This window comes from Micromonospora lutea (assembly GCF_016863535.1).
Lineage (GTDB): Bacteria > Actinomycetota > Actinomycetes > Mycobacteriales > Micromonosporaceae > Micromonospora > Micromonospora lutea.
Genome location: NZ_BOPB01000002.1, coordinates 461,374 through 504,930 on the forward strand (window position 1 = coordinate 461,374; position 43,557 = coordinate 504,930).

42 protein-coding genes and 1 pseudogene (1 of these 43 only partly in view) are annotated in these 43,557 nt (G+C 71.2%); 33 read left to right on the top strand and 10 right to left on the bottom strand.

The features are described from left to right. A protein-coding gene (recG, locus tag Vlu01_RS03540) for an ATP-dependent DNA helicase RecG (protein WP_203993219.1) crosses the window boundary here: on the top strand, positions 1-521 show its 3' end. Its footprint begins 1,684 nt before the window's first position; only the last 521 of its 2,205 coding nucleotides appear in the window; its start codon lies beyond the left edge, outside the window; it ends in the stop codon at positions 519-521. 90 nt (positions 522-611) lie between these two features. Here the strand turns inward: recG and Vlu01_RS03545 are convergent, their stop codons facing one another. Then, the gene (locus tag Vlu01_RS03545; RefSeq protein WP_203993222.1) at positions 612-2,114 is read right to left on the bottom strand and encodes a cell wall anchor protein; all 1,503 of its coding nucleotides are present in this window, start codon (positions 2,112-2,114) and stop codon (positions 612-614) included. Between the two features lie 388 nt (positions 2,115-2,502). Beyond that, positions 2,503-3,513 carry an LPXTG cell wall anchor domain-containing protein gene (locus tag Vlu01_RS03550; RefSeq protein WP_203993238.1) on the bottom strand — a complete coding sequence of 337 codons (1,011 nt, stop codon included), beginning with the start codon at positions 3,511-3,513 and terminating at the stop codon, positions 2,503-2,505. 249 nt (positions 3,514-3,762) lie between these two features. On the opposite strand from Vlu01_RS03550, the gene rsmD reads away from it, so the two are divergent. The 8 genes from rsmD to mutM all read left to right on the top strand — a co-directional run bounded on the left by rsmD (position 3,763) and on the right by mutM (position 9,107). Next, entirely contained in the window at positions 3,763-4,326 is a 564-nt protein-coding gene (gene rsmD, locus Vlu01_RS03555) for a 16S rRNA (guanine(966)-N(2))-methyltransferase RsmD (RefSeq protein ID WP_203993253.1), read from the top strand. Then, positions 4,323-4,808 (top strand): pantetheine-phosphate adenylyltransferase, encoded by a 486-nt coding sequence (coaD, locus tag Vlu01_RS03560; RefSeq protein WP_203993256.1) that lies wholly within the window; start codon positions 4,323-4,325, stop codon positions 4,806-4,808. The genes rsmD and coaD overlap by 4 nt, the downstream gene beginning before the upstream one ends. A gap of 127 nt (positions 4,809-4,935) precedes the next feature. Beyond that, the gene (locus Vlu01_RS03565; protein WP_203993260.1) at positions 4,936-5,433 is read left to right on the top strand and encodes an SPFH domain-containing protein; all 498 of its coding nucleotides are present in this window, start codon (positions 4,936-4,938) and stop codon (positions 5,431-5,433) included. 171 nt (positions 5,434-5,604) lie between these two features. Next, positions 5,605-6,168 (top strand): YceD family protein, encoded by a 564-nt coding sequence (locus tag Vlu01_RS03570; protein ID WP_203993263.1) that lies wholly within the window; start codon positions 5,605-5,607, stop codon positions 6,166-6,168. A 5-nt stretch (positions 6,169-6,173) separates the two neighbouring features. Then, complete coding sequence (gene rpmF / locus Vlu01_RS03575; protein ID WP_091435485.1) at positions 6,174-6,347, top strand: 50S ribosomal protein L32; 174 nt, start codon at positions 6,174-6,176, stop codon at positions 6,345-6,347. Between the two features lie 129 nt (positions 6,348-6,476). Then, a complete protein-coding gene (locus Vlu01_RS03580) occupies positions 6,477-7,427 on the top strand; it encodes a phosphate acyltransferase PlsX (RefSeq protein WP_239095676.1) in 951 nt (316 codons plus the stop codon). Beyond that, positions 7,424-8,236 carry a ribonuclease III gene (gene rnc, locus Vlu01_RS03585; protein WP_239095662.1) on the top strand — a complete coding sequence of 271 codons (813 nt, stop codon included), beginning with the start codon at positions 7,424-7,426 and terminating at the stop codon, positions 8,234-8,236. The genes Vlu01_RS03580 and rnc overlap by 4 nt, the downstream gene beginning before the upstream one ends. After that, positions 8,229-9,107: a bifunctional DNA-formamidopyrimidine glycosylase/DNA-(apurinic or apyrimidinic site) lyase gene (gene mutM / locus Vlu01_RS03590; RefSeq protein ID WP_203993282.1), complete on the top strand. Its 879-nt coding sequence runs from the start codon at positions 8,229-8,231 to the stop codon at positions 9,105-9,107. Before rnc ends, mutM begins: the two co-directional genes overlap by 8 nt. On the opposite strand, the gene Vlu01_RS03595 is transcribed toward mutM, so the two are convergent. Continuing rightward, entirely contained in the window at positions 9,087-9,929 is an 843-nt protein-coding gene (locus Vlu01_RS03595) for an endo alpha-1,4 polygalactosaminidase (protein ID WP_203993285.1), read from the bottom strand. The genes mutM and Vlu01_RS03595 overlap by 21 nt on opposite strands. A gap of 108 nt (positions 9,930-10,037) precedes the next feature. Continuing rightward, complete coding sequence (locus Vlu01_RS03600; RefSeq protein WP_203993288.1) at positions 10,038-11,351, bottom strand: CAP domain-containing protein; 1,314 nt, start codon at positions 11,349-11,351, stop codon at positions 10,038-10,040. A gap of 355 nt (positions 11,352-11,706) precedes the next feature. Here Vlu01_RS03600 and Vlu01_RS03605 point away from each other — a divergent pair, with 355 nt between their 5' ends. From Vlu01_RS03605 to Vlu01_RS03615, 3 genes are all read left to right on the top strand, one after another. After that, a complete protein-coding gene (locus tag Vlu01_RS03605) occupies positions 11,707-11,901 on the top strand; it encodes a hypothetical protein (protein ID WP_093401709.1) in 195 nt (64 codons plus the stop codon). Positions 11,902-12,178: 277 nt separating this feature from the next. Next, positions 12,179-15,793, top strand: coding sequence for a chromosome segregation protein SMC (smc, locus tag Vlu01_RS03610; protein WP_203993303.1), 3,615 nt, complete (start codon positions 12,179-12,181; stop codon positions 15,791-15,793). Continuing rightward, the gene (locus tag Vlu01_RS03615) at positions 15,793-16,413 is read left to right on the top strand and encodes an HAD family hydrolase (RefSeq protein WP_203993306.1); all 621 of its coding nucleotides are present in this window, start codon (positions 15,793-15,795) and stop codon (positions 16,411-16,413) included. Before smc ends, Vlu01_RS03615 begins: the two co-directional genes overlap by 1 nt. A gap of 41 nt (positions 16,414-16,454) precedes the next feature. On the opposite strand, the gene Vlu01_RS03620 is transcribed toward Vlu01_RS03615, so the two are convergent. Together Vlu01_RS03620 and Vlu01_RS03625 are read right to left on the bottom strand one after the other, a co-directional pair. After that, the gene (locus Vlu01_RS03620; RefSeq protein ID WP_203993309.1) at positions 16,455-16,976 is read right to left on the bottom strand and encodes a DinB family protein; all 522 of its coding nucleotides are present in this window, start codon (positions 16,974-16,976) and stop codon (positions 16,455-16,457) included. Between the two features lie 61 nt (positions 16,977-17,037). After that, complete coding sequence (locus tag Vlu01_RS03625) at positions 17,038-18,756, bottom strand: alkaline phosphatase D family protein (protein ID WP_203993631.1); 1,719 nt, start codon at positions 18,754-18,756, stop codon at positions 17,038-17,040. Between the two features lie 187 nt (positions 18,757-18,943). Between Vlu01_RS03625 and ftsY the strand changes: the two genes are divergently transcribed. From ftsY to Vlu01_RS03730, 21 genes and pseudogenes are all read left to right on the top strand, one after another. Continuing rightward, positions 18,944-20,128 carry a signal recognition particle-docking protein FtsY gene (gene ftsY, locus Vlu01_RS03630; RefSeq protein ID WP_203993312.1) on the top strand — a complete coding sequence of 395 codons (1,185 nt, stop codon included), beginning with the start codon at positions 18,944-18,946 and terminating at the stop codon, positions 20,126-20,128. A gap of 6 nt (positions 20,129-20,134) precedes the next feature. Further along, on the top strand, positions 20,135-20,998 hold the full coding sequence (locus tag Vlu01_RS03635; RefSeq protein ID WP_203993315.1) for an aminoglycoside phosphotransferase family protein: 864 nt from the start codon (positions 20,135-20,137) through the stop codon (positions 20,996-20,998). A 281-nt stretch (positions 20,999-21,279) separates the two neighbouring features. Continuing rightward, complete coding sequence (locus Vlu01_RS03640; protein ID WP_239095677.1) at positions 21,280-22,542, top strand: ammonium transporter; 1,263 nt, start codon at positions 21,280-21,282, stop codon at positions 22,540-22,542. Positions 22,543-22,568: 26 nt separating this feature from the next. Then, complete coding sequence (locus Vlu01_RS03645) at positions 22,569-22,907, top strand: P-II family nitrogen regulator (protein WP_196222491.1); 339 nt, start codon at positions 22,569-22,571, stop codon at positions 22,905-22,907. A gap of 97 nt (positions 22,908-23,004) precedes the next feature. Beyond that, positions 23,005-25,356: pseudogene (locus Vlu01_RS27900) on the top strand (bifunctional uridylyltransferase/uridylyl-removing enzyme); the annotation flags it as partial. Positions 25,357-25,582: 226 nt separating this feature from the next. Next, on the top strand, positions 25,583-27,154 hold the full coding sequence (gene ffh, locus Vlu01_RS03655; RefSeq protein ID WP_203993324.1) for a signal recognition particle protein: 1,572 nt from the start codon (positions 25,583-25,585) through the stop codon (positions 27,152-27,154). Positions 27,155-27,220: 66 nt separating this feature from the next. After that, positions 27,221-27,808: a Uma2 family endonuclease gene (locus tag Vlu01_RS03660; protein ID WP_203993327.1), complete on the top strand. Its 588-nt coding sequence runs from the start codon at positions 27,221-27,223 to the stop codon at positions 27,806-27,808. A gap of 18 nt (positions 27,809-27,826) precedes the next feature. Further along, positions 27,827-28,915, top strand: a complete 1,089-nt coding sequence (locus Vlu01_RS03665) for an amidohydrolase family protein (RefSeq protein ID WP_203993341.1) — start codon at positions 27,827-27,829, stop codon at positions 28,913-28,915. 115 nt (positions 28,916-29,030) lie between these two features. Next, positions 29,031-30,437 (top strand): proline--tRNA ligase, encoded by a 1,407-nt coding sequence (proS, locus tag Vlu01_RS03670; protein WP_203993344.1) that lies wholly within the window; start codon positions 29,031-29,033, stop codon positions 30,435-30,437. Between the two features lie 105 nt (positions 30,438-30,542). Next, complete coding sequence (locus Vlu01_RS03675) at positions 30,543-31,190, top strand: ribonuclease FAU-1 family protein (RefSeq protein ID WP_203993347.1); 648 nt, start codon at positions 30,543-30,545, stop codon at positions 31,188-31,190. A gap of 249 nt (positions 31,191-31,439) precedes the next feature. Further along, the gene (gene rpsP / locus Vlu01_RS03680; RefSeq protein WP_203993350.1) at positions 31,440-31,901 is read left to right on the top strand and encodes a 30S ribosomal protein S16; all 462 of its coding nucleotides are present in this window, start codon (positions 31,440-31,442) and stop codon (positions 31,899-31,901) included. Continuing rightward, entirely contained in the window at positions 31,876-32,136 is a 261-nt protein-coding gene (locus tag Vlu01_RS03685) for an RNA-binding protein (RefSeq protein WP_239095678.1), read from the top strand. Before rpsP ends, Vlu01_RS03685 begins: the two co-directional genes overlap by 26 nt. A gap of 2 nt (positions 32,137-32,138) precedes the next feature. Then, positions 32,139-32,708, top strand: a complete 570-nt coding sequence (rimM, locus tag Vlu01_RS03690; RefSeq protein ID WP_203993634.1) for a ribosome maturation factor RimM — start codon at positions 32,139-32,141, stop codon at positions 32,706-32,708. A gap of 17 nt (positions 32,709-32,725) precedes the next feature. Next, positions 32,726-33,499, top strand: a complete 774-nt coding sequence (trmD, locus tag Vlu01_RS03695; RefSeq protein WP_203993353.1) for a tRNA (guanosine(37)-N1)-methyltransferase TrmD — start codon at positions 32,726-32,728, stop codon at positions 33,497-33,499. Positions 33,500-33,644: 145 nt separating this feature from the next. Further along, positions 33,645-34,001: a 50S ribosomal protein L19 gene (gene rplS, locus Vlu01_RS03700; protein ID WP_093401691.1), complete on the top strand. Its 357-nt coding sequence runs from the start codon at positions 33,645-33,647 to the stop codon at positions 33,999-34,001. A gap of 183 nt (positions 34,002-34,184) precedes the next feature. Then, on the top strand, positions 34,185-35,069 hold the full coding sequence (gene lepB / locus Vlu01_RS03705; RefSeq protein WP_203993356.1) for a signal peptidase I: 885 nt from the start codon (positions 34,185-34,187) through the stop codon (positions 35,067-35,069). After that, positions 35,066-35,701 carry a signal peptidase I gene (gene lepB / locus Vlu01_RS03710; RefSeq protein ID WP_203993383.1) on the top strand — a complete coding sequence of 212 codons (636 nt, stop codon included), beginning with the start codon at positions 35,066-35,068 and terminating at the stop codon, positions 35,699-35,701. The genes lepB (Vlu01_RS03705) and lepB (Vlu01_RS03710) overlap by 4 nt, the downstream gene beginning before the upstream one ends. A 100-nt stretch (positions 35,702-35,801) precedes the next feature. Next, on the top strand, positions 35,802-36,290 hold the full coding sequence (locus Vlu01_RS03715) for an NUDIX hydrolase (RefSeq protein ID WP_239095663.1): 489 nt from the start codon (positions 35,802-35,804) through the stop codon (positions 36,288-36,290). Beyond that, entirely contained in the window at positions 36,284-37,096 is an 813-nt protein-coding gene (locus tag Vlu01_RS03720) for a ribonuclease HII (RefSeq protein WP_203993390.1), read from the top strand. Before Vlu01_RS03715 ends, Vlu01_RS03720 begins: the two co-directional genes overlap by 7 nt. Then, positions 37,093-37,416, top strand: a complete 324-nt coding sequence (locus tag Vlu01_RS03725; protein WP_007075222.1) for a DUF2469 domain-containing protein — start codon at positions 37,093-37,095, stop codon at positions 37,414-37,416. Before Vlu01_RS03720 ends, Vlu01_RS03725 begins: the two co-directional genes overlap by 4 nt. A gap of 335 nt (positions 37,417-37,751) precedes the next feature. Next, on the top strand, positions 37,752-38,528 hold the full coding sequence (locus Vlu01_RS03730) for a M23 family metallopeptidase (RefSeq protein ID WP_239095664.1): 777 nt from the start codon (positions 37,752-37,754) through the stop codon (positions 38,526-38,528). Here the strand turns inward: Vlu01_RS03730 and Vlu01_RS03735 are convergent. The 4 genes from Vlu01_RS03735 to Vlu01_RS03750 all read right to left on the bottom strand — a co-directional run bounded on the left by Vlu01_RS03735 (position 38,416) and on the right by Vlu01_RS03750 (position 43,557). Then, on the bottom strand, positions 38,416-39,597 hold the full coding sequence (locus tag Vlu01_RS03735; protein ID WP_203993392.1) for an aminotransferase class V-fold PLP-dependent enzyme: 1,182 nt from the start codon (positions 39,595-39,597) through the stop codon (positions 38,416-38,418). The genes Vlu01_RS03730 and Vlu01_RS03735 overlap by 113 nt on opposite strands. Positions 39,598-39,705: 108 nt before the next feature. Beyond that, the gene (locus tag Vlu01_RS03740) at positions 39,706-40,794 is read right to left on the bottom strand and encodes a tyrosine recombinase XerC (RefSeq protein WP_203993640.1); all 1,089 of its coding nucleotides are present in this window, start codon (positions 40,792-40,794) and stop codon (positions 39,706-39,708) included. 58 nt (positions 40,795-40,852) lie between these two features. Further along, positions 40,853-42,130 carry a DNA-processing protein DprA gene (locus Vlu01_RS03745; RefSeq protein ID WP_373307269.1) on the bottom strand — a complete coding sequence of 426 codons (1,278 nt, stop codon included), beginning with the start codon at positions 42,128-42,130 and terminating at the stop codon, positions 40,853-40,855. After that, positions 42,040-43,557, bottom strand: a complete 1,518-nt coding sequence (locus Vlu01_RS03750; protein ID WP_203993399.1) for a YifB family Mg chelatase-like AAA ATPase — start codon at positions 43,555-43,557, stop codon at positions 42,040-42,042. Before Vlu01_RS03750 ends, Vlu01_RS03745 begins: the two co-directional genes overlap by 91 nt.

Sequence of the window (43,557 nt, forward strand, 5' to 3'; positions counted from 1 at the left end):
CCGACGAGAAGGACGCGGTGATGCGGTCCTTCGCCGCTGGTCACCTGGACGTGCTGGTGGCCACCACGGTGGTCGAGGTGGGCGTGGACGTGCCCAACGCGACGATGATGGTGGTGTTGGACGCCGACCGGTTCGGCGTTTCGCAGCTGCACCAGTTGCGGGGTCGGGTGGGCCGAGGCAGCGCCCCCGGGCTCTGCCTGCTGGTGACCGAGGCGACCGAGGGCACCGCAGCACGGGAGCGGCTGGACGCGGTGGCCTCCACGACGGACGGTTTCAAGCTCGCCGAGTTGGATCTGGAGCAGCGGCGGGAGGGGGACGTGCTGGGTGCGGCCCAGTCCGGTCGCCGTTCGCACCTGCGCCTGCTGTCCTTGCTGCGTGACGCGGACCTGATCCGCGACGCGCGGGCGGAGGCGATCGCGTTGGTCGACGAGGATCCGGACCTGGCCCGGCATCCGGCGCTCGCCGCCTCGGTGGCCGCGCTGGTCGACGCCGACCGCGCCGAGTACCTCGAAAAGGGCTGACCGGCGGCGACCGCCGGAGCCGGGATGCGAACCGCCCCGGTCACCCGTGGAAAGGGGTGACCGGGGCGGACCCGTTCAGCTCAGCTCGGCTCAGGCGGTGAAGTGGACCCGCCGCCGCCGCGCCATCACGAACAGCACCGCGCCCAGCGCCAGCAGGGCGATCGCGCCGGCGGCGATGCCACCGGCCGCGGCACCGGTCACCGGCAGGCCCGGGGGCTCCTCGCCGCCGCCACCGCCGCCGCAGCCCTCGGGCGCGTAGACGACCTCAAGCTCCAGACCAAGCTCCGGCAGGACGACCAGGGCCGCCTCGTCGTCACCGGCCGGGAAGCTGACCTTCTCCGACGAGCCCGGTGCGACGGTACGGGTCTCGGTCTTGTCGCCGTAGGTGAACTCCACCTTGACCGGCATGCCACCCTCCGGGTTCGACGCGGTCAGCCCGAAGGTCTCGCAGTCCGCGTCGGTGGTCACCGTCGGCAGCGGGCAGTCCTCGGGACGCTCCCAGGAGTAGGTGCCGTTCTCGATGACCTTGCCGTCGACCAACACCTCGATCTTGCCAGCGTTCTCGGCGGGCACCACGGTCTCGTTGTCGGCCTTGCCGGGCTCGACGGTGACCTTCTTGGACCAGCCGTTCTCGCCCCGGACCTCGAACTCGACCGGGTACTTCGAGATCTTGCCGTCGTTGCTCAGCGAGACGGTCACCGTGCCGTCGCAGGAGGAAGCGAAGGTGGACGCCGGGGTGGTGCAGTTCTTGCTGCCGCCGTTGTACCAGCCCTGCGGGCCGGACGAACGGTTGCCGGGAGCGCCCTTGTCGCCCAGCTTCTTGGAGCCGTAGCGCGGGCCGTCCTCGACCAGCGGGTCGATGATCTCGTCGACGCCGCCCCAGATCAGGTCGACCTGCGTGTGGCAGTCCGGCACACCGATGTTCAGCTCGATCTCGTTCTGGCCGGCGCCGAGGAAGTCGCTGTCCGGCTCACCGTAGACGTACTGCGGGGTGGCGAACTGCGGGCGCGGCGCGAAGTACGACACCAGGGTGAAGTACTGCTTCTCGTCGCCGCACAGCGGCAGGTCACCCTCCAGCTTGACGGTCGCCGTGCCCTTCGGGCCGTCGAAGGTGTGGCTGTACTTCGCCTGGCTGGCGTCGACGCACTTCGGTGCCGGGTTGCACGCGGCGTCGGTGGCGAGGTTGATGGTGCCCTCGTTCGTCTTCTCCCGCTTGTTGTCCCAGCGGCCCTCGACGATGAGCTTGGCGCTCGTGGTGGCACCCGGCACTCGTTGGACGGCCTCGACAGAGCCGCCCCGGGGGATCGCCACACCCTGAAGGTCGACGGGCTCGGCACCCGGCACGAGCACCTGGACGGGGGTCGAGGGCTCGGCGGTCACCTTCTTGATGGTGGCGGCGGTCCTACGTTCGCTGTTGACCACCTTCCACGTGATCACACGTTCACCACTGAGCTGGTCACAGAGAGCGGTGGCGGTGATGGTGGTGTGGTGGGCGGCGGCCGGGGTTGCCGCCACCGCTGCTCCGGTCATGCCGATGAGGGCGGCTGCCAGGACAGCCAGCGGTCGCCGCAGCGACAGCTTGGGTCGGATCACGCGTACTCCCGGGGTGAAGAAGAGCGTCAGGGTCGGCGCGGGCGGGACGGACGGCGCTGGCGGCACGATGCCGCGCCTGAAGGGTGTCTGCCGTGCCGATGACCGGCGGCGATGACGCCGGCACCGGGCAGACCCTAGCGAGATCGTGAGAAACGGAACAGTCCTCAGCCAGGCTTAAGCATGATGTTATTGATTTGAGATCACCGATACACGAGCGGTGACCGCGCGGCAGCTTTTCGCACCGATGTCCGCTTTGGACGGTACGTGACGGACGATGTGGTCGGGAGTGAGCCCGGGCGGTGGGCGGCGGCGTTTCGGGCCGGTAACGCCCGAGGGCGCGTCGACCTGGTGGTCGACGCGCCCTCGGATCAGGTTCGGGTCAGCAGGGTCAGGCGGTGAAGCGCACCCGACGTCGGCGGGCCACCACGAACAGCGCCGCTCCAGCGGCCAGCAGCACGGCGGCGCCGGCGATGATGCCACCGGTGGCGGCGCCGGTGACCGGCAGACCGCCGCCCCCGCCACCGCTGGCGCAGCCCTCGGGCTGCTCCCAGGCCACCGGCTCGCCCTCGACGGTGCCGTCCTCGTCCTCGAAGCTCGGCGTGACGACCAGGCCGGGGTACGCGTCGAAGGTGACCGAGGTGGTCTCGCCCGGGACCGCTTCCAGCGTCTTGGTCGTGCCCTTCTCCGAGGTCAGAGTGATCGAGAACGGAACGCCGTCGGCCGGGTTGTTGATCAGGAAGGTCAGCTCGTCGCAGGTCTCGGTGAGCTCGAAGGTCGGCTCACCCGGCTCCGGCACCACCGGCTCGTCCGTCGGCGTCGGGGTCGGCTCCGGGCTGTCCGTGGGTTCCGGGCTGTCGGTGGGCTCGGGGCTCTCGGTCGGCTCCGGGCTGTCCGTGGGTTCCGGGCTCTCGGTCGGTTCCGGGCTCTCGGTCGGCTCGGGGCTCTCGGTCGGCTCCGGGCTGTCCGTGGGGGTGGGCGTCGGCTCGGGCTGCGCGCACTTGCCGATGTACCGGGCCTTGCCGGTCTGGGTGTTGGTGACCGTGTGCCGGTCCTTCTTCCAGACCGCCCGCACCGTCAGGTGGGCAGCCTGGCCGCGCGGCACGATCTGCTCGCCGACCAGCGAGCCCTCGCCCGCCTTCGGCAGGGCGGCGCCGACGACGATGTTGGTGATCGGGGTCCTGGACGGCGTGTGCACGGCGTCCACCGTGGCAACCCAGTGCCGCTCGCTGTTCGTGACGGTCCATTCGACCTTCACGGTGCCGTCCTTCAGCTTGCAGCCGACACCTTTGATGATGGGGTGGTGAGCACTGGCCGGGGCGGCGACGGCGGCGACGCCCGCGAGGCCGATCAGCGCACCGGCGGCGGCTGCCGCGATACGCCGGAAGTTCGGACGGTTCACGTGTACTCCTGAGTGGGGGAACCGGAAGCATCGTCGGTGACGGACAGGCCGATCCGCCCCGACACCCGGCAGACATTAGCGATGGGGCCATGTGCGCCATAGCCTTCAGCAGAACATAAGAATGATGTTGCAAATTCGTGATCTCCCATCTACGGAAGGTCTTCGGCCGGGTGCGGAGAGATCACGTGTGAGGTGCCCGGCGGCCGGGCGGGCGTCGCGTAGCGTCGAGGACATGAGCAGGAGCGAGCGATGACCCGCATCGTCGCCGGCAGCCTCGGTGGTCGGCGGCTCACCGCCCCGTCCGGTGCCGGCACCCGGCCCACCTCCGATCGGGTACGCGAGGCGTTGTTCAGCGCGGTGGAGGCGGAGGTCGATCTCGACGGTGCCCGTTTCGCCGACCTCTACGCGGGCTCGGGCGCGGTCGGCCTGGAAGCGCTGTCGCGGGGCGCCGCGCACGCGCTGCTGGTCGAGTCCGATCCGCGTGCCGCCCGGGTGATCCGGGAGAACCTGACGGCGCTGCGAGTCGGCTCCTCGGCCCGACTGGTCACCGGCAAGGTCGCCACCGTGCTGGCCGCCGGGGCGGAGGGCGACCCGTACGACGTCGTCTTCGCCGATCCGCCGTACGCGCTGCCCGACGACGGCATCCAGGCGATGCTCGCCGCTCTGCTGGACCGGGGGTGGCTGGCGCCGGAGGCGTTGGTGGTGGTGGAGCGATCCAGCCGTAGCGGACCGGTCGAGTGGGTGGAAGGCATCACTGGCCAGCGCAGTCGTCGGTACGGCGAGACCACCCTTTGGTACGGTCGCCGATCATGAGACGTGCGGTGTGTCCCGGCTCGTTCGACCCGGTCACCAACGGTCACCTCGACATCGTCGGCCGCGCCAGCCGGCTGTTCGACGAGGTGATCGTCGGCGTACTGGTCAACCAGTCGAAGAGTGGCCTGTTCACTGTCGAGGAGCGCATCGAGATGCTCCGCGAGGTGACCGTTTCCTACGGCAACGTGCGGGTGGAGTCCTTCCGGGGCCTGCTGGTGGACTTCTGCCGGGCGCAGCGGGCGACCGTGCTCATCAAGGGTCTGCGGGCGGTCAGTGACTTCGACTACGAGTTGCAGATGGCCCAGATGAACATCGGCCTCGCCGGAGTCGAGACGCTGTTCATGCCCACCAATCCGCTCTACTCCTTCCTCTCGTCCAGCTTGGTCAAGGACGTGGCCAAGTGGGGCGGTGACGTCACGCCGCACGTACCGGACGTGGTCCGTGAGGCGCTGAAGGCTCGGCTGGCTCCTCCGCCGGCCTGAGCCGACACGCCCGGGGAGCGGGCCGGGGCGTGGAGGGGCGCGGGACGACATCATTGGGTGAAGCGGGAAACTGGCCGCAGCCCGCATGATGTAGGTCGGCCCGACGAACGACAGGAGTGAGGTACCGGTGGACCCGCTCGACCGCATCGACGAACTGATCGCCATCGTGGAGCAGGCGCGCTCTGTGCCGATGTCGCGCAACAACTGCATGGTCGACCGGGGCGAGATGATCGGGGCTCTCGACGAACTGCGCGCCGAACTCCCCGCCGACCTGCGCCGCGCCGCCGCTCTGCTGGAGGAGCGGGACAAGATCATGGAGGCCGGCAAGCGGGAGGCGGACCGCATCATCAGCGAGGGCGAGGCGGAACACGCCCGGCTGGTCTCGGTGAACGAGATCACCGTTTCCGCCGAGCACGAGGGCGCCCGGATCATCGCCGAGGCGCGGGCGGAGGCGCAGCGGCTGCGCGAGGAGGTCGACGACTACGTCGACACCGCGCTGGCCAATTTCGAGCAGTTCCTGACCCGGGCGTTGGCCTCGATAGAGCGCGGCCGGGACAAGATGCACGCGCTGCGGGAGATCGGCACCTTCGCCGGTGACGAGGCGGAGCGACCGCTGCCCTTCTGATCCCGCCGGTTCCGATGGGACGGAACGTCCGCTGCCGACCGGACTGTCCGTCGCCGACGGGATCGTCCGATGCTCCCGGCGGGCCGGGACGGCTGGTCACCCCCGGTTCGACGCTGGGGCGTCCGTCCGGGTAACCTCGTTTGTCGGCCTCTCACCGGCCGGAGTCTAACTATGCCCAAGAACTCACCCACTTCACTCGACCCCAGGTCGCCGCTGGTCCTCGACACGAGGGAGCTGCCGCGCCGACCTGGTGTTTTGCGTACCGTCGAACGGGTGGTCCCGGCACCGTCTGACCTCGGCGTGGAGTTGATCGGCGTGCCGGAGGGCGCGGACCTCGACCTCGATCTGCGGATGGAGTCGGTGTCCGAGGGCGTGCTCGTCTCGGGGACCGTCAGCGGTCCGATCCAGGGCGAGTGCGGTCGCTGTCTGCGCGAGATCAACGACTCGGTGACGGTGACGATCCAGGAGCTGTACGCGTACGAGAACAGCACCACGGACGCCACCACCGAGTCCGACGAGGTAGGTCGAATGCAGGGCGACCTGATCGACCTGGAACCGGCGTTGCGGGACGCGGTGGTGCTCGCGCTGCCGAACAACCCGCTCTGCCGCCAGGACTGCCCAGGTCTGTGCCCCGACTGCGGGGTGCACCGGGACGATCTGCCGGCCGATCACAGCCACCAGCAGATCGACCCGCGTTGGGCGGGCCTGTCGCAACTGACCCGTACAGAGGAGTAAGAACCGTGGCCGTCCCCAAGCGCAAGATGTCGCGCAGCAACACCCGGTCCCGCCGGGCGAACTGGAAGGCCGCGGCGGTCGCGACCGTCGCCTGCCCGCAGTGCAAGTCCGCGAAGCTGCCGCACGCCGCCTGCTCGGTCTGCGGCACCTACAACGGCCGTCAGGTCCTTGAGGTCTGACCCGGACGGCGCGTGACGTCTCCGACCGCAGGTCGGGCGACGCACTCACCCCGGCGGTCGCCCGCAACTCCGGCCGACGCCGGCCGGCCCAGGCCGGCCGGCGTCGAGACGGAGTCGGACGTCGCACGGATCGCCGTTGACCTCCTCGGCGGGGACGACGCTCCCGCCGTCGTGGTGGACGGCGCTCTGCGGGCGGTGTGCGACGACCCGGACCTGCACCTGCTACTCGTCGGGCCGACCAGGGCCGCCGGCGCGTTGATCGACGCCCTGGACCCGGCACAACGGGACCGGATCACGGTCCGGCCGACGCACGCCGTCGTCGACATGGCCGACGACCCCAGCGCGGCCCGCGCCGAGACCACCGTCCGGGCAGCCACGGCAGCCGTCCGGGCCGGGTACGCCGACGCGCTGGTCTCCGCCGGCTCCACCGGCGCGACCGTCACCGCCGCCGCCCTCGGGCTCGGACGCTGGCCCGACGTGCGACACCCGGCCCTCGCCGCCGCGTTGCCCGGCGTCTCCGGCATCGTCGTCCTGCTCGACGTCGGTGGCTCGCTGGAGCCGACCCCGGCGACCCTCGCGCGACACGCCGCGCTCGGTGCCGCCTACGCCTCGGTCGCCCACGGCGTCACCGCACCCCGGGTGGGGTTGCTCTCGGTCGGCACCGAAACCGGCAAGGGCGACCGGACCCGTCGACTCACCGACCCCATACTCAGCGCGGCGACGCTGCCCGGCGACGCTCGCTACGTCGGGCTCGTCGAGGGGTACGACGTCTGTCTCGGCACGCGCGCCGATGTGGTGGTCACCGACGGGTTCACCGGTAACGTGCTGCTCAAAGCCGTCGAAGGCGCGTACGCCATGGCCGGTGGAACCCCGCCCGGTGGTGGCGCGCCCCGGGCGGCGGCGCTGCTCGGAGTGGCCGGCACCGTCGTCGTCTGCCACGGCGCAGCCCGCGCCGAGGACATCGCCTCCGGCATCGCCCTGGCCGCTCACCTCTGGCGGCGCGACGCCACCGCGCGGGTGGCCGCGCTGCTCGCCGGGGACCGCACCGATCGCACGACCGACACCGAGGTACGCACATGAGCAACGACAAGCGCCGGCGGCCCGCAATCGGCCACTTGGAGGCCGCCTTCGGCATATCACTGGATCCGGAACTGCTGGAACGCGCGCTCACCCACCGCTCGTACGCGTACGAGAACGGCGGTCTGCCCACCAACGAGCGACTGGAGTTTCTCGGTGACTCGGTGCTGGGCGTGGTGATCACGACCGCGCTCTTCCAGAACCATCCCGACCTGCCGGAAGGCCAGCTCGCGAAGCTACGGGCCAGCGTGGTCAACATGCGTGCGCTCGCCGACGTGGCACGCGGCCTGGGCCCCGACGGGCTCGGCCCCTACCTGCTGCTCGGCAAGGGCGAGGAGACCACCGGCGGTCGGGACAAGGCCAGCATCCTCGCGGACACCCTGGAAGCGCTGCTCGGCGCGATCTACCTCCAGTACGGGCTGGACACCGCCGCCATCGTCATCCACCGACTGTTCGACCCGCTGATGGCCGAGTCCGCCGGCCGGGGCGCCGCACTGGACTGGAAGACCAGCCTCCAGGAACTGACCGCCGCGCTCGGCCTCGGCGTTCCGGAATACCGGATCGAGGGGACCGGGCCGGACCACCTGAAGACGTTCACCGCGTGGGTGGTGGTCGCCGGCAACCGCTACGGCGGCGCCGACGGGCGGAGCAAGAAGGAGGCCGAGCAGCGGGCGGCGGAGTCGGCGTGGCGGACCCTCACCGAGCAGGCCGAGTCGACCGTCGACGGCTCGGCGGAGGAGCAGTCGGACGCGCTGGTCGGCGACGAGCGGAACCTGGTGGGCGAGGTCGAAGCCCAGGCACACCATGCCTGAGCTGCCGGAGGTGGAAACCGTCCGGCAGGGGCTGTCCCGCTGGGTCACCGGCCGCCGGATCCTGTCGGTGGAGGTGCGCCACCCCCGGGCGGTCCGTCGGCACGTACCCGGTGGGGCCCACTTCGCGGACGTGCTGGCCGGTCGGAAGGTGCTCGACGTGCGGCGGCGCGGCAAGTACCTCTGGCTCCCGCTGGACAGCGGTGATGCCGTCGTCGGGCATCTCGGGATGTCCGGGCAACTGCTGTTGCAACCGGCGGACGCGCCCGACGAGACACACCTGCGGGTCCGGTTCCGTTTCGACGACGGCGGTCCTGAGCTGCGCTTCGTCGATCAGCGCACGTTCGGTGGGCTGTCGGTCAGCGAGGGTGGGGGCACCCTGCCGGCGGAGATCGCCCACATCGCCCGTGACCCGCTGGATCCGGAGTTCTCCGACGCGGAGTTCGTGGCCGCGCTGCGCCGCCGGCGTACCGAGGTCAAGCGGGCGCTGCTCGACCAGAGCCTGATCTCCGGCGTGGGAAACATCTACGCCGACGAGGCGCTGTGGCGGGCAGGGTTGCACGGCACCCGGTCCACCGACGCGCTGACCGGCCCGGCCGCCCAGCGACTGCTCGCGCACGTGCGGGACGTCCTCGGCGAGGCGATCATCGCGGGCGGCACCAGCTTCGACGCCCTCTACGTCAACGTCAACGGCGAGAGCGGCTACTTCGACCGGTCGTTGAACGCGTACGGACGGGAGGGGCAGCCCTGCCGTCGCTGCGGCGCGCCGATCCGCCGTGAGGCGTTCATGAACCGCTCGTCGTACAGCTGCCCCCGGTGCCAGCCCCGCCCCCGAAGCGTGCCCCGCCCGACATCAAGGAGAAGAGCAGGGTAGGCGCCAGGCGTCCAGGGTGCGGTTCTTGCGGATGGAGGCGAAGCCGTAGCCGACGCTGGTCACGCAGAAGTCGGTGGTGGCACCGGAGTACTCGACGTGGAACACCGGCTTGCCGGCGTCGGTGAAGGGCAGCAACTTGTCGCACTGGCCCAGCCGTACGCACTCCTCGTTGACGGCGAAGTCGAAGTCCGGTGCCAGCGCGGCGACCTGCGCCAGATCGCCCAGCAGGCCGGGGGAGAGATCGAGCGAGCGGGCCAGCTCGGCGACCCGACGGTTGAACGTCAACTGGTGGTCGAAGTCCAGCGGAAAGCCGGAACGCTTGTCGTAGCCGTCGGCGTCGGCGAAGAGCACCGCGCCGAACCCCTTCCCACGGCAGAGCCGGAACCGGTCGGCGAGCACCGGGCGCAGGACCTCCCATTGGCGTACGTCCAACCAGACGCGGCCGGTGCGGGCCGCTGGGGCACCGCGTACCTGCGCTGGATAGCGGCTGGCGTCGGGATCCGTCGGCTGCACCGAGCCGATGTGCACCTGGCAGACCAGCCGGCGGCTCCGGGAGCGTAGCTCCGCGGTCTCTGCGGCGGTGGTGTCGACCGGGTCGAGGACGAACACCTCCGCCTCGACCTCCGGATCGAGCACCCCGTCCAGCTGCCACTGCCACTGCCAGTGTCGCGCCGAGGCGGTGGGCCAACTAATCGGTGCTCCGGGCGGCGTCAGCTCCGGCCGGCAGGCCGCCACCGTGACCAGCAGCGTGAACGTCAGGCCGGCAGGCAGCGCCCGGCGGTGCATCCACCGCGCCGGTCGCCCGCCCAGGCCGCTCCGCATCGCCAGCTCCGCAGGTCGCGGGGCGGCATCGGGCCGCCCGAGCCGGTACGCCGGGTCTCGACGTACCCCACCCGGTCAAACGAGCACGGACCCGACAAGGACTCGCACTCAGCGCGGTGCGGCGAAGACCTGCGTCCAGTACGGTCCGTTGCTGCTCGCCACGCCGACGCCGATCTCGGTGAAGGCACAGTTGAGGATGTTCTGCCGGTGCCCGGGGCTGTTCATCCAGGCGTCCATGACGGCCGCCGGCGTGCGCTGGTTCCAGGCGACGTTCTCGCCGTAGGTGCGCCAGGAGTAGTTGACCCGGTCGATCCGGTCACCGGGATCGCTGCCGTCGCTGCCGGTGTGCGACATGTTCTGGTGGTCGGCCTGGTCCTGGCTGTGCCGCTGGGCTGCAGTCATCAGCTTGTCGTCGATGCTCAGCGCACCGCAGCCGGCCTTCGCCCGCTCGGCGTTGGCCAGCGCGACCACCTCGGCCGCTTCGGAGGCGACGCCGCCGCCGGAGGAGGACGGGCTGGCCGAGGCACCGCGGCTCGGGCTGCCCTGGCGGTCGGCATTGAGCCGGGAAGGCGCCGTGCTGCGCGAGGGTGCGGGCTTGGTTCGGGCGGCCCGGCTCGGGGACGGCGACGCGGTGGCGGCACTGGGGGAGGCGCTGGCGCTGGCGCTGGGGCTCGGACTCAGGCTCTCGGGCAGGTCCAGCGACAGCGCCTGGTCCTCCTCCGGGGCGGCCGGCGCGCTGGCGATCGGTGCCTCGCCGGCCGTGGTGTCGGCGGGGGTGTCGTCGCCGGGCAACGCGAGCGCCGCGACTCCGATGCTCACCACGAGGGTGGCCGCCGCGGCGGCGCCACCCATCACCAGGGGACGCGACCGCCGACGGGACCGACGGGCCCGGCCAGCCGGATCGAGCCCCGGCTCGTCGGCGCCGGCCAACTCGGTCTGTGCCGACCCGTAGGGAGAACGGACGACCGGTTCGGCGTACGCATCGGTCCGGTCGCGGTAGCCGGCGGACTGATCGGCGTACCGGTTGGGCCGATCATCGTAGCTGTACGGGTCACCCTGCGGTGACGCGTGGTGCGTGGGCCAACCAGCGGTATGCAGGTCGGTGGCGTCCTCGTCGCGGTGGTGACGTCCGGTCTCCGGCCAGGACGACGCGGAGGTGCTGTACCAGTCCTGTCCTGCTGTCGGGTACGACTGCTCAGTCGGCTGGTGATAACGCGGAGCGTCGGATCGCCACTGCTCGGTCGGCTGGTCGCGGTACCACCCGACGGACGGCTCCTCCGGATCGTCGCCGAACAGATAGGACGACCGTGGCGCCGGCCGGTCGGTCAACCAGGCCGGATCCTCCGTCGGCGGTTCCGGTCGCCGGGGGGCGTGTTCGGGGTCGATCGGATCATTCCAGCCGTGCACGCCTGTCGCCTCCACGCGTCAGTTGATAGCCGGGGTGACGCTACGTGTGTGTCTGAGCAGCAGCAATCTGGCTAAGGAAGAGTTAAGAGGGGCTTGTACGTCCGGGTGAGGTGTTCGGTGATTTCGGAGCGTAGAGTCGAGACGTCCGGACAGAGCGTGTCCGCGCCTCGTGGCAGCCTCCCGGGACGGGTGAGGCCGACGCCGAGATGATCTACGGCCTGCGTGAACTTGACGAATCAGGGGCTGTCGGCTCAATATGGTGATGTCGCCAGTCGCGCCCGGCCATGCCCAGGAATCGTGGGAATGGTAGTCGCGTTCACATGGGCGCGCGTTGGCCGGCCTCTCCGGCAGCGCACATCAAGGAGTAAAAATGGCGAAGGCCCTCTACGGCCACGTAGGTGCGGCGCCCGACCGGCGCCTGCTCGACGAGGTCACCCGACTGCGTGCCAGGGTTCAGTCACTTGAGTTCGAGGTCACCCGGCTGCGAGCTGAGAACGATCGGCTCGCGGCGGCTGCGGCAGAGGCGGACGATCTGCTCCGTCTGGCCGAGCCCGCGCTGACCTGACCCACCTGGTCGCCGACAAGAGCGACTGCACCCAACTGGTCGCTACAACTGAACAGCACCATCGCACTGAGCGCGCCGACACGATGTGCCGGCGCGCAGCTCTGTGCGTACCCGAGCGGTATCGGCCGTTCGGGGCGGGGGCACGGCCCGGACGGTGTCGACGACCGGCAGGCGGGTCGCGTCGCGTGCTCCACCCGGTCCCGGGTTAGTCTGCGGGTTTACCAGGGTCCGCGCAGCCGGGCGACGGTACGGCGGCCACCGGACGAGGATCGAGAAGGTGCATCTCAAGAGTCTGACGGTGAAGGGCTTCAAGTCCTTCGCCTCCGCGACGACGCTCAAGCTGGAGCCGGGGATCACCTGTGTGGTGGGTCCGAACGGCTCCGGCAAGTCCAACGTCGTCGACGCCATCGCGTGGGTGCTCGGCGAGCAGGGCGCGAAGGCGCTGCGTGGCGGCAAGATGGAGGACGTCATCTTCGCCGGCACCGCCGGCCGGGCTCCGCTGGGCCGCGCCGAGGTGACCCTCACCATCGACAACACCGACGGTGCCCTACCGATCGAGTACACGGAAGTCTCCATCACCCGCCGGATGTTCCGCTCCGGCGAGAGCGAATACGAGATCAACGGTGACTCGTGCCGTCTGCTCGACATTCAGGAACTGCTGTCGGACTCCGGCATCGGCCGGGAGATGCACATCATCGTCGGGCAGGGCCGGCTCGACGGGATGCTGCACGCCAAGCCGGAGGACCGGCGGGCGTTCATCGAGGAGGCGGCCGGCGTCCTCAAGCACCGCAAGCGCAAGGAAAAGGCGCTGCGCAAGCTCGACGCGATGCAGACCAACCTGAACCGGCTCACCGACCTCACGGCGGAGCTGCGTCGACAGCTCAAACCGCTCGGTCGGCAGGCCGAGGTGGCGCGCCGGGCCGCCGTGATCCAGGCCAACCTGCGCGACGCCCGGCTGCGGTTGCTCGCCGACGACCTCGCCACCCTGCGGACCACGCTGGACAAGGAGATCGCGGACGAGACCGCCCTGCGGCAGCGACGCGAACAGGTCGAGGCCGAGCACGCCGAGGTGCAGTCCCGCCTCGGCGAGTTGGAGGAGGCGCTGGCCTCCGACGCCCCGCTGCTGGCCGCCGCACAGGACACCTGGTACAAGCTCTCCGCGTTGCAGGAGCGGTTCCGCTCCATCGAACAGCTCGCGGTCGAGCGGTTGCGGCACCTCAGCGCCACGCCGGACGACGAGCGCCCGGGCCGGGATCCGGAGCAACTGGAGGCCGAGGCCGAACGGGTACGCGAGCAGGAGGACGAACTGCGCGCGGCGCTCACCGACGACCAGGTCCGACTCGCCGAGGCGGTCGAGCACCGGCAGGAACTGGAGCGGCAGCTCGCCGCCGCCGAGCGGGAACTCGTCGCCGCAGCGAAGGCGATCGCCGATCGGCGTGAGGGCCTGGCCCGGCTGACCGGGCAGGTCAACTCCGCTCGGGCGCGGACCACCAGCGCCGGTGAGGAGATCGAGCGGCTCGCCGCCGCGCACACCGACGCGTTGGCGCGTGCCGAGCGGGCCCAGGCGGAGCTGGACGCGGTCGCCGAACAGTCCACCGAGGCCGACCGCGACAACGCCGACCTGGATGCCCGGCACGCCGAGGCGGTCGCCGTCCAGGAACAGGCCCAGGCGACGGTCCGGTCCCTGTCCGACGCGGAACGGGCGGCGGAGAAGGACGCCGCGACCTGGAAGGCCCGCGAGGAGGCGCTCGCTCTCGGCCTGCGGCGCAAGGACGGCGCCGGGGCCCTGCTGGCCCGCGCCGACCAGGTGCCCGGCCTGTTGGGTGGCCTCGCCGGCCTGCTCACGGTGGCTCCGGGTCACGAGGCGGCGCTCGCCGCGGCGCTCGGTGGGCTGGCCGACGCGGTCGCGGTGACCGGGGTGGACGAGGCCGTCGAGGCGATGCGTCTGCTGAAGATCTCCGACGCCGGGCGGGCCGGGCTGCTCGTCGGTTCACCGGCCGGGCCGGGCATGTCCGGCACGCCCGACGCGTTGCGTCCGAAACTGCCCGACGGCGCCCTATGGGCACCCGACCTGGTCGACTGCGACGCCCAGATCCGGCCTGCGGTGCACCGGGCCCTGCGTGACGTGGTTCTGGTGGACGACCTGTCCACCGCCGCCGAGGTGGTCACCGGCAACCCCGAACTGCGTGCGGTCACCCGGGAGGGTGACGTGGTCGGCGCGTACGCGGCGGCCGGCGGATCCGCCAAGGCGCCCAGTTACATCGAGGTGCAGGCGGCCGTAGAGGAAGCCCGGGCGAGCCGGCTGGCGGCCGAGCGGACCAGCGTCGAACTGCGGGAACAGTTGGTCGAGGCACGCGCCGAGGTGGCCACCGCCAAGGAGGCGGTGCAACACGCCGCAGCAGCGAAGCGGGAGGCGGAGAGCCACCGCAACGCCGCGGCGCGGCGGCTGGCCGAACTGGGGGCCGCCGCGCGGTCGGCGAAGGCGGAAACCGACCGGCTCGGCGAGTCCCGCTCGCGTGCCGAGGCGGCCCGGGAACAGGATCTGACCACCCTGGCCGAGCTGGAGGAGCGGCTGCGGCTGGCGGAGGCCACCCCGATCGACGCGGAACCCTCCACCGAAGAACGTGACCAGCTCGCCGCCATGGTGCCGCAGGCCCGGCAGAACGAGATGGAGGTCCGGCTCGCGGTGCGTACCGCCGAGGAGCGGGTCGCCTCCATCGCCGGACGGGCCGACTCACTGCGTCGCCAGGCCGGTGCCGAGCGGGCGGCCCGGGAGCGGGCGGCGGCCCGCCGCGCGGCGCGGACCCGGGGCGCCGCCATCGCCCGCGCGGTGGCCGGTGGTGCCCGGGCGGCGTTGACCCAGCTGACCGAGAGCATCGCCCGGGCGGAGGAGCACCGCGACGCGGTGGCACGCGAACGGGCCACCCGCGAGGCGGAGCTGCAGGAGGTGCGGGCCGCCGCGAAACGGTTCGGTGCGGAACTGGAACGGCTCACCAGCCAGGTGCACCGCGACGAGGTGGCCCGTGCCGAGCAGCGGCTGCGCATCGAGCAGTTGGAGGCCAAGGCCGCCGAGGACTTTGGCCTGACGGTCGAGACCCTGATCGCCGAGTACGGCCCGACGCAGTTGGTGCCCCCCACCGAGGCCGAGGTGGCCGCCGCCGAGCGGGACGGCCTCGCGGTGCCCGAGCCGGTCCGCTACGAACGCCCGGTACAGGAGAAGCGGGCCGCCAAGGCGGAACGGGAACTGGCCCTCCTCGGGAAGGTCAACCCGCTCGCGCTGGAAGAGTTCGCGGCGCTGGAGGAGCGGTACAAGTTCCTCTCCGAGCAGTTGGAGGATCTCAAGGCGACCCGACGTGACCTGCTCACCGTGGTCAAGGATGTCGACGACCGGATCCTGGAGGTCTTCGCCAGCGCCTTCGCCGACACCGCCCGGGAGTTCGAGCAGGTCTTCACCGTGCTGTTCCCCGGTGGCGAGGGCCGGTTGGTCCTCACCGACCCGGAGGATCTGCTGACCACCGGCGTCGAGGTCGAGGCCCGCCCGCCGGGAAAGAAGATCAAGCGGCTGTCGCTGCTCTCCGGCGGCGAACGTTCCCTGACCGCGGTGGCGATGCTGGTGGCCATCTTCCGCGCCCGGCCCAGCCCGTTCTACATCATGGACGAGGTGGAGGCGGCCCTCGACGACGTGAACCTGGGCCGACTGATCACCCTGCTGGCTCAGCTACGGGAGAAGAGCCAGCTCATCGTCATCACGCACCAGAAGCGAACCATGGAGATCGCCGACGCGCTCTACGGTGTGACGATGCGCGGCGGGGTGACCCAGGTGATCAGTCAACGGCTCAACCGGGCCGATGGGGACGACGAGCGGCAGGGCCGCGGCGAGGAGAACGGGTAGTGGCTCGGGAACGCGCGACGGCGCTCCTGGTGGACTTCGACGGGGTGCTGCGGCGCTGGGATCCGGCGGTTGCCGCCAGCGTCGAGCGGGAGTACGGCCTCTCCACCGGTGTGCTCGGCGAGATCGCCATGCAGTGGGGGCGGCTGCAACCGGTGCTCACCGGTCAGGTCAGTCACGCCGACTGGATGACCAGCGTGGCCGAAGCGCTCACCCCGTCAGTGGGGGACGTCGAGCGGGCCCGCGCGGCGGTGGAGCAGTGGCAGCGCTATCGCGGTGAGGTTGACCCGGAGGTGCTGGCGTTCGTCCGCGAGGTGAGGGCCGCCGGCGTCCGGGTCGGGCTCGGCACCAACGCGACCGACCTGCTCGACGCCGACCTGGCCGCGCTCGGCCTGACCGACGAGTTGGATGTGGTGGTGAACTCCTCGGTCATCGGGGTGCACAAGCCGGCGCCCGAGTACTTCCAGGCCGCCTGCGCGGCGCTGGAGACCTCGCCGGCCCGGGTGCTCTTCGTCGACGACGAGGACCGGGCGATCAGCGGCGCGCGGGCGGCCGGGCTGTCGGCGTACCGCTGGAACGGGCCGGCTGACCTGCGTTACCTGCGGGCCGCACTGGCCGGTTGAGGCACGGCCGGCGAACCGTTGCCGACCGGCCGTGCGCTGCGTCACTCGCCGACGACGCCGTCGATGCGCTCGCGGATCAGGTCGGCGTGCCCGTTGTGCCGGGCGTACTCCTCGATCATGTGGACGTAGACCCACCGCAGGTTGAAGGTCCGCCGCTTCGGACCGACCTCGGTGAACGTCTCGTCGAGCGACCGGCCGACGACGGCGGCGCGGGCCAGCGCAACCTCCCGGTGGTAGGTGGCGAAGTCCGCCTCGGCGTCGGCGGTGCTGACGTCGAGGTCGGCGTCCGGATTTTCCGTCGTGTAGTAGGGGTAGTCGACCTGCTCACCGAGGAAGTTCTCCCGGAACCACCAGGCCTCCACCTCCGCCAGATGCCGGACCAGCCCGAGCAGGGTGAGGCCGGACGGCTCGACGCTGGCGGTGCGCAGCTGCTCGGTGGTGAGTCCGGCGCACTTCAGCAGGAGGGTCTGCCGGTGGTAGTCGAGCCAGCCTTCCAACATGGTGCGTTCGTCGCCGACATAGGGCTCGGGGGTTCGGTCGATCTGCGGTGCTGTCCACGTCATTCGAGGATTCTGGCCGGTACGTCCGACAGTCGGCGACGGGATTCCGGACCGGTCGGCTCGACTACGTCGTCGACGTGCCGTGCGCGAGCCGTTGCCGTGCGACCTCGTGCAGGTGACCGTCTTCGGTGGTGCCCTCGATGATCACCTCGGCCCCACGGCCGGCGTGGGTGAGCGTCGCCACGGCGTTGCCGAAGTAGGGCCCGGCCAGCTTGCGCCACTTCACCAGGGGGCGGCGTACCCCGGCGGTGCGGGCCAGGGCACGGGCCGCCCCGGCCGGGCCACGCGCCCACCCGAGCCGCATCAACGGGCGCAGCCCGGCCGGCACCTGGTTGTGGATCGGCGAGCAGGTGAGCTGGTGCACCGGAGTGTGCACCCCGGCGTCGGCGAACCGGACCCGCGCCACGTACGAGTGGTGCACGTCGCCGGAGAGCACACTGATCGAGGCCGGTGGCGGGTACGCCGGCCCGGCGCCCTTCCGGTCGTCGGGCGTGCCCGGCGCGCCCGCGCCGATGCGGGCGAACAGCTCCGCCAGCGCGTCGAACGAGCGGCGGAACGCGGCCCAGTGCTCCAGGTCCAGACCTCGACGCAGGTGTTCGCCCAGTCTGGCGACCCACGGTCGGGGCGAGTCGGCCAGTTTCTCGTTCCACGCCTCGACGTGGTGGATGCCCGGCGGCAGGAGCCAGGGCAGCGAGGAGCCGACGACCAGGTGGTCGTAGCCGCCATGAGCGCGGTCGACGAACCACGCCCACTCGCCGGGCGGCAGCATCGCCCGCCGACCGGGTAGCAGCACCCGGCTGCACCGGTTGTCGAGCATCACCAGCCGGGTGCGCCCCAGGTCGAGCGCGTAGCTCCACTGGTACTGCACCGCACGCCAGCGCTCGGTGTCGTGGGCCAGGTCGGCCTCAGTGTCGACCCGCGCACCGAACTCCCGCAGCACCTCGGTGGCGTCCTCCGCCGCGCTGACCTTGGCGAAGACCGGGTCGGTCGCGATCTCGTCCGGGGAGAGGTTGCCCAGGTGCTGGTAGACCCAGTAGGAAGCCAGGCCGCTGGCGATCCGCTCGGCCCACCACGGCTGTTCGCGCATCTCGGCGCGCCAGGAGGCCGAGGTGTTCCAGTCGTCGATGATCTCGTGATCGTCGAAGATCATCACGCTCGGCACGGTGGAGAGGAGCCAGCGGATCTCCGGGTCGCTCCACGATTCCAGATAGAGCTTGGTGTACTCGTCGAAGCTGACCACCTGGTCGCTCGGGGCGTTCGCCGGACGCCGCCGCCGACGGCGCAGCAGCCGCTTCACGGTGGGCGAGGTCTCATCGGCGTAGACCTGGTCGCCGAGCAGCACCAGCAGGTCGGGCAGGGCCGCCGGGTCGGGGTCGGCCATCACCCGTCGGGCGTACGCGTCGAGCGCGTCCGGCGGCAGCTTACGGGTGGTCGCGTGCTGGGTGGTCTCCCGACAGGAACCGAAGAGCAGGCGGACCGGCTGGTCCCGATCGTCGGCGGCCCGGGTACGGATGACACTGGGCGGGAAGCGACTCTCCGGCAGGGGCCAGACGATCTCGTCGTCGATCAGGACTTCGTACCGGGTGGTGCTGTCCGGGGTGAGCCCGTCGACCACCACCAGCGCGTAGTGGTGGTCGTACGCGCTGAAGGTGGGTGCGGTGCCGGTGGTGCCGTCGCCCGCGCGGACGGTTACCACCGCCGGTGCCGTGGTCTCCACCCACACGGTGGCCCGCGTGCCGACGACCCGGCGTAGCAGGGGGCCGATGAGCAGTTCGGCGGGCATAACGGGGACCTCCAGACGAGAGAACTTCATCCTTTACTACCCGGCCGCTGGTGCACCACTGCCAACTGTGGCCGAGACTACCGCCGCTGCCTGGACCGTTGCCGCAGCGGCGGGTGCCCGGGAAACCGCCGGGGCCGGCGGGACCGGTGGCTGAGACGCGGTCGTCGGCATCTGACAGGATTCCGGCATGACGGAATACCTCCTGATCGCTCTCGCCCTGCTCGGTCTGCTGATCCTCGGCGGCCTCGGGTTGGTCGTGCCGCGGCTGCGCCGACGGCCGCAGCCGCCGCTGCCGCGTACGGAGGTCGACACCCGGGCGGAGGAAGACCTCGCCGGTCCGCCGGTGCAGGCGCCGGAGTCGGATCTGTCCACCGGCGTCCTGGTCGAACCGCCGGTCATCGAGGCACCGCCGACCGTCGAGGTACCCGAGCCGACCGCCGGACGGCTGGTGCGGCTGCGGTCCCGGCTGTCGCGGTCGCAGAACGTCTTCGGCAAGGGCCTGCTCGGCCTGCTCAGCCGCGACCGGCTCGACGAGGACGTCTGGGAGGAGATCGAGGACAGCCTGATCACCGCTGACGTGGGCGTCGACGCCACCCGGGACATCGTCGACCGGCTGCAGGAGCGGACCCGGGTGCTGGGCACCCGTTCGGTGGCCGAACTGCGCGCCCTGCTCGCGGCCGAGCTGGTCAACGCGCTCGACCCGGGGTTGGACCGGTCGCTGCACACCGCCCCGAAGGAGGGCGCACCGGCGGTGCTGCTCGTGGTCGGAGTCAACGGCGCGGGCAAGACCACCACCTGCGGCAAGATCGCTCGGGTGCTCATCGCCGACGGCCGGAGCGTGCTGCTCGGCGCCGCCGACACCTTCCGGGCCGCCGCCGCCGACCAGTTGCAGACCTGGGCCGGGCGCGTCGGTGCCGAGACGGTCCGTGGTCCCGAGGGCGCCGACCCGGCCAGCGTCGCCTTCGACGCGGTCAAGCGGGGCATCGAGACCGGCGTGGACACCGTCCTCATCGACACCGCCGGCCGCCTGCAGAACAAGATCGGCCTGATGGACGAGCTGGGCAAGGTCAAGCGGGTGGTGGAGAAGCACGGCCCGATCGACGAGACACTGCTGGTGCTCGACGCGACAACCGGTCAGAACGGGCTGGAGCAGGCCCGGGTCTTCACCGAGGTGGTCAACGTCACCGGCGTGGTGCTCACCAAGCTCGATGGCACCGCCAAGGGCGGCATCGTCATCGCCGTGCAGCGCAAGCTCGGCATCCCGGTGAAGCTGGTCGGCCTCGGCGAGGGCGCGGACGACCTGGCGCCGTTCGACCCGGCGCAGTTCGTCGACGCGTTGCTGGGCACCGAGCCCACCGGTCAGACCGCGTAACCTCGGGTGACCAGAGACGATCGGGCGTACGCGGGCTGGCGGGATCCGAGCTACCCGTCGCAGCGCCTCGGGAGACCGTACGTGACTTCGCAGGAGATCCCGCTGCACGGCGGAAACGTGAGCACCGTGGTGCGGGTCGGTGACACGGTGCGGCGCAACGCCGGGCCGTGGACCCCGTCGGTGCACGCCCTGCTGCGTCACCTGGAGTACGTCGGGTTCACCGGTGCGCCCCGGGCCCTCGGCATGGACGAGCGCAACCGGGAGGTGCTGTCGTACCTGGAGGGGGAGTGCGGGGAGTATCCGCTGGCCCCGCACTGGGTCACCGACGAGGCCCTGGTCACCGTCGCCACCATGCTGCGCATGTTCCACGACGCCCAGTACGGTTTCGTGCCGCCGCCGCAGGCGGTGTGGCGCTCGTTCGGCCCGCCACCGCCGGACACCGAGGTCATCTGTCATCACGATGCGGCACCGCACAACGTGATCTGGCGGCCGGACGGCACGCTCGGGCTGATCGACTTCGATCTGGCCTCGCCCGGCGCCCGTATCTACGACGTGGCGTACGCGGCCTGGACCTGGGTACCGATCTTCTCCGACCGGGACTCCATCACGCTCGGCTGGAAGCGCCCTGACCGGCCCCGAAGGCTGCGGCTCTTCGCCGACGCGTACGGGCTCATTCCGCGTGACCGGCACCGGTTGATCCGCACCATCCGCAAGCGGATCGTCGACCACGTGGAGGGCATCCGCCGGATGGCCGCGGCGGGAGAGCCGGCGTTCGTCCGGATCGTGCACAAGGGACACCTGCGTCGGCCGATGCGGGATCTGCGGTTGCTCGATTACGAGCGGCACGCCCTGGAGTACGCCCTTCGTTGAGCTGTCGGGGGACGGGTCGGCACCGAACGGCCGATCCACCTCCGTCGAAGCGCCGAGGTGTGCGGTTTTCTTCACACGTCCGAAACAAGCTGTCACTGTCCGGAAACCAGCCTGGGCCCCTGTGCGAAACAGCGGACGACCAGGCTTCCGCGCAACCGGCGTACGGGCGATGGTGCGCGGTGCCGGGAGGGAGGGAACACAACCCGAGAGGAGGCAGCGTGCCGGAGCTAGATTCTGGTGCCACCGCCTGGATTTTGACTTCTGCCGCGCTGGTGTTGCTCATGACGCCCGGCCTGGCGCTGTTCTATGGGGGCATGACCCGGTCCAAGTCCGTGCTCAACATGATGATGATGAGCTTCGGAGCGATCGGCCTGGTCAGCCTGTTGTGGGTGTTCTACGGCTACAGCATCGCATTCGGCGAGGACATCGGCGGGATCACCGGTGATCTCTCCGCCGCCGGTCTGCGCGGCATGTTGGAAAGTGGCACCGAGGGCGGCATCCCCGACCTGCTCTTCGCCGGCTTCCAGTTGATGTTCGCGGTGATCACCGTCGCCCTGATCAGCGGCGCGATCGCCGACCGGGCGAAGTTCGGCCCGTGGCTGCTCTTCGCCGGCCTGTGGGCCACCCTGGTCTACTTCCCGGTCGCGCACTGGGTCTGGGGCGGCGGCTGGATCATGGAGCTCGGCGTGCTCGACTTCGCCGGTGGTACGGCGGTGCACATCAACGCCGGTGCCGCCGCGCTCGCCCTGGCGCTCGTCCTCGGTAAGCGGGTGGGCTGGCCGAAGGACAAGTTCAAGCCGCACAACCTGCCGATGGTGCTGCTCGGCGCGGGCCTGCTGTGGTTCGGCTGGTTCGGCTTCAACGCCGGTTCCGCCGGTGCGGCCAACGGCGCCGCCGCCGTCTCGCTGATCAACACCCAGGTCGCCACCGCCGCCGCGGTGCTCGGCTGGATCGTGGTCGAGTGGCTCCGTGACGGCAAGCCGACCACCCTGGGTGCGGCCTCCGGCGCGGTCGCCGGTCTGGTCGGCATCACCCCCGCCTGTGCGTTCCTGGAACCACTGGGCGCCATCGCCCTCGGCCTGGTCGCCGGCGCGATCTGCGCGCTCGCGGTCGGCCTGAAGTACAAGCTCAAGTACGACGACTCGCTCGACGTGGTCGCCGTGCACATGGTCGGCGGCATCATCGGCTCGCTGCTCATCGGCTTCCTCGCCATCGAGGTGCTGGCCGGTGAGGGCAACGCCGGTCTGTTCTACGGCGGCGGCATCAAGTTGCTGGGTCTTCAGGCGGTCGGTGTGATCGCGGTACTGGTCTACTCGTTCGTGGTGGCGTACGTCATCGGGTTCGCGATCGAGAAGACCATCGGCTTCCGGCTCAGCGCCGATGCCGAGGTCGAGGGCATCGACAACGCCGAGCACGCGGAGAGCGCGTACGAGTTTAGCTCCACGGGTGGTGGCGGTGGCGCGTTCGCCGCCGCGGGCATCGGTGCCTCGGCCGTGCCGAAGCCCGAGCCCACCGAACCGGTAAGCGAAAAGGTCGCCGGCTAACGTACCTGCGAATGGAGGGCTTGGACATGAAGCTGGTGACCGCGGTCATCAAGCCGCACCAATTGGACGCCGTCAAGGAGGCTCTGCACACGCTGGGCGTGGCCGGGTTGACGGTGAGCGAGGTTCAGGGCTACGGACGGCAGAAGGGCCACACCGAGGTCTACCGAGGCGCCGAGTACACCGTCGAGTTCCTGCCCAAGATCCGGGTGGAGGTGCTCACCGACGAGATCGACGTCGAGAAGATCGTCGACGCCGTCGTGGCGGCCGCCCGGACGGGCAAGATCGGTGACGGGAAGGTCTGGGTGACTGCCGTCGAGGAGGTCGTCCGGGTCCGTACCGGCGAACGCGGCCTGGACGCACTGTAGGACGAGATCGATGACCTCGTTGACCAGCAGGACAGCCTCGGAACCACCCAGTAGCGCTGAACTCCTGGTCAACGAGGTCGTCGGCGTACCGGCCGGGATCGGCGCGGCGGCGCGTCGGGCCCGAGCCGACGCGTACGACGCCTGGCTGGCCCGGTTGCTGCCGGCCCGGTCCGGTGTCGCGCTGCTCGCGGTCGGCGGACTGGGCCGGCGGCAGTGCGCCCCCTACGGCGATCTCGACCTGGTGCTGGTGCACGCCGGGGTGCCCGGCGTCGACGAACTCGCTGCCGCCCTCTGGTACCCGATCTGGGACGCCGGGCTGCGGCTGGACCACTCGGTCCGTACTGTCTCCGAGGCGCTGTCGGTCGCCCAGGACGACGTGAAGGTGGCTCTCGGGCTGCTTGACGCCCGGCTCGTCGCCGGTGACCCGGAACTCGCTGACACGCTGGTGAGCAGCGCGACCGACCACTGGCGGCGCACCGCCGTCCGTCAGCTCGCGCCGCTGCGGGAGAGCACCGCCGCCCGCTGGCACGCCCACGGCGAACTGGCCCACCTCCTGGAGGGCGACCTCAAGGAGGCGGCCGGGGGCCTGCGCGACGTGGGCATCCTGCGGGCCGTCGCCGCCGCCGGGATCACCGACGCGCTACGACCCGCCGTGCACGCGGCGCACCGGCGGCTGCTGGACACCCGCGACGCATTGCACCAGCAGGTCGGCCGACGGATCGACCGGCTGCTCGCCCAGGAACGCGACGGGGTCGCCGCCCTGCTCGACCTGCGCCGGGTCACTCCCGGCGGCTCCACCCGCGAGGAGGTCCCGCCGGCTGCTGCGACCCGGGAGGCCGCTGCCGCCGGTGCGGACGCCGCGACGGGGCAGGCCGCTGCCGGCGGCGTTGAGGTCGAGCCGCCTCGGCCACGGCGACCGGATGCGCCGCACGCCGAGGACGGCGACGGTGACACCCTGCTGCGCCGGGTCGCCGGCGACGCCCGGACCATCAGCCACGCCCTGGACGACGCCTTCCGCGCCGCCGACCGGCTGCGCTCCGGTCGCCGTCGGGGTGCCGACGGAAGGCCACTGCGCCGACCGGTCGCCCGGGACGTGGTCGAACACGACGGCGAACTGGTGCTGGCCCGCACCGCCATCGGCGCCCGCCCCGACGCCAGCCTCTCGCTGCGGATGGCCGCCGCCGCGGCGACCACCGGGCTGCCGATAGCCCGAGCCACCTGCGAGTGGCTGGCCGCGTACTGTCCGCCGCTGCCGACGCCCTGGCCGGCCGAGGCCCGCGCCGCCCTGACCACGCTGCTGGGCGCCGGTGCCGGCATCATCCCGGCCTGGGAGACCTGCGACCGGTACGGACTCATCGACGGTTGGTTGCCGGAGTGGACCCGCCTGCGCAGCCTGCCCCAGCACAACCCGGTGCACCGGTTCACCCTGGACCGGCACCTGGTGCAGACGGCCGCCGAGGCCAGCCGGCACACGCGCGACGTGGATCGCCCCGACCTGCTACTGCTCGGCGCGCTGCTGCACGACGTCGGCAAGGGGCTCCCGGGTGATCACAGCGTGGTCGGCGCACCGCTCGCCGAGGGCATCGCGACCCGGATCGGCCTGCCGGCGGCCGAGGCCACGCTGATCGGCAAGCTGGTCCGGCTGCACCTGGTGCTGCCCGAGGTGGCCACCCGGCGGGATCTGTCCGACCCGGTCACCATCGCCCGGGTGGCCGAGTCGGTAGGCGACGCGACCACCCTCGACCTGCTCTACGCGCTGGTACGCGCCGATGCCGCCGCCACCGGCCCGGCTGCCTGGTCGGACTGGAAGGGCCGACTGGTCGCCGAGCTGGTCGCCCGGGTGCGCACCACCCTCGACACGGGAGACGTCCCCGCCCCGCCGGCACCGGACCCGACGCTGGTGGCCGGGCCACTGCCGGTCGTACACCTGACCGGGGACCGGGTGGCGGTGGCCGCGGCGGACCGGCGTGGCCTGCTCGCCACGGTGGCCGGCTGCCTCGCCCTGCACCGGCTGGAGGTGCTCGCCGCCGACGCCTCGACCGTCGACGGGCGGGCGTTGGTGCAGTGCCGGGTGCAGCCGCGCTACGGCCTGGCCCCGGATCCGGTGGCGTTGAGCGCGGACCTGCGCCGCGCGGTGCGCGGCGACGTGTCGGTGATTCAGCGGCTGCGCGGTCGGGCCCTGGCCGGACGGGGGGCCGGGGCCCGACCGCGGGTGGTCTGGCACCGGGACGCCGCCACCGACGCGGTGCTGCTGGAACTGCGCGCCGCCGACGCCGCCGGCCTGCTCTATCGGGTGACCAGTGCGCTGGACGCGGCCGGCGCCCAGGTCCGGGCGGCCCGGATCGCCACGCTCGGCGGCGACGTGGTCGACGCCTTCTACCTGGTCGGCGGCTGGCCGCCAGCCAACGAACGCGCCCGCCTGGAAGCCGCCGTCCTCGCCGCGGTGTAAGGAAGGGCACCTTCTTAACGCCTGCTGCATAGGAAGGGCCCCTTCCTAACGCCGCGCGTTGCCGCACGCGTCGCCGCCGGGTTGCCGGAGGTGGCCGGGTGGGAACGGCGGCGGGGGCCGCCCGGCCGGGAGCGCAGGTGTGGGTGGCGGGCTACCCTAGCGTTGGTCGGACAGCTCTCCCGGCCTCGTTCGTGCTCGCCGGAACACTGACAAACGGGATGTTCGCGTGTTTGACACCTTGAGTGACCGCCTCTCCGGGATCTTCACCAAGCTCCGCGGCAAGGGACGTCTCACCGACGCCGACATCGACGCCACCGCGCGTGAAATCCGCCTCGCGCTGCTGGAGGCGGACGTCGCGCTGCCAGTGGTCAAGGGCTTCATCGCTAACGTCAAGGAGCGGGCGCGCGGCGCAGAGGTCTCCCAGGCACTCAACCCGGCCCAGCAGATCATCAAGATCGTCAACGAGGAACTGGTCGCCGTGCTGGGCGGCGAGGGACGGCGGCTCCAGTTCGCCAAGCAGCCGCCCACCGTGATCATGCTCGCCGGCCTCCAGGGCTCCGGTAAGACCACACTCGCCGGCAAGCTGGCCCGCTGGCTCAAGGCCCAGGGCCACCAGCCGCTGCTGGTCGCCGCCGACCTGCAACGCCCCAACGCCGTCGGGCAGCTCCAGGTCCTCGGTGGCCGCGCCGGTGTCGAGGTGTACGCCCCAGAGCCCGGCAACGGTGTCGGCAATCCGGTGCAGGTGGCGAAGTCCTCCATCGAGCACGCCCGCCGGGCCGCCCGGGACGTCGTCATCGTCGACACCGCCGGCCGGCTCGGTGTCGACGCGGAGATGATGCAGCAGGCCGCCGACATCCGTGACGCGGTCGACCCCGACGAGGTCATCTTCGTCATCGACGCGATGGTCGGTCAGGATGCGGTGCGGACGGCCGAGGCGTTCCGCGACGGGGTCGGCATCACCGGCGTGGTTCTCGCCAAACTCGACGGCGACGCCCGTGGTGGTGCCGCGCTGTCGGTGCGTGAGGTCACCGGGCAGCCGATCCTGTTCGCCTCCACCGGCGAGAAGCTGGAGGACTTCGACGTCTTCCACCCCGACCGGATGGCCAGCCGGATTCTCGGCATGGGCGACGTTCTCACTCTGATCGAGCAGGCCGAGGCGGCCTTCGACACCGATCAGAAGGAGAAGATGACCGCCAAGCTGGTGGGTGGCGAGCAGTTCACCCTGGAGGACTTCCTCGACCAGCTCATCGCGGTACGCCGGATGGGCCCGATCGCCAACGTGCTGGCGATGATGCCGGGCATGGGGCAGGTGAAAGACCAGCTCGCCGAGCTGGACGACAAGCACTTCGACCGGATCACCGCGATCATCCGCTCCATGACCCCGGCCGAGCGCACCAACCCGAAGATCATCAACGGCTCCCGGCGGGCTCGGATCGCCAACGGCTCCGGGGTGACCGTGATGGACGTCAACCAGCTGCTCAACCGCTTCACCGACGCGCAGAAGATGATGAAGCAGATGGGCGGCATGATGGGTCTGCCCGGCGCCGGCCGGCGCAAGGCGACCAAGTCGCCGAAGAACAAGCGCAAGGGCACCAAGGGCGGCAACCGGCCGCGCAGCGGCGCCGGTACCCGAGGCGTGCAGGGCGGGCTGCCGGGCGGCTTCCCGGGTGGGATGCCGCAGTTGCCACCGGGCATGAACCCCGACGATCTGGCCGCCGGTCAGGGCCTGCCGCCCGGCTTCAAGCTGCCAAAGATCGACTTCAACAAGTTCGGCAAGGACGGCAAGCCGCCCCGCTGAGCGTGTCGGTGACGGCGGGTGACGTCATCAGCTCCTAGGGTGATGTTGCCCCGGTAAGGAGGAGTCATGACCGTGGCCCCCATGCTGCCCATCCCACCCGAGCGCTCGGAATGGACGGTCGACGACCTCGGAGAGCTGCCGGAGGACCTTCCGTACGAACTGGTCAACGGAAGGTTGATCGTGCCGTCGCCGACCGCCCTGCATCAGGACCTCTGTGTCGAACTGCTGCTCGCGCTCAGAGTCAACTGCCCATCCGAGTACCTGGTCAGCATCGACCTGTCGATGCGGATCGACCGGCGCAACGAACCCCGCCCCGACGTGGTCGCCATCCGCCGGGAGCACGCGAACCGCTCGCCCGTCCCGGTGGAGGACGCGCTGCTCGCCGTCGAGGTCATCTCACCCACCTCGACCTTCCGCGACCTGTACGACAAGGCCAAGGTCTACGCCCACGCCGGGGTCCGGTCGTACTGGGTGGTCGACCCGCTGCACGAGAAGATGACGCTTACCGAGTACGCCCTCGGCCCGTCGGGAGACTACGAGGTCGCCAGCCACACCGAGGACCTCTTCGTCACCGAGCGGCCCTGGAAGGTGTCGGTGGATCTGCCCGCGTTGACCGCGCGGCGAGCGGGGCTTCTCGCCCGCGACGGGGAGTGATCGGGTAGGACTGTGCGCATGGCTCTGCATGTGCGTGGTGTGCTCCTGCCCGACGACGAGGTACGCGACCTGTGGCTGGTCGGCGACCAGGTCACCTTCGAACCGGTGCCCGGCGCGGAGACGATCGCCGACGGCGGCTTCATCCTGCCCGGCCTGGTGGACGCGCACTGCCACATCGGCATCGCCCGGGGCGGCGCACCGATCACCTCGCTGGATCAGGCCCGCGCCCTGGCTCGGATTGACCGGGACGCGGGTGTGCTGGCCATCCGGGACGCCGGCTCGCCCTTCCCGTACCCGGAACTCGACGACGAGCCCGGCCTGCCCCGTCTGATCCGCGCCGGGCGGCACATCGCACCGCCCAAGCGGTACCTGCGTGACATCGGCGTGGAGGTCGGCGCCGCCGAGGTGGCCGCGACCGTGGCGGAACAGGCCGCCGCCGGAAACGGCTGGGTGAAGCTGGTTGGCGACTGGATCGACCGGGGCGTCGGTGACCTGGCGCCGGCCTGGGACGCCGACACGATGACCGCCGCGGTGGCCGCCGCGCATGCCGCCGGAGTACGCGCCGCCGTGCACACCTTCAGCGAGTCGGCCGTGGAGATCATGGTGCGCGCCGGGGTGGACTCGGTCGAGCACGGCACCGGGCTCAGTTTCGACCTGATCGACCTGATGGCCCGGCAGGGCACCGCGCTGATCCCGACGATGATCAATGTCGGTACCTTTGGCGGTATCGCCGACCAGGCGCGGGCGAAGTTCCCCGGGTACGCCGAGCACATGCTCGCCCTGCGGGACCGCTTCCCGCAGGTGGTGCGGGCCGCGTACGAGGCCGGTGTGCCGATCTACGTCGGCACCGACGCCGGCGGTGGCATCGACCACGGCCTCGCCGTCGAGGAAATGCTCCTGCTGCACGAGCAGGCCGGCATGTCCACCCTGGACGTCCTCGCCGCCGCCTCCTGGGGCGCCCGGGCCTGGCTGGGCCTCCCCGGCCTGGTCGAAGGTGGCCTGGCCGACCTCTCCATCTACCCCGACGACCCCCGCGCAGACCTCAACGCCCTGCGCACCCCCACCCACCTGATCCTCCGCGGCCACCCCCTCCCACAGCCGCGCTGATCATGAGGTTGTTGTCTGCGACACGCCGAGGGAGCGCCAACAACCTCATGATCAACGGTGTGAGGTGGGCGGGGGAGAGAACGGGGGGTTGGGGGGACGCATAGGATGTGCGGTCATGGCGCGTGTGCTTACTCCCCGGGCTGAGGACTTTCCTCGCTGGTACCAGGATCTGATCGCCAAGGCGAAGCTGGCCGACAACGGGCCGGTGCGAGGGACCATGGTGATCCGACCGGCCGGTTATGCGATCTGGGAGCGCATGCAGGCCGAGATGGACGACCGGATCAAGGCCGCCGGTGCGGAGAACGCGTACTTTCCGCTGTTCATCCCCGAGAGCTACCTCAAGCGCGAGGCCGAGCACGTCGAGGGCTTCTCGCCCGAGCTGGCCGTGGTCACCCACGGTGGCGGCAAGCAGCTGGCCGAACCGGTCGTGGTCCGGCCCACCAGCGAGACGGTCATCGGCGAGTTCATGGCCAAGTGGATCGACTCGTACCGGGACCTGCCGCTGCTGCTCAACCAGTGGGCCAACGTGGTCCGCTGGGAGCTGCGCCCCCGGGTGTTCCTGCGGACCAGCGAGTTCCTCTGGCAGGAGGGGCACACCGCGCACGCCACCCGGGAAGACGCCCGCGCCTACGCCCGCAAGATCCTGCACGAGGCGTACGAGGACCTGATGGTCAACGTGCTCGGCATCCCGGTGGTGGTCGGGCTCAAGACCGCCCGTGAGCGCTTCGCCGGGGCGACCGCCACCTACACCTGCGAAGGCATGATGGGCGACGGCAAGGCGCTCCAGCTCGGCACCAGCCACGAACTGGGTCAGAACTTCGCCAAGGCCTTCGACATCAGCTACTCCTCGGCCGAGGGCGGCCGGGAGCACGCCTGGACGACCTCCTGGGGCACCTCCACCCGGATGCTCGGCGGCCTGATCATGTGCCACGGCGACGACAACGGGCTGCGGGTGCCGCCGAGGCTGGCGCCGACCCAGGCGTACGTCATGGTGGTCAAGGACGGTGACGGGGTCACCGAGGCGGCGGCCAAGCTGCGCGACGCGCTGCGTGACGCCGGCGTCCGGGTCACCCTCGACGACCGCACCGACACCCCGTTCGGCCGCCGGGCCGTCGACGCCGAACTCCGCGGTTATCCGGTACGCGTCGAGGTCGGTCCCCGCGATCTGGCCGCCGGCAACGCGGTGGTGGTCCGCCGTACGGACGGCTCGAAGTCGCCCACGCCGGTGGCGGACGTGGTCGGTGCGGTGCTTGCCGCCCTCGACGACGACCAGCGAGCGCTGCACGACCAGGCGCTCGCCTTCCGGGACTCGCGCACGGTCGACGTGGCCACCCTCGACGAGGCGCTGGAAGCGGCGGCCACCGGCTGGGCCCGGGTGCCCTGGTCCGTCGTCGGCGTCGACGGCGAGGCGAAGGCCAACGGGCAGGGCGTCACGGTGCGCTGCCTGCTCCGCGCCGACGGCTCCGTCCCCGACACCGAGGACGAGCCCGACCTCGTCGCCATCCTCGCCCGCGCCTACTGAGGTGTAAGCAAGGGCACCCTGTTAACGCCTCCGGTAGAGGAAGGGCCCCTTCCTAACAGTTCGCCGGCGCGGGTGCTGCCGCTCGGGATGGGTAGGGTCGAGGCTGTGAGGTTCGAGCCGGGGCGGCTGGTGGTGCACCGCAACGTGCGGCGGGGGCGGATCGGCTGGGTCCGGCCCGCCCGGGTGGTCAGCGACGACGAGCGGGGGCTGCTGCTCTGGGTGGCCGAGGGCACGCCGGTGGCCGGCGAGGTCAACGAGGCCGGGCTGGGCATGCGGGCGGTGCCCTTCCGGGAGTGGCTGACCCCGACCTACCGGTTGGCGCAGGGCCACTGGAACGGTCCGCCGCTGTTGAAGTTTCTGCCGGCCGGCGCGGCCCACTCCGTCTGGTGGTTCCGTGACGCGCGGGGTCGCTTCGCCGGCTGGTACGTCAACCTGGAGGAACCCGGCGTCCGCTGGGAGGACGGTGGACCGGCCGGCGTCGACATCGTCGACCAGGATCTCGACGTCTGGGTCCGCCCGGACCGTAGCTGGGAGTGGAAGGACGAGGACGAGTTCGCCGAGCGGCTGGCCTTCCCGGAGCACTACTGGGTGACCGATGAGGCGGCGGTGCGTACCGAGGGCAAACGGGTGATCGCGCTGGCCGAGGCCGGGGTCTTCCCCTTCGACGGCACCTGGTGCGACTTCACCCCGCCGCCGCACTGGACGGCGCCCGATCGCCTGCCCGAGGGCTGGGATCGTCCCCCGGTCCGCTGACACCCGGTCGGTGTGTTCTTCGTCACGTATGTGCCGCCTCGGGCGACCCGGGCCGGTGCGGTGTGACCGTTCCGGAGGCGATCTGGCAGAATGGCTGGCTGGTATCCGGCACGCGTTCGGCGCCCTCTAACCCGGCGCGTTGCCAGTCCACCCGAGCGGTCTCCGGCCCAACCCCACTGTGCCGTTGGCGCTCACCCGTGCACACCGCCCGTACCGGGTCGGTGAGATCGCAACAGGAGCGAAACAACCGTGGCCGTAAAGATCCGGCTCCTGCGGATGGGCAAGATCCGCAACCCGCAGTACCGCATCGTCATCGCCGACTCGCGCACCAAGCGCGACGGCCGGGCGATCGAGTTCGTCGGGATCTACCAGCCGAAGGAAGACCCTTCGGTCATCGAGGTGAAGTCGGAGCGGGTCCAGTACTGGCTGTCCGTCGGCGCCCAGCCCAGCGAGGCGGTGCAGCGGCTGCTGGAGCTGACCGGTGACTGGCAGAAGTTCAAGGGCCTGCCGGCCCCGCCGCCGCTGAAGGTCGCCCCCGAGCGGGCCGACCGCAAGGCGGCCTACGAGGCCGAGGCGAAGGCCGCCGCAGGGGTGGCCGACACCCCGGCCAAGCCGGCGAAGAAGGCCGCCAAGGCCGCCGAGGCGCCGAAGGCCGAGCAGGCGCCGAAGGCCGAGGAGCAGCCCGCTGCGGACTCCGGCGAGCAGGCCTGACATGGCGCTGCGGCCGGCGTTGGAGCACCTGGTCAAGGGCATCGTCGACCACCCTGAGGACGTACGCGTCCGGATGGTCGACTCCCGTCGGGGCAAGCGGCTGGAGGTCCGTGTGCATCCCGAGGACCTGGGCACCGTGATCGGGCGGTCCGGCCGGACCGCCAAGGCGCTGCGCCAGGTGATCGGCTCCATCGGTGGGCGCGGCGTACGCGTCGACATCGTCGACTCGTACTGATGCTGCTCATCGTCGGCAGGATCGGGAAGCCGCACGGCATCCGTGGTGAGGTCACCGTGGAGGTGCGTACCGACGAGCCCGAGACGCGATTCGCTCCCGGCATGGTGCTGACCACCATGCCGGGGGTGAACGCCGCCAAGGCACCCGCCGCCCAGCCCGCGCCGGACGGTGCCGGTGTGCCGTTCCAGGTGCCCGACGAGTTGACCATCGAGTCCGCTCGCTGGCACCAGGGGCGGATGCTGGTCGCCTTCGACGGGGTGCTGGACCGCGATGTCGCCGAGGCGCTGCGCGGCACCCTGCTCGCGGTGGACAGTGGCGACGTCGCGCCGCCGGAGGATCCGGAGGAGTTCAACGACCACCAACTGGTCGGGTTGGCCGTGGTCACCCCGACCGGCGAGCGGTTGGGCGAGGTGGCCCGGATCGACCATGCTCCCGCCTCCGACCTGCTGGTGCTGCGGCGTCCCGAGGGGCGTACGGCGTTGATCCCGTTCGTCAAGGAGATCGTCCCCGAGGTCGATCTCGCCGGTGGTCGTGTCGTCGTGGATCCGCCCGGCGGCCTGCTCGATCTCTAGCTGGCGGAGCACCCCTGATGCGCGTCGACATCGTGTCGATCTTCCCGGAGTACTTCGCCCCGCTGGACCTGTCGTTGATCGGCAGGGCCCGAGCCAACGGGACGTTGCGGCTGGCCGTACACGATCTGCGCGGCTGGACCCACGACGTGCATCGGACCGTCGATGACACCCCGTACGGCGGCGGACCGGGCATGGTGATGCGGCCCGAGCCGTGGGGCGAGGCGTTGGACGCCCTCACCCCCGCGGAACTGCCCCCGCCACGGCTGTTGGTGCCGTCGCCGGCCGGCGTGCCCTTCACCCAGGCGTTGGCCCACGAGTTGGCGGCCGAACCGCACCTGCTGTTCGCCTGCGGCCGGTACGAGGGCATCGACCAGCGGGTCCTTGACCACGCGGCGACGCGGATGCCGGTCACCGAGGTCAGCCTCGGTGACTATGTGCTCTTCGGCGGTGAGGTCGCGGTGCTGGTGATCCTGGAGGCGGTGACCCGGCTGCTGCCGGGAGTGCTCGGTAACGCCGGTTCGTTGACCGAGGAGTCCCACGCGCACGGGCTGCTGGAAGCGCCGATGTACACCAAGCCGGCGACCTGGCGCGGACTGCCGGTGCCGGAGGTGCTCCGCTCCGGCGACCATGGCCGGATCGCCCGCTGGCGCCGCGACGAGGCGCTGGTCCGGACGGGTCGCCGCCGGCCGGACATGCTCGCCGGCCTGGACCCGCAGAGCCTGGACAAACGGGACGTGGCGGCGTTGGATCGGGCCGGATTGCAGGTGCCTGGAGCGGATGTGGCAAAGTAGGGGGGTTGCCGCAGTCGTCTGCGCCCGTAGGCGGCTGCGAGGATCCCCGACCGGGGTCGGTTGCCGCCGGCCACCACCCGAGGATCAGTATCACCCATCCGCGCGCCGAGTGACGGTGCGCCGTGAGCCTCACGAGGACACAGCGATGAACATCCTGGACGCCCTTGACGCCCAGTCGAAGCGCACCGACCTGCCCGACTTCCGTGCCGGTGACACCGTCAAGGTGCACGCCCGGGTGGTCGAGGGGGCCCGGTCCCGGGTCCAGATCTTCCAGGGCGTCGTCATCCGCCGCCAGGGTGCTGGGCTGCGCGAGACCTTCACCGTTCGCAAGCTGAGCTTCGGCGTCGGCGTCGAGCGGACCTACCCGATCAACAGCCCGGCGATCGACCGCATCGAGGTCGTGGTTCGGGGCGACGTCCGCCGTGCCAAGCTCTACTACCTGCGTGAGCTGCGCGGCAAGAAGGCCAAGATCAAGGAGCTGCGCGAGAAGCAGCCGAGCTGACCTCGCGCTGCGCCACGCCGCCCGAACTGCGCGTATGTCGTACCGGCCAGTCAGCACTACTCTGGTCGTACGGGCGCAGCGCGGCGGTGACCCGCCTCGTGCGGCGGGTGACCTCCACTACCGCCCGGGGAACCTCGACGAGGATCCCGGGCGGTAGTCGTTTCTGCGGACCGGGGAGTGGGTGTGGTACAGGCGCTTGACGACAGCGGTGCAGCCGATCCCTGGCGTCGGCGCGCTCGGCGCGGTAAGCGGCAGATGCCGCTCTGGCAGGAGCTGCCACTGCTGCTCGTCGTCGCCTTCTGCCTGGCGGTGCTGATCCGTACCTTCCTCCTCCAGGCGTTCTTCATCCCTTCCGGGTCGATGGAGGACACCCTGCTCGTCGGCGACCGGGTGGTCGTCAACAAGGTCGTCTACAACGTCCGGAATCCGCAGCGGGGCGAGGTGGTGGTCTTCCGGGGCACCGACGCGTGGGTGCCACAGGTGGATGTGCAACCGCCCACCGGTTTCGTCGACAAGCTCGGCCGCACCGTGGGTGACCTGGTCGGCGTCGGTCGTCCGGGCGAGAAGGACTTCATCAAACGCGTCATCGCGTTGCCCGGGGACCGGGTGAGCTGCTGCGACGACCAGGGGCGGGTGCTGGTCAACGGCACCCCGCTGGACGAGTCGGCGTACGTGTTGCGTGACTCGCCGCTGGATCTCCCGCCGAACCCGGAGGAGTGCCGCTCCCGGCGGTTCGAGGAGATCGTCGTTCCGCCCGGTCACATGTTCGTCCTCGGCGACCACCGACAGGTCTCGCAGGACGCGCGTTGCCAGGGCACGGTGCCGATCGACAATGTGGTGGGTCGGGCCTTCGCGGTGGTCTGGCCTTCCGACCGGTGGCACTCGCTGCCGATCCCCGAGACCTTCGCCACCGTCGCCCCACCACGCACCGCGACCGGCGGCGCGGCTCCGGTAAGGCCCACGTCCGATGGAGGTGTCGTCCTGCTTCTCCCGATTGCGACCACGCTATCCGTTCTCGCGCGTTCCAGACGATGGCGCTCGGCCGAGCAACGTAGGCTCCTCCCGTGATTGACGAGCAGACCGACAAGCCACGCCATTCCTTCTGGAAGGAACTGCCCATCCTTCTCGGGGTGGCGATCCTGGTCGCGGTACTGGTACGCGCCTTCGTACTGCAGACCTTCTTCATTCCTTCGCCGTCCATGGAGAACACTCTCAAGATCGACGATCGGGTGTTGGTCAACAAGCTCGTTTACCACACCCGGTCGCCGCATCGGGGCGAGGTGATCGTCTTCAAGGCGCCGCTGGAGTGGAGTGGCAACCCGGCGGGGGAGGACTTCATCAAGCGGGTGATCGGCGTCGGTGGTGACCGGGTGGTCTGCTGCGACGACCAGGACCGCCTGATGATCAACGGCACGCCTCTGGACGAGCCGTACATCTTCTCGGTGGACGGTCAGCGGGACAGGCCGGCGGACCAGGAGTTCGACGTGCAGGTGCCCGTGGGCCGGCTCTGGGTGATGGGTGACCACCGTTCCGCCTCGGGTGACTCGCTGGAGCACTACCAGCAGTCGGGGCAGAACATCGAGTCCGCCACCATCCCCGAGAAGGACGTGGTGGGCCGGGCCTTCACGATCTTCTGGCCGTTCGACCGTGCCACCCTCCTGACCGTGCCGGATGAGTTTGACGCGATTCCGAAGTCTTGATCAGGGGCGGTGCACCGGTCGGCGAGCGCCCGCCACTGCGGAGCAGCATCGGTGCTGCCGGGGCGTGGGCGCGGTCGGAGGCTTCTGGCAGTCTGGTGCGGTGACCGTCTACACCCCGAGGTGTGCCGCCCGCATCCTCCTGGTCGACGCGGCCGGCCGCCTGCTGCTGTTCCGTGGCTCCGACCCCGCTCGCCCGGATCACGGGCGGTGGTGGTTCACCCCGGGTGGAGGACTGGACCCGGGGGAGACGTACGCCGAGGGTGCCGTCCGCGAACTGGCTGAGGAGACCGGGCTGCGGCTGTCGGTGGCCGATGTCGGTGAACCGGTGCACGCCGATGTCACGGAGTTCTCCTTCGACGGCGTGTGGTACCGGCAGGAGCAGCAGTTCTTCCTCGTGCGGGTGACGGCACACCAGGTCGACACGGCGGGTTTCAGTGAGGTGGAGCGGGGCAGTGTCGACGGCCACCGGTGGTGGTCGGTTGACGAGTTGACCCGCACCGGGGAGCGCTGCTACCCACTGGACCTTGCACAGGTGCTGGCCCGGGTGTTGGCTGGTACGACGGCTGCCACCGGGGGACGGGCATGCTGACTCCACCACGCACCGTGGTACGCCGTGAGGCCGGGCTCTACGCCCTGGAGCGGGCCCTGCAACGGCGCGGTTTTCGATACGTCGCCGGTGCCGACGAGGCGGGCCGTGGTGCTTGCGCCGGGCCGCTGGTCGCCGCCGCCGTGGTGCTGCCGGAGGGCCGACGGGGTGAGATCGACGGGCTGGCCGACTCCAAGTTGCTGACCCCGGCCAGCCGGGAACGGGTCCACGACGAGGTCGTCGAACGGGCCATGGCGTACGCGGTGGTGGTCATCCCGGCGGACGAGGTCGACGCCCGGGGGCTGCACGTGTGCAATCTGGCCGCGATGCGGCGGGCGCTGGCCTCGCTGACGGTCCGACCCGAGTATGTGTTGACCGACGGGTTCGGCGTCGATGGCATGGGTGTGCCCGGGCTCGCGGTGTGGAAGGGGGACCGGGTGGCCGCCTGTGTGGCGGCGGCGAGCGTGCTGGCGAAGGTCACCCGGGACCGGATCATGGTGGATCTGGATGCCGAATATCCCGGCTACGGGTTCGCCGAGCACAAGGGGTACATCACCGCTGAGCACACCGCCGCCTTGCGTGAGCGTGGGCCATGCCGGGAGCACCGCTTCTCCTACGTGAATGTGGCCGCTGTCTCCGGGCTCGACAACCGGCCACCCCGCTCCCGGCGACCACTGGGCGCAAGCCGGGAAGAGCCGATGGAGCGCTCGGACGCCGCAGGGGGTACCGTCGGCGTGGCGTTGAGCGAGCAGCCTCGGCCTCCGGCGCCGGTGGGGGAAGATGTGGTCATGGAAGGCGGAGTGCGATGAGCGCGGAAGATCTCGAAAAGTACGAGACTGAGATGGAGCTTCAGCTCTACCGGGAGTACCGCGACATCGTCCGTCAGTTCTCCTACGTGGTGGAGACCGAGCGCCGGTTCTACCTGGCCAACCAGGTTGACCTGCACGTCCGCAACTCGGACGGCGAGGTCTACTTCGAGGTCGAGATGCACGACGCCTGGGTCTGGGACATGTACCGCCCCGCCCGATTCGTCAAAAATGTCCGGGTGATGACGTTCAAGGACGTCAACGTCGAGGAACTGGAGAAGCCCGACATCTCCCTGCCTGCCGACTCCGGCTTCGGTGGCTGACCAGCGCACCGCCCACGCGCGGTGACGGCGGATCCCCACCCGCCGCGATCATCCGCGTCGTCGCCCGCATCACCGCCTCCACAATGCACCGCCGGCCACCGTCGCCCGCCCGTCTTCGGCTGTCGGTTGCTGCTCCGGTTCTCCGGCTGACGGGCCAGGCGATCGCACTGGCGGTGCCCGGCGTACCGGTCGCGACCACGTCCTGTGCCCGGGGTGGCAGTGGCCCCATAGCAGATCATCCAGTTCGTGCCTGGACTGTCCACAGGACGTTCGGTCGTCCACAGGCGGAGGGTTCGGGGCAGCGAAGAGCGGTGACCCGGACCAGGCTCGACGTCATGCGACCACGGATGTCGATACTCGGCGGACTCATCGCGCTACTGCTGCTGACACCAGCCGGGCCGGTGGGCGGTGCCGCCCGCGCTCCGGCCACCCCCGGCGGATGGGCGGCGGCTCCGGCCGCACCGGGTGGCGGGTCGCTCCCGCCCTCCGCGCCGCAGGCGGGTGGCACACCGGGCACCGGTGGCGTCGGGTCGGCACGGTGGCCGGTCGGCGGCGCGCCGCAGGCCGGCAGCACCGGACCGTTCCGGTGGCCGGTGGACGGCGTGCCGCAGCCGGTACGCCTGTTCGACCCACCGCACCGGCCGTGGCTGGCCGGTCATCGGGGGGTGGACCTACGCGCCTCTGCCGCCACCACGATCCGGGCGGCCGGGGCCGGCACGATCCTGTTCGCCGGCATGGTCGTCAACCGGCCGGTGGTCACCGTCGGGCACGCCAACGGCCTACGGACCACCTACGAACCGGTCCGACCGGCCGTCACGATCGGCACGTTGGTGCCGGCCGGGGCGCCCCTGGGTTCCCTGCTGCCCGGGCATGCCGGCTGTCCCGGTGCCGCATGCCTGCACTGGGGGCTGCGTCAGGGGTCCGACTATCTCGACCCGTTGGCCCTGCTCGGTCTGGGACGCGCCCGACTGCTGCCGCTCGGCGACCACAAGCCTCCGCTCAGCGCTGGGCGAGCAGGCCGGGCAACCCGACGGCGAGGCGCTGGTACTCCTCGGGCGTGTTGTAGACCTGCCCGCACAGCCGCAACCACCCACGTCCGCCCCAAGCCATGATCGCGACCTGGGTGGCGAGCCGCTCGGCGACCCGGGTCTGCAGCGCCCGGGCACCGTCCAGGGTCGTGGCGAGGCCCGCCGGCAACGGGATGAGCCGCATGGCGACCGTCGGTCCGCCGGGGTCGGGCAGCTCGGCCGGTGGCACGCCGAGCGCGTCCCCCACCACCCGTTGCCCGTACGCGGCCAGTCCGGCGTTGTGCGCGCGTACCCGGTCGACGCCGAGACTGCGCAGCGTGTAGAGACCCGCAGGGGCGCTCAGCCAGGCCGTGTAGTCCGACGTGCCCTGCCACTCCAACCGAGCGGGGAAGCCTGAGTCCTGTTCCCAGGAGACCACCAGCGGCTCGATCCGGTCCCGCCACGGCGGAGCCACCACGAGTACGGCGGTGCCGCGTGGGGCGTACCCCCACTTGTGCAGGTTGCCCACCCAGAAGTCGGCTCCGATGCTGCGTACCGACGCCGGCAGCATGCCCGGCGCGTGCGCGGCATCGACCAGCACCGGTACGCCGTGCTCCCTGGCGACCCCGACGATCGCGGCGACCGGGAACAGCCGGGCCGTGGCCGAGGTGACCTGATCCACCACCAGCAGGCGGGTACGGCCGGGACGCAGGCCGTCCCGCACGATCTGCACCACCTGTTCCTGAGTGGCGGTCAACGGCACCGGCAAGACCCGGTGCGTCGCCCCGGTGCGGCGGCACTCCCGACGGATCGAGTAGTCGACCGCGCCGTAGCCGTGGTCGGTGGTGAGCACCTCATCGCCGGAGCGGAGCCCCAGGGACTGGAACACCACCGCGGCACCGGTGGTCGCGTTCGTGGTCAGGGCGGTGTGCTCGGGATCGGCGCCGAGGAAACCCGCCAGATGCCGCCGAGTGTGCGCGATCCGGTCGGCCAGGCCCTGGGTGAAGAAGCGCAGCGGGTCGGCCTCCATCTCGTCGCGTAGCCGTTGCTGTGCCCGCTGCGCCACGATCGGTACCGCCCCGAACGAGCCGTGGTTGAGGTGACTGACCGCCGGGTCGAGAGAGAAGAGCAGGCGGGCACCGGTGATCGGCTCAGGCGGTGGCGGGACGCTCACCTGATGATCGTAACCGTCAGGTCGGGCGTGACCGGCCTACGCGATACTGAACGGACCGGGAAGGGCCGGCTGGTGGGCGTCGCCCCTGCCCCCGATCCCGCCTGCCCGTCAGGCGCGGGGGTGGGCCTGGCGGTAGGCGGCCCGGAGACGCTCCACCGAGACATGCGTGTAGATCTGGGTGCTGGCCAGCGAGGAATGTCCCAGCAGTTCCTGGACCGCCCGCAGGTCCGCCCCACCTTCGAGCAGGTGGGTCGCGGCCGAATGGCGCAGCGCGTGCGGACTGGTCCGGGGTAGCCCGGCCGCCTCGGCGTAGTCACTGACGATCCGGCGGGCCGTCGTCGGATTCAGCCGGCCGCCCCGGGCACCGAGCAGCAGCGCGTGACCCGAATCGGGGACCGCCAGCACCGGCCGCCCGTGCCGCAGCCAGTCATCGAGGGCGCGCTGCGCTGGCAGTCCGTACGGCACCGTCCGTTCCCGTCCACCCTTGCCTCGGACCCGGACGACCCGCCGGGCCTGGTCGACGTCTCCCGTGTCGATTCCGCACGCCTCGCTGACCCGTACCCCGGTGCCGTAGAGCAGTTCGAGCAGCAGGCGGTCGCGCAGCCGCACGGCCGTACCGTTGTCCTCGGCGGCGTTGGTGCCGGGTGCGTCTTCGGTGCGTGGCGACTCGGTGCCGGGTGCGTCTTCGCTGCGTGGCGACTCGGTGGCGGATGCCGAGGCAGCGGATGCCGAGGCAGCGGATGCCGGCGTGGCCGGGTGACGGGTGGGTTCCTCGACGAGCAGCGCCGCCTGCTCGGGACGAAGCACCGTGGGTAGCGTCCGGCGCGGCCGAGGACTGGCCAGCGTGGCCGCGACGTCGGTGGGCAGCAAACCTGTCCGGTGCGCCCAGGCGCTGAAGGTTCGGGCTGCGGCGGCCCGGCGTGCCAGTGAGGTGCGGGCGGCCCCGGTCGTACGATGCCGGGCCAGCCAGCTGCGTACCGTGTCGAGGCTCAGCTCGGCCACCTCCGTGCAGCCCATCCGCCGAGCATGGTCCAACAGCGACACCAGATCGGCCACGTACGCCCGCACCGTGTGTGCCGAGCGGTTACGGACCGAGGCAAGGTAACCCGCGAACTCGTCGACCGCCTCCCGCAGCGGCGCCGGCAGTGCGCCGTGCATCGCCCGGGTGCTGTTGCCGACCGGCTCCCGCGCCCCCATCCTGCCCACGGGATCCACCCTACGATCGGGACGTCCAAGCGGCGAGCAGCCGGTGTGCTCAGTCGGGCGCCCTGATGGCTCGATCGATCGGATTGGCCAGGGCATAGCCGTCGTCGCGGCGTACCACCAGCGACAGCTCCTCCAGCAGGGACAATTTGCGCAACACCGTGCGGACGGCGAGGCCGGCACGCGCGGCGAGAGCGTCCACACCCACCCGACCGCGGCGCGGCATCACCTCCACGATCGACCGGGCGTCGTCGTCGAGCAGATCGGTGGGCCGTTCGGGCCCACGCGGCACCGGGGCCAACTCGCCGATCCGACCCACCTCCTCCAGCACCTGTGCGAGGCCGGTCACCAGCCGCGCCTCCGAGTGCTCCCGCAGCACCTCGTGCGCACCGACCGACATCGCCGAGGTGACCGGACCCGGAACCACCATCGCCGGGCGACCCAGGGCGAGAGCGCGTCGGGTGGTCTGTGTCGCGCCGCTACGGGCCGCCGCCTCGACCAGCACGGTGCCCCGGGTGCCCGCCGCGATCACCCGATTGCGGATGAGAAACCGGGGACGCAGCGGCTCCGCCCCCGGCGGCCACTCGCTGACCAGCAGACCCGTGTCGCCGATCCGATCGAACAGCGCCGCGTTGCCCATCGGATAGGCGCGGTCCACACCGCAGGCGAGCACCGCGACAGTGCGCCCGCCGGCGTTCAACGCGCCACGATGCGCGGCGGCGTCGATGCCGAACGCGCCGCCGGAGACAACCGTCCAGTCCCGGTCCGCCAGTCCGTAGCCGAGATCCGTGGCGATGTGGGTGCCGTACGCCGTGGCGGCACGCGCCCCCACCACCGCCACCGACCGGTCCAGCGCCTCGGCCAGCGGCCACGACCCGCGTACCCAGAAGCAGAGCGGCGGCGCGGTCTCGATGTCCACCCGGCGGCGCGCGTCGGACAGGCGGAGGGTGCGCAGGTGCTCCACTGTGCCGGGCCACTCGTCGTCGCCAGGAATGACGACCCGGACACCGAGCCGGTCAGCGCGGTGCAACGCCTCGGCGGCGACCGCCCTGGCATCGCCGGCCCGATTGCGCGCCGCCACGGACTCGCGCAGCGCCTGCTGCGGTGCTCCGCCGTCCAGCAGCAGGTCCAGCGCGCCCACCGGACCCAACTCGTCGACCAACCCGTGCACCGACCGCGTGCCCGGCTCGGCCAGCCAGGTCAACGCCACCCGTGCCAGGGTCAACTCCTCGTGGCTGCTCACGTGCCCTCTCCCGTCCTGAGCGTGATGGCCTCGCCGACGTCCTCCGCGTCCGGCCGTGCCCGCCCGTCCAGGTCGGCGATCGTCCAGGCGAGTCGGATGACCCGGTCGAAGCCGCGTGCGGAAAGCGACCCGGAATCGAGCCGAGACCGCAGCTCGACGGTCACCCGTCCGGGCAGTCGCCACGGCATCCGACGTAGGTCCGGACCAGGAATCTCGGCGTTGAGCCGCCGACCCAGCGGTGCCCACCGCGCAGCCGCTGCCGCCCGTGCCGCCGCCACCCGGCGGGCGACCACCGCCGAAGACTCCTGACTGCCGGTCTCCATCAACTCGGCCGCGCGCATCGGTGCCAGCCGCACCTGAAGATCGATCCGGTCGAGCAGTGGGCCGGAGAGCCGGCCCAGGTAACGACGGCGGGTCAGTGGGGGACACTCACAGCGGTCGTCGCCGGCCGGGTTCGCACACGGGCACGGATTGGCCGCGAGCACCAGTTGGGCACGGGCAGGGTACTCGGCACTGCCCCGGCTGCGGGTCAGCAGCACCCGGCCGTGCTCCAACGGCTGACGCAACGCCTCCAGCGCCGCCTTGCTGAACTCGGGCGCTTCGTCCATCAGCAGCACCCCACGGTGCGCGAGTGAGATCGCACCGGGGCGGGCCAGCCCTGACCCGCCGCCGACGATGGAGGGAACGGTCGCGGTGTGATGCGGTGCCTGGAACGGTGGCCGCCGGATCAACCGGCCACCCGGTGGCAACAACCCGGCGATGGAGTGCAGCGCGGTAACCTCCAGCGCGGCCTGGTCGTCCAACTCCGGCAGGATCGACGGAAGGCGTTCGGCGAGCATCGTCTTGCCCGCTCCCGGAGGCCCGATCAGCGCCAGGTGGTGCCCACCGGCGGCGGCAACCTCCAGGGCACGCCGGCCCAGGCCCTGCCCGGCAACCTCGGCCAGGTCAGGGCCGGGTGTGGGCGGGGGTGGAGTGTCGGCCGGCGGTTCGATCAGCGGGGTGCCGTCGCGGACGAAGGCGACCAGCCGGTGCAGGGTGTCCACACCGCGTACCAACAGCCCGGGAACGACCGCCGCCTCGGCGGTGTTGCCCGCCGGCACGATCACCCGTTGGATACCGGCCTTCGCCGCCGCGGCGACCATCGGCAGTACGCCTCGGACCGGCCGCACGGTGCCGTCCAGGCCCAACTCCCCGAGGACCGCGACGCCGTCCAGCGGCAGCAGCGGAAGCTCGCCGGATCCGCCCAGCAGCGCCACCGCGATCGCCAGATCGAACGCCGAACCGACCTTGGGCAGAGTGGCCGGCAGCAGGTTGAGGGTGATCCGGCGGTTCGGCCACCGCTGGCCGGAGTTGACCACCGCGGCCCGGACCCGGTCACGCGCTTCATGCAGGGTGGTGTCCGGCAACCCGGAGATCACCACCCCGGGCAGCCCGGCAGCGAGATCCACCTCCACCTCCACCAGATGTCCGGTCACCCCGACCAGCCCAACACAGAGCACCCGCGCGTAGCTCAT

Coding starts and splice junctions, on each gene's coding strand:
- Vlu01_RS03660 (WP_203993327.1), top strand. CDS start 27,221: ATGACCGTGGCCCCCATGCTGCCCATCCCACCCGAGCGCTCGGAATGG.
- Vlu01_RS03605 (WP_093401709.1), top strand. CDS start 11,707: ATGGCGAAGGCCCTCTACGGCCACGTAGGTGCGGCGCCCGACCGGCGC.
- Vlu01_RS03730 (WP_239095664.1), top strand. CDS start 37,752: ATGCGACCACGGATGTCGATACTCGGCGGACTCATCGCGCTACTGCTG.
- rnc (WP_239095662.1), top strand. CDS start 7,424: ATGAGCAACGACAAGCGCCGGCGGCCCGCAATCGGCCACTTGGAGGCC.
- Vlu01_RS03720 (WP_203993390.1), top strand. CDS start 36,284: ATGCTGACTCCACCACGCACCGTGGTACGCCGTGAGGCCGGGCTCTAC.
- Vlu01_RS03750 (WP_203993399.1), bottom strand. CDS start 43,557: ATGAGCTACGCGCGGGTGCTCTGTGTTGGGCTGGTCGGGGTGACCGGA.
- Vlu01_RS03640 (WP_239095677.1), top strand. CDS start 21,280: ATGACGCCCGGCCTGGCGCTGTTCTATGGGGGCATGACCCGGTCCAAG.
- Vlu01_RS03665 (WP_203993341.1), top strand. CDS start 27,827: ATGGCTCTGCATGTGCGTGGTGTGCTCCTGCCCGACGACGAGGTACGC.
- rsmD (WP_203993253.1), top strand. CDS start 3,763: ATGACCCGCATCGTCGCCGGCAGCCTCGGTGGTCGGCGGCTCACCGCC.
- trmD (WP_203993353.1), top strand. CDS start 32,726: ATGCGCGTCGACATCGTGTCGATCTTCCCGGAGTACTTCGCCCCGCTG.
- coaD (WP_203993256.1), top strand. CDS start 4,323: ATGAGACGTGCGGTGTGTCCCGGCTCGTTCGACCCGGTCACCAACGGT.
- ftsY (WP_203993312.1), top strand. CDS start 18,944: ATGACGGAATACCTCCTGATCGCTCTCGCCCTGCTCGGTCTGCTGATC.
- Vlu01_RS03725 (WP_007075222.1), top strand. CDS start 37,093: ATGAGCGCGGAAGATCTCGAAAAGTACGAGACTGAGATGGAGCTTCAG.
- Vlu01_RS03625 (WP_203993631.1), bottom strand. CDS start 18,756: ATGCCCGCCGAACTGCTCATCGGCCCCCTGCTACGCCGGGTCGTCGGC.
- Vlu01_RS03570 (WP_203993263.1), top strand. CDS start 5,605: ATGCCCAAGAACTCACCCACTTCACTCGACCCCAGGTCGCCGCTGGTC.
- proS (WP_203993344.1), top strand. CDS start 29,031: ATGGCGCGTGTGCTTACTCCCCGGGCTGAGGACTTTCCTCGCTGGTAC.
- Vlu01_RS03645 (WP_196222491.1), top strand. CDS start 22,569: ATGAAGCTGGTGACCGCGGTCATCAAGCCGCACCAATTGGACGCCGTC.
- Vlu01_RS03620 (WP_203993309.1), bottom strand. CDS start 16,976: ATGACGTGGACAGCACCGCAGATCGACCGAACCCCCGAGCCCTATGTC.
- Vlu01_RS03740 (WP_203993640.1), bottom strand. CDS start 40,794: ATGGGGGCGCGGGAGCCGGTCGGCAACAGCACCCGGGCGATGCACGGC.
- mutM (WP_203993282.1), top strand. CDS start 8,229: ATGCCTGAGCTGCCGGAGGTGGAAACCGTCCGGCAGGGGCTGTCCCGC.
- Vlu01_RS03595 (WP_203993285.1), bottom strand. CDS start 9,929: ATGCGGAGCGGCCTGGGCGGGCGACCGGCGCGGTGGATGCACCGCCGG.
- rplS (WP_093401691.1), top strand. CDS start 33,645: ATGAACATCCTGGACGCCCTTGACGCCCAGTCGAAGCGCACCGACCTG.